Annotated in this window: 53 protein-coding genes and 5 pseudogenes (1 of these 58 running past the window's edge); 24 read left to right on the top strand and 34 right to left on the bottom strand. The window is 44.1% G+C overall.

All coding sequences use genetic code 11. From position 1 onward, the window contains the following. The 6 genes from panB to sfsA all read right to left on the bottom strand — a co-directional run. A protein-coding gene (gene panB / locus ABR397_RS07775; RefSeq protein WP_350305227.1) for a 3-methyl-2-oxobutanoate hydroxymethyltransferase crosses the window boundary here: on the bottom strand, positions 1-117 show its 5' portion. It extends 675 nt beyond the left edge of the window; the window shows 117 of its 792 coding nt (coding positions 1-117); its start codon is at positions 115-117; its stop codon lies beyond the left edge, outside the window. Between the two features lie 67 nt (positions 118-184). After that, on the bottom strand, positions 185-691 hold the full coding sequence (gene folK, locus ABR397_RS07770; protein ID WP_350305226.1) for a 2-amino-4-hydroxy-6-hydroxymethyldihydropteridine diphosphokinase: 507 nt from the start codon (positions 689-691) through the stop codon (positions 185-187). A 5-nt stretch (positions 692-696) separates the two neighbouring features. Then, a complete protein-coding gene (pcnB, locus tag ABR397_RS07765; RefSeq protein WP_350305225.1) occupies positions 697-2,199 on the bottom strand; it encodes a polynucleotide adenylyltransferase PcnB in 1,503 nt (500 codons plus the stop codon). Between the two features lie 151 nt (positions 2,200-2,350). Further along, complete coding sequence (gluQRS, locus tag ABR397_RS07760; protein WP_350305224.1) at positions 2,351-3,238, bottom strand: tRNA glutamyl-Q(34) synthetase GluQRS; 888 nt, start codon at positions 3,236-3,238, stop codon at positions 2,351-2,353. 62 nt (positions 3,239-3,300) lie between these two features. Then, a complete protein-coding gene (dksA, locus tag ABR397_RS07755) occupies positions 3,301-3,756 on the bottom strand; it encodes an RNA polymerase-binding protein DksA (RefSeq protein ID WP_036840254.1) in 456 nt (151 codons plus the stop codon). A gap of 191 nt (positions 3,757-3,947) precedes the next feature. Continuing rightward, entirely contained in the window at positions 3,948-4,658 is a 711-nt protein-coding gene (gene sfsA / locus ABR397_RS07750) for a DNA/RNA nuclease SfsA (protein WP_350305223.1), read from the bottom strand. Between the two features lie 91 nt (positions 4,659-4,749). Here sfsA and hrpB point away from each other — a divergent pair, with 91 nt between their 5' ends. The 5 genes and pseudogenes from hrpB to queF all read left to right on the top strand — a co-directional run. Continuing rightward, positions 4,750-7,191 carry an ATP-dependent helicase HrpB gene (hrpB, locus tag ABR397_RS07745; RefSeq protein ID WP_350305222.1) on the top strand — a complete coding sequence of 814 codons (2,442 nt, stop codon included), beginning with the start codon at positions 4,750-4,752 and terminating at the stop codon, positions 7,189-7,191. 93 nt (positions 7,192-7,284) lie between these two features. After that, positions 7,285-9,738 (top strand): bifunctional glycosyl transferase/transpeptidase, encoded by a 2,454-nt coding sequence (mrcB, locus tag ABR397_RS07740; protein ID WP_350305221.1) that lies wholly within the window; start codon positions 7,285-7,287, stop codon positions 9,736-9,738. 513 nt (positions 9,739-10,251) lie between these two features. Beyond that, positions 10,252-10,653, top strand: a complete 402-nt coding sequence (locus ABR397_RS07735) for a transposase (RefSeq protein ID WP_350305220.1) — start codon at positions 10,252-10,254, stop codon at positions 10,651-10,653. 742 nt (positions 10,654-11,395) lie between these two features. Continuing rightward, positions 11,396-12,061 carry an O-methyltransferase gene (locus tag ABR397_RS07730; RefSeq protein ID WP_350305219.1) on the top strand — a complete coding sequence of 222 codons (666 nt, stop codon included), beginning with the start codon at positions 11,396-11,398 and terminating at the stop codon, positions 12,059-12,061. 222 nt (positions 12,062-12,283) lie between these two features. Further along, a pseudogene (gene queF / locus ABR397_RS07725) lies at positions 12,284-12,649 on the top strand (NADPH-dependent 7-cyano-7-deazaguanine reductase QueF); the annotation flags it as partial. Between the two features lie 553 nt (positions 12,650-13,202). Here the strand turns inward: queF and ABR397_RS07720 are convergent. Beyond that, positions 13,203-13,790 carry a beta-class carbonic anhydrase gene (locus ABR397_RS07720; protein ID WP_350305218.1) on the bottom strand — a complete coding sequence of 196 codons (588 nt, stop codon included), beginning with the start codon at positions 13,788-13,790 and terminating at the stop codon, positions 13,203-13,205. 329 nt (positions 13,791-14,119) lie between these two features. Between ABR397_RS07720 and ABR397_RS07715 the strand changes: the two genes are divergently transcribed. Then, entirely contained in the window at positions 14,120-14,380 is a 261-nt protein-coding gene (locus tag ABR397_RS07715) for an antitoxin (protein WP_350305217.1), read from the top strand. Continuing rightward, positions 14,377-14,775 (top strand): type II toxin-antitoxin system VapC family toxin, encoded by a 399-nt coding sequence (locus tag ABR397_RS07710; RefSeq protein ID WP_350305216.1) that lies wholly within the window; start codon positions 14,377-14,379, stop codon positions 14,773-14,775. Before ABR397_RS07715 ends, ABR397_RS07710 begins: the two co-directional genes overlap by 4 nt. Before the next feature lie 244 nt (positions 14,776-15,019). Here ABR397_RS07710 and hemL read toward each other — a convergent pair whose 3' ends face one another. Together hemL and ABR397_RS07700 are read right to left on the bottom strand one after the other, a co-directional pair. Continuing rightward, positions 15,020-16,303 carry a glutamate-1-semialdehyde 2,1-aminomutase gene (gene hemL, locus ABR397_RS07705; protein WP_350305215.1) on the bottom strand — a complete coding sequence of 428 codons (1,284 nt, stop codon included), beginning with the start codon at positions 16,301-16,303 and terminating at the stop codon, positions 15,020-15,022. 50 nt (positions 16,304-16,353) lie between these two features. Then, positions 16,354-17,139, bottom strand: coding sequence for a DUF1460 domain-containing protein (locus ABR397_RS07700; RefSeq protein ID WP_350305214.1), 786 nt, complete (start codon positions 17,137-17,139; stop codon positions 16,354-16,356). 244 nt (positions 17,140-17,383) lie between these two features. Between ABR397_RS07700 and erpA the strand changes: the two genes are divergently transcribed. Beyond that, positions 17,384-17,728, top strand: coding sequence for an iron-sulfur cluster insertion protein ErpA (gene erpA, locus ABR397_RS07695; RefSeq protein WP_031280637.1), 345 nt, complete (start codon positions 17,384-17,386; stop codon positions 17,726-17,728). A 77-nt stretch (positions 17,729-17,805) separates the two neighbouring features. On the opposite strand, the gene btuF is transcribed toward erpA, so the two are convergent. Both btuF and mtnN read right to left on the bottom strand, forming a co-directional pair. Further along, positions 17,806-18,636 carry a vitamin B12 ABC transporter substrate-binding protein BtuF gene (gene btuF, locus ABR397_RS07690; RefSeq protein WP_350305213.1) on the bottom strand — a complete coding sequence of 277 codons (831 nt, stop codon included), beginning with the start codon at positions 18,634-18,636 and terminating at the stop codon, positions 17,806-17,808. Between the two features lie 109 nt (positions 18,637-18,745). Then, on the bottom strand, positions 18,746-19,447 hold the full coding sequence (gene mtnN, locus ABR397_RS07685; protein ID WP_350305212.1) for a 5'-methylthioadenosine/S-adenosylhomocysteine nucleosidase: 702 nt from the start codon (positions 19,445-19,447) through the stop codon (positions 18,746-18,748). A 126-nt stretch (positions 19,448-19,573) separates the two neighbouring features. Between mtnN and dgt the strand changes: the two genes are divergently transcribed. After that, positions 19,574-21,100: a dGTPase gene (gene dgt, locus ABR397_RS07680; RefSeq protein WP_350305211.1), complete on the top strand. Its 1,527-nt coding sequence runs from the start codon at positions 19,574-19,576 to the stop codon at positions 21,098-21,100. On the opposite strand, the gene ABR397_RS07675 is transcribed toward dgt, so the two are convergent. Continuing rightward, positions 21,084-23,435 (bottom strand): ATP-binding protein, encoded by a 2,352-nt coding sequence (locus ABR397_RS07675; RefSeq protein ID WP_350305210.1) that lies wholly within the window; start codon positions 23,433-23,435, stop codon positions 21,084-21,086. The genes dgt and ABR397_RS07675 overlap by 17 nt on opposite strands. A gap of 53 nt (positions 23,436-23,488) precedes the next feature. On the opposite strand from ABR397_RS07675, the gene rlmD reads away from it, so the two are divergent. The 5 genes from rlmD to ABR397_RS07650 all read left to right on the top strand — a co-directional run bounded on the left by rlmD (position 23,489) and on the right by ABR397_RS07650 (position 30,066). Beyond that, the gene (rlmD, locus tag ABR397_RS07670) at positions 23,489-24,820 is read left to right on the top strand and encodes a 23S rRNA (uracil(1939)-C(5))-methyltransferase RlmD (protein ID WP_350305209.1); all 1,332 of its coding nucleotides are present in this window, start codon (positions 23,489-23,491) and stop codon (positions 24,818-24,820) included. Positions 24,821-24,846: 26 nt separating this feature from the next. Further along, entirely contained in the window at positions 24,847-27,078 is a 2,232-nt protein-coding gene (gene relA, locus ABR397_RS07665; RefSeq protein ID WP_350305208.1) for a GTP diphosphokinase, read from the top strand. A gap of 23 nt (positions 27,079-27,101) precedes the next feature. Continuing rightward, positions 27,102-27,887 carry a nucleoside triphosphate pyrophosphohydrolase gene (mazG, locus tag ABR397_RS07660; protein WP_350305207.1) on the top strand — a complete coding sequence of 262 codons (786 nt, stop codon included), beginning with the start codon at positions 27,102-27,104 and terminating at the stop codon, positions 27,885-27,887. A 172-nt stretch (positions 27,888-28,059) separates the two neighbouring features. Then, a complete protein-coding gene (locus ABR397_RS07655) occupies positions 28,060-28,308 on the top strand; it encodes a TauD/TfdA family dioxygenase (RefSeq protein WP_350305267.1) in 249 nt (82 codons plus the stop codon). Between the two features lie 1,128 nt (positions 28,309-29,436). Then, the gene (locus ABR397_RS07650) at positions 29,437-30,066 is read left to right on the top strand and encodes an ATP-binding cassette domain-containing protein (protein ID WP_350305206.1); all 630 of its coding nucleotides are present in this window, start codon (positions 29,437-29,439) and stop codon (positions 30,064-30,066) included. Between the two features lie 243 nt (positions 30,067-30,309). Here the strand turns inward: ABR397_RS07650 and ABR397_RS07645 are convergent, their stop codons facing one another. Continuing rightward, positions 30,310-30,519, bottom strand: coding sequence for a phage tail tip fiber protein (locus ABR397_RS07645; protein WP_407072869.1), 210 nt, complete (start codon positions 30,517-30,519; stop codon positions 30,310-30,312). 369 nt (positions 30,520-30,888) lie between these two features. After that, complete coding sequence (locus ABR397_RS07640; RefSeq protein WP_350305205.1) at positions 30,889-31,449, bottom strand: Panacea domain-containing protein; 561 nt, start codon at positions 31,447-31,449, stop codon at positions 30,889-30,891. A 382-nt stretch (positions 31,450-31,831) separates the two neighbouring features. Here ABR397_RS07640 and pyrG point away from each other — a divergent pair, with 382 nt between their 5' ends. Next, the gene (gene pyrG / locus ABR397_RS07635) at positions 31,832-33,469 is read left to right on the top strand and encodes a glutamine hydrolyzing CTP synthase (protein ID WP_350305204.1); all 1,638 of its coding nucleotides are present in this window, start codon (positions 31,832-31,834) and stop codon (positions 33,467-33,469) included. A 71-nt stretch (positions 33,470-33,540) separates the two neighbouring features. Continuing rightward, complete coding sequence (gene eno / locus ABR397_RS07630; RefSeq protein WP_350305203.1) at positions 33,541-34,842, top strand: phosphopyruvate hydratase; 1,302 nt, start codon at positions 33,541-33,543, stop codon at positions 34,840-34,842. A 210-nt stretch (positions 34,843-35,052) separates the two neighbouring features. On the opposite strand, the pseudogene ABR397_RS25005 reads toward eno, so the two are convergent. Next, positions 35,053-35,195, bottom strand: a pseudogene (locus tag ABR397_RS25005) (aminotransferase); the annotation flags it as partial. An 86-nt stretch (positions 35,196-35,281) separates the two neighbouring features. Beyond that, positions 35,282-36,001 (bottom strand): helix-turn-helix transcriptional regulator, encoded by a 720-nt coding sequence (locus tag ABR397_RS07625; protein ID WP_350305202.1) that lies wholly within the window; start codon positions 35,999-36,001, stop codon positions 35,282-35,284. An 857-nt stretch (positions 36,002-36,858) separates the two neighbouring features. Between ABR397_RS07625 and ABR397_RS07620 the strand changes: the two genes are divergently transcribed. Continuing rightward, on the top strand, positions 36,859-38,244 hold the full coding sequence (locus ABR397_RS07620) for a DASS family sodium-coupled anion symporter (RefSeq protein ID WP_350305201.1): 1,386 nt from the start codon (positions 36,859-36,861) through the stop codon (positions 38,242-38,244). Between the two features lie 91 nt (positions 38,245-38,335). Here the strand turns inward: ABR397_RS07620 and ABR397_RS07615 are convergent, their stop codons facing one another. Further along, positions 38,336-39,538 carry an MFS transporter gene (locus ABR397_RS07615; protein WP_350305200.1) on the bottom strand — a complete coding sequence of 401 codons (1,203 nt, stop codon included), beginning with the start codon at positions 39,536-39,538 and terminating at the stop codon, positions 38,336-38,338. A 241-nt stretch (positions 39,539-39,779) separates the two neighbouring features. Between ABR397_RS07615 and ABR397_RS07610 the strand changes: the two genes are divergently transcribed. Then, positions 39,780-40,097, top strand: coding sequence for a hypothetical protein (locus tag ABR397_RS07610; protein WP_350305199.1), 318 nt, complete (start codon positions 39,780-39,782; stop codon positions 40,095-40,097). Between the two features lie 450 nt (positions 40,098-40,547). On the opposite strand, the gene ABR397_RS07605 is transcribed toward ABR397_RS07610, so the two are convergent. After that, the gene (locus ABR397_RS07605; protein WP_350305198.1) at positions 40,548-40,994 is read right to left on the bottom strand and encodes a GNAT family N-acetyltransferase; all 447 of its coding nucleotides are present in this window, start codon (positions 40,992-40,994) and stop codon (positions 40,548-40,550) included. 236 nt (positions 40,995-41,230) lie between these two features. Further along, positions 41,231-41,422: pseudogene (locus ABR397_RS07600) on the bottom strand (ISKra4 family transposase); the annotation flags it as partial. Positions 41,423-41,537: 115 nt separating this feature from the next. Here ABR397_RS07600 and ABR397_RS07595 point away from each other — a divergent pair. The 5 genes and pseudogenes from ABR397_RS07595 to rdgC form a co-directional block, all read left to right on the top strand. Continuing rightward, entirely contained in the window at positions 41,538-41,897 is a 360-nt protein-coding gene (locus ABR397_RS07595) for a type II toxin-antitoxin system RelE/ParE family toxin (RefSeq protein ID WP_350305197.1), read from the top strand. Continuing rightward, positions 41,894-42,193, top strand: a complete 300-nt coding sequence (locus ABR397_RS07590; protein ID WP_350305196.1) for a helix-turn-helix domain-containing protein — start codon at positions 41,894-41,896, stop codon at positions 42,191-42,193. Before ABR397_RS07595 ends, ABR397_RS07590 begins: the two co-directional genes overlap by 4 nt. Before the next feature lie 411 nt (positions 42,194-42,604). After that, the gene (locus tag ABR397_RS07585) at positions 42,605-42,877 is read left to right on the top strand and encodes a type II toxin-antitoxin system TacA family antitoxin (protein WP_021324395.1); all 273 of its coding nucleotides are present in this window, start codon (positions 42,605-42,607) and stop codon (positions 42,875-42,877) included. Further along, entirely contained in the window at positions 42,868-43,365 is a 498-nt protein-coding gene (locus ABR397_RS07580; protein WP_350305195.1) for a GNAT family N-acetyltransferase, read from the top strand. Before ABR397_RS07585 ends, ABR397_RS07580 begins: the two co-directional genes overlap by 10 nt. A 322-nt stretch (positions 43,366-43,687) precedes the next feature. After that, positions 43,688-44,134, top strand: a pseudogene (gene rdgC / locus ABR397_RS07575) (recombination-associated protein RdgC); the annotation flags it as partial. A gap of 120 nt (positions 44,135-44,254) precedes the next feature. Here rdgC and ABR397_RS07570 read toward each other — a convergent pair. From ABR397_RS07570 to ABR397_RS07535, 8 genes and pseudogenes are all read right to left on the bottom strand, one after another. Further along, positions 44,255-44,941 (bottom strand): AAA family ATPase, encoded by a 687-nt coding sequence (locus ABR397_RS07570; RefSeq protein WP_350305194.1) that lies wholly within the window; start codon positions 44,939-44,941, stop codon positions 44,255-44,257. Then, positions 44,848-45,363: an AAA family ATPase gene (locus tag ABR397_RS07565; RefSeq protein ID WP_350305193.1), complete on the bottom strand. Its 516-nt coding sequence runs from the start codon at positions 45,361-45,363 to the stop codon at positions 44,848-44,850. The genes ABR397_RS07570 and ABR397_RS07565 overlap by 94 nt, the downstream gene beginning before the upstream one ends. Before the next feature lie 213 nt (positions 45,364-45,576). Next, positions 45,577-46,148: pseudogene (locus ABR397_RS07560) on the bottom strand (ISKra4 family transposase); the annotation flags it as partial. After that, positions 46,126-46,215, bottom strand: a complete 90-nt coding sequence (locus tag ABR397_RS07555; RefSeq protein ID WP_350305265.1) for a hypothetical protein — start codon at positions 46,213-46,215, stop codon at positions 46,126-46,128. The gene ABR397_RS07555 and the pseudogene ABR397_RS07560, both read right to left, overlap by 23 nt. A 340-nt stretch (positions 46,216-46,555) precedes the next feature. Continuing rightward, positions 46,556-47,254, bottom strand: a complete 699-nt coding sequence (locus ABR397_RS07550; protein WP_350305192.1) for a helix-turn-helix transcriptional regulator — start codon at positions 47,252-47,254, stop codon at positions 46,556-46,558. Positions 47,255-47,504: 250 nt separating this feature from the next. Further along, complete coding sequence (locus ABR397_RS07545; protein ID WP_350305191.1) at positions 47,505-48,173, bottom strand: PAS domain-containing protein; 669 nt, start codon at positions 48,171-48,173, stop codon at positions 47,505-47,507. A gap of 20 nt (positions 48,174-48,193) precedes the next feature. Then, complete coding sequence (locus tag ABR397_RS07540) at positions 48,194-48,880, bottom strand: helix-turn-helix transcriptional regulator (RefSeq protein WP_350305190.1); 687 nt, start codon at positions 48,878-48,880, stop codon at positions 48,194-48,196. 37 nt (positions 48,881-48,917) lie between these two features. Further along, positions 48,918-49,145 (bottom strand): PAS domain-containing protein, encoded by a 228-nt coding sequence (locus ABR397_RS07535; protein ID WP_350305189.1) that lies wholly within the window; start codon positions 49,143-49,145, stop codon positions 48,918-48,920. 405 nt (positions 49,146-49,550) lie between these two features. Between ABR397_RS07535 and ABR397_RS07530 the strand changes: the two genes are divergently transcribed. Then, the gene (locus tag ABR397_RS07530) at positions 49,551-50,153 is read left to right on the top strand and encodes a helix-turn-helix domain-containing protein (protein WP_350305188.1); all 603 of its coding nucleotides are present in this window, start codon (positions 49,551-49,553) and stop codon (positions 50,151-50,153) included. A gap of 108 nt (positions 50,154-50,261) precedes the next feature. Here the strand turns inward: ABR397_RS07530 and ABR397_RS07525 are convergent, their stop codons facing one another. The 7 genes from ABR397_RS07525 to ABR397_RS07495 form a co-directional block, all read right to left on the bottom strand. Then, a complete protein-coding gene (locus ABR397_RS07525) occupies positions 50,262-51,611 on the bottom strand; it encodes a VasL domain-containing protein (RefSeq protein ID WP_350305187.1) in 1,350 nt (449 codons plus the stop codon). 59 nt (positions 51,612-51,670) lie between these two features. Beyond that, positions 51,671-52,111: a type VI secretion system baseplate subunit TssE gene (gene tssE / locus ABR397_RS07520; RefSeq protein WP_350305186.1), complete on the bottom strand. Its 441-nt coding sequence runs from the start codon at positions 52,109-52,111 to the stop codon at positions 51,671-51,673. Between the two features lie 5 nt (positions 52,112-52,116). Then, positions 52,117-52,656 (bottom strand): type VI secretion system lipoprotein TssJ, encoded by a 540-nt coding sequence (gene tssJ, locus ABR397_RS07515; RefSeq protein WP_350305185.1) that lies wholly within the window; start codon positions 52,654-52,656, stop codon positions 52,117-52,119. Beyond that, positions 52,634-53,725 carry a type VI secretion system baseplate subunit TssG gene (gene tssG, locus ABR397_RS07510; RefSeq protein ID WP_350305184.1) on the bottom strand — a complete coding sequence of 364 codons (1,092 nt, stop codon included), beginning with the start codon at positions 53,723-53,725 and terminating at the stop codon, positions 52,634-52,636. Before tssG ends, tssJ begins: the two co-directional genes overlap by 23 nt. Further along, complete coding sequence (tssF, locus tag ABR397_RS07505; protein WP_350305183.1) at positions 53,689-55,464, bottom strand: type VI secretion system baseplate subunit TssF; 1,776 nt, start codon at positions 55,462-55,464, stop codon at positions 53,689-53,691. The genes tssG and tssF overlap by 37 nt, the downstream gene beginning before the upstream one ends. A 92-nt stretch (positions 55,465-55,556) precedes the next feature. After that, positions 55,557-57,137: a type VI secretion system protein TssA gene (gene tssA, locus ABR397_RS07500; protein WP_350305182.1), complete on the bottom strand. Its 1,581-nt coding sequence runs from the start codon at positions 57,135-57,137 to the stop codon at positions 55,557-55,559. Continuing rightward, positions 57,137-57,671, bottom strand: a 535-nt coding sequence (locus tag ABR397_RS07495) for a type VI secretion IcmF C-terminal domain-containing protein (protein WP_350305181.1), incomplete at its 5' end; no start/stop codon positions are given. The genes tssA and ABR397_RS07495, both read right to left, overlap by 1 nt.

The following is a 57,671-nucleotide window of genomic DNA, read 5'->3' as shown; positions in this document are numbered from 1 at the left end:
ATTAATACCTTGCCCGGCAAATAGCTGGGCAAAGCTGGAGTCGTAAGCGGTAATTGTGGCGAATTTACGTTTTTCTTTTTTGAGCTGATTCAGATCAGCCATGGTGATGGGTTTCATTATCTATCTTCCTCCTGCAATTTTTCTTGTTATGTACAGAAATCGGCCACGGACTGAACTGAGATCCTTATCTGCAATGATTAGGATCTGAGGGCTGCCAGAGTGCCAGGCCGTTTTCCGGGGTATGTTTCAGTCTTTCAGATAAAGCTTCCCCATCAGGAAATACTAGGTCAGGGGCGATTTCAGCCAACGGGTAGAGCATGAATTCGCGCTGTTTCATTCCGTAATGGGGCACCGTTAAGCGTTCGGTATTAATCACCTGATCGCCAAATAGCATGATATCCAGATCAAGGGTCCTTGGCCCCCAGCGTTCATCTTTTCTTACCCGTCCCTGAGCCAGTTCAATCGCCTGAGTGTGATTGAGCAGCTCTTCCGGCGCCAGGGTGGTTTCCAGTGCTACCGCTATATTCAGAAAGTCAGGCTGATTTTGTGGCCCCATCGGTTTGGTTCGATACCATGAAGAGCTGGCAATAAACTCTGTTTCCGGTAAATCTTTTAATGCAGCAAGGGCATTTTTTACTTGCTGCACAGGTTCTGCCAGGTTGCTGCCGACAGCGATATAAACACGGGTCATGATGATCAGTTGTCCCTGCTCAGTCTTGGTTTATAGTGGCGGCGTGGTCGTGTACGACGACGGACAATATCGCTACCCAGCTCAGAAATCATATTCCGTTGTTGTGATGCATTGGCTTGCTGGAATTCTCCCCACCAATGAGCAAGGTCTTTTAGCTCATTGCGGCTTTCGACATTGGCACGCAGTTCCAGCAGATCATAGGCGGCACGGAATTTAGGGTGTTCCATCAGTTTGTTTGCCCGTCTACCATGGCGGCGCGGCAGACGCAACTGTAATTGCCAGATATCACGCATGATGGTTGTCAGGCGCTTAGGAATGGCGATAGAGTGGCATTGTTCGTCCAGAATATCATTCATCGCCAGGGCGAAGGAGTCGTAGTAAGTCAGACCGCTTTCCTGAGACAGCTTTTCTGCATGCTCAACCAACGGATACCAAAGCATAGCGGCGAACAGAAACGCTGGGTTAACCCGTTTATCATTTTGTAACCGATAGTCGGTATTCTTCAAAACCTGATTGAGCATACGTTCCATAGGCGAATCGTTATTTTCGGTGAAATAGCGTTGAACCAATGGGAATAGTGGTTGAAACAGGCGGTATTCGCGCAGAAGTTTATAAGTGCCGTAGCCTTGACCTGTTTGCAAAAGTTTTAACGACTCTTCAAACAGACGGGCTGGAGGAATATTACTCAGCAGAAAAGCCAGACGAGAAATAGGCTCGGCAGTATCTTCACTGATTGTCATATCCAGTTTGCTGGCGAAACGAACGGCACGCAGCATTCTGACCGGATCTTCCCGATAACGGGTTTCTGGATCGCCAATTAAACGGATAACACCCGTTTCCAGATCATTAAGGCCGCCGGCATAATCACGCAGAGAGAAATCGTTGATGCCGTAATAGAGACTGTTAATGGTGAAATCACGGCGCATAGCATCTTCTTCAATTGAACCGAAGATGTTATCCCGTAACAACATACCACTCTGAGCTTGTTGTGACTGATTTTTATCATCAGAATCAGTCTGTTCATGTGGTCCACGAAATGTTGCGACTTCAATGACTTCCGGGCCAAACATAATATGGGCTAAACGAAAGCGGCGTCCAACCAAACGGCAGTTGCGAAATAATTTACGAACTTGTTCTGGTGTTGCATTGGTTGCAATATCGAAATCTTTTGGTTGTGTGCCGAGGAGTAAGTCACGGACACCGCCGCCGACCAGATAAGCTTCAAAGCCGGATTTATTTAAACGGTAAAGCACTTTCAGGGCATTTTCACTGATATCTTTGCGGGAAATATTGTGCTGCTCCCGTGGAATTACCGTTATTGGTAAATCCAAATGAAGGTTCTCCTGTTCAACCTTCCTTTGTGTTTTCACGTTGGATGAGGGTTGAAGGGAAGTTTGGCGATTAGAATGAAGAGCTACATACTCTTCCTGAGTAGAATGGTCAGATACGGTGACTGGCCTTTCACTGGCTGCCTGTAGCTCGCGGTTAATTTTCCCTTCGCGGATCAATAAATTACGGCAGAAATTTGCTACTCGGTTAAAAATGGTACACCTCGATAAGTAACTAATCATATAAAACGAATAAAAAACAGCAGCTAATCATAGCCTACTGTGTATTTTTTGAGAATGGTTGTTATGACTAACCTTAACTTTATTCACGTTACTTGTATATTTTACTTTGCCGTGGAATTCGGTCTAGATCCCAACGTGCTGTTGCTTTTTCCAACAATTGATAGCGGGAAAGATCTTGCCAGTTTTTTATGACAGGCTGATTAAGGAAAAGTAATGCTTCAACCAATAACGGCCGGGGATCATCCAGTGGGATTGGCTGGGCATGATTCTGTTTGGAAAGTTTGTTGCCGTCCTTATTCAGAACCAGCGGCAGGTGAATGTAATCGGGTAGTCCGAGATTTAATTGCTGATACAGTGCAATCTGGCGGACAGTTGGCTCAATTAAATCAGCGCCTCTGACTACCTCAGTCACACCTTGGTAATCATCATCAATAACGACCACTAAATTATAGGCAAATAGGCCATCACGACGATGAATAATAAAATCTTCTTCAGCCATGGCTGGATCGGCGTTTAGGTATCCCTGCAACTTATCTTTAAAACCATAAACAGGGTTGTTTTGTTTTAACCGGATTGCTGCGTGGTTGACAGGCAGATTTAATTCACGGCAGTTTCTGTCATAAAAACCCTTAACTTGCTGAATACGTTGACGGGTACAGATGCAATAATAGCTTAAGCCCTGTTGTTGCAACTGATTAAGTATATGACGGTAAGCCTCATGGCGTTGAGATTGATAGAGAATCTCATCATCCCAATGTAACCCATAATGTTCAAGAGTGTGGAGAATACGGCTGGCGGCGCCGGGAACCTCTCTCGGTGGATCAATGTCGTCAATTCGTATCAGCCACTTTCCCTGACAAGCCCTGGCTTGCAAATAGCTGCCAATTGCGGTGATTAATGAACCAAAATGAAGATCACCAGAAGGTGAAGGGGCGAAACGCCCAATATAAGCGCGGGGACGTTCAGGTTTTATCATATAGGGATCAGCGAGGGTTGTTCGTACGGCGCCATTAAGGCGCCGTATAAAAACACCATTAATTAGCCTGCCATCTGCTTTTCACGGATTTCGGCTAGGGTTTTACAATCAATACACAAATCTGCGGTTGGACGGGCTTCCAAACGACGGATGCCTATCTCAACGCCACAGGATTCACAAAAACCAAAATCGTCGTCTTCGACTTTTTTCAGTGTTTTCTCGATCTTCTTAATCAATTTACGTTCACGATCACGGTTACGTAATTCAAGACTGAACTCTTCTTCCTGCGCTGCACGGTCAACTGGGTCTGGGAAGTTCGCTGCCTCATCTTGCATATGAGATACAGTACGATCTACTTCATCCCTGAGCTGATTGCGCCATGCTTCAAGAATTAGCTTGAAATGCGCCAACTGGGCATCGTTCATGTATTCTTCACCTGGCTTTTCTTGGTAAGGTTCTACCCCAGCGATGGCGAGAATGCTTAAGGACGAGGTTTTACGTTTTTGCCCTTCTTGCATAATACTTCTCCTAACACACGCACTATCAAACGAACCCCTAGCGGGGAAAAAAACAGGCCGCTATAAATAGCAGATGGAGCATGGGTTGGCAATTGTTCCTGCCATTAGTTTCACAATGGTGTGAAGACAAACGCAGTGAATGACTTTACACCCTGTACAACTTGACTGTAAATATTAGGTCAATCAATAAATTAACGACTTAGTACAAAAGTTAACTTATCGCCTAAAACCATCCCTTTTTCTGCAATGCTTGCTTGGTAACAGATAACTTCGACTCCAGAATTTCGCGCTTGTTCCAAAAGAGATGAATAATTATGGTCAATATGCGCAGCCGCCGCGACTTGCCTGATGCCAGAATGCAAAACTGCAAAAAATAAAACTGCTCTTTGTCCTTGTTCCGTTATGTGTTGTAGTTCCCGTAAGTGTTTCTGCCCGCGGGTAGTAACAGCATCGGGGAAATAGCCACAATTTTCCTGGAGAAGCGTCACGGATTTCACTTCGATATAGCAGTTAACTTGCTGTTCTGCCTGCAACAACAAATCTATCCGGCTGCTCTCTTCGCCATATTTTACTTCCCGGCTCATTTTTTTGTATTCAGAAAATTCTGAAATGGCATTTTGTTGAATCGCCTCGGCCACTAAATCGTTTGCTCTGAGCGTATTGACACAAATCCAGTGACCATCCTGCGTTTCTGTCAATTCCCAACTGTTGGGATATTTACGTTTTGGATTGTCAGATGTGGAGTACCAAACGGTATCTCCTGGCGTGGCGCAGCCAGTCATCGCACCCGTGTTGGCGCAGTGGATAGTCAGTGTTTCACCTTCCGGTGTCATGACATCAGCCAGGAAGCGCTTATAACGACGAATCAGGGTGGCGGATTGTAAGGGAGGATAGAATTCCATAAAAACTCCTTAATGACTGATGGCATAAGATTGAAGTAGGCAATGCTACAATGTTGGCCGCTGAAAGTTAACTTTCTTTAATGGAGTGTTTGTGTCTTTATTGCCTGTATATGAGGTCATTGAATCTGTCCTGAGTGCGCTGAAAAGCTCACCGCAGGTGCTGCTTCATGCGCCTACTGGCGCCGGGAAATCGACGGGTTTGCCACTGGAAATTCTGAAAAGAGCGGATTTTTCCGGACGTATTATTATATTAGAACCACGGCGGATTGCCGCTCGCAGCGTTGCCAATCGTCTTGCGGTTCAACTGAATGAAAATACCGGTCAGACCGTGGGTTATCGGATGCGCTCAGAAACCAAAGTGAGCACGGCTACCCGTCTTGAAGTGGTAACAGAAGGTATTTTAACCCGTATGTTACAGCAAGATCCGATGTTGGAAGGTGTTTCACTGGTGATTCTGGATGAATTCCATGGGCGCAGCTTACAGGCTGATTTAGCGCTGGCATTACTGCTGGATGTACAGGCGGGGTTGCGGGATGATCTGCGGATTTTGATCATGTCGGCTACGTTGGATAATCAGCGGCTCTCTTCTTTATTACCTGATGCGCCGGTGATTATTTCTGAAGGGCGTAGCTTTCCTGTCACCAGAAATTATCATCCTTTACCTGCTCACCAACCTTTTGAACAGAGTGTAGTCACTGTTGTATTACGGTTACTCCAGCAAGAGCAAGGTTCTGTACTGTTGTTTTTGCCGGGGAGTGGAGAAATTCAACGGATATTTGGACTGCTTAAAGGAAAAGTTTCTGCCGATACCGATCTTTGTCCGTTATATGGCGCTTTATCATTGGGTGAACAGCAAAAAGCGATCGAACCTTCACCGTTTGGACGCCGTAAAGTCGTTCTGGCGACTAACATTGCAGAAACCAGCCTGACGATTGAGGGTATCCGGTTGGTGGTTGATAGCGGTCTTGAACGTACAACGCGTTTTGAACCTAAAAATGGTTTGACCCGCCTGATGACTCAACGTATCAGTCAGGCTTCAATGACGCAACGGGCTGGCCGCGCAGGGCGGTTGGAAGCCGGAATTTGCTGGCATCTGTTTAGTCAGGAACAGGCAGAAAGAGCAGCAGAGCACAGTGAACCTGAAATCTTGAATACTGATCTCAGTAGCTTATGGCTCTCCTTATTGCAGTGGGGATGTCGTGACGCTTCCCAATTACAGTGGCTGGATACGCCTCCGGTGTCGTCGTTGGCGGTAGCCAAATCGCTGTTATTACAGTTAGGCGCGGTAAGCCATCACAATCAGTTGACGCCCAGGGGCAGAAAAATGGCGGAGTCTGGCAGTGAGCCACGCCTTGCCGCGATATTATGCGCCGGTTTGGAACAGGGAACCGATGCGTTGGCGACCGCCGCTATGCTAACAGCGATTCTGGAAGAACCGCCTCGTGATGGTCAGCCGGATATCACTTATTGGGTTGAACAGCGTCAGCCTCAGTGGTTACGGCGGGCAAAACAGTTGGTCAGAAATATGGGAGGGACTTTTGGAGAGGCTGCCAGTGGATCAGCTGCAATGTTATTGGTTCAGGGTTTCCCTGACAGAATAGCCAAAAACCGGGATAAGCATGGCCGTTTTCAATTGGCTAATGGTCTGGGTGCGATGATTGATTATGAAGAAAAGTTATCCGATGAATCCTGGCTGGTGGCGCCTTCGCTATTGCAAAATAGCAGGAATCCTGATGCCCGCATTCTGTTGGCTTGTCCGTTGGATATTGAACAATTGGTACAACAACAACCGGATTTATTCTGTGAACAAAATGTCGTTGAATGGGATGACAATAAAGGAACATTGCGGGCATGGAAACGGCTGCAATGTGGGAGCCTGGCAGTAAAAGCGCAACTATTGGCAAAACCTTCAGCTGAGCAATTACAACAGGCCCTGCTAAACTGGTTACGAAGTGAAGGATTACAAGCGCTGAATTGGTCGCCTGAGGCTATGCAATTATGCACCCGTATTCAATGTGCGGCTAAATGGCTGCCCGAAATACAGTGGCCTGCGGTAGATAATAATTCGTTGATGGATTCTCTTGATCATTGGTTAATGCCGTTTCTTATTGATGTGCGTGATTTGAAAGGTTTGAAACAGATTGATTTGTTGCCGGCACTGGCAGGTTTATTGGATTGGCGACAGCGCCAATGTCTGGATAATGAGCTGCCCATTTATTACACTGTTCCTACCGGCAGCCGGATAGCAATCAATTATTTCAGTGATAAGCCACCTGTATTATCAGTGCGGATGCAGGAAATGTATGGTGAGCAGCAAAGTCCATTGTTGGCAAAAGGGCGGGTAGCATTGGTGCTTGAATTATTATCGCCGGCCCAGCGGCCATTGCAGATCACGCAAGATTTGGCTGCTTTTTGGCAGGGAGCATATCGGGAAGTGCAAAAAGAAATGAAAGGGCGCTACCCAAAACATCTGTGGCCGGATGATCCGGCAAATACGGCGCCAACCCGGCGGGTAAAAAAATATTCGCAGTAGAAATTTAACAACTTTCTTGCAGGCGAATAAATTCATTAAAAAAGATATGAATACCCATTATTCAGCATTTGAATGGCTTTGGAGAATTTTGGAATGTCTGGTGAAGATCGTCGACCAATCGGACGTAAAGGCAAAAAACCGGTATCCCGTCGTGAACCGCCATCGAAAAAACGGCATTTGTTGGATGATGATTATGATGATGACGACTACGATGATGAAGAGGATCAACCCATGACAAAAAGAGGAACGTATTCCTGTCCACCTAAGAAAAAGCGGCGTTGGTTCTGGCTGTTATTCAAAATATTTATTGTTTTTGCTGTGTTGTTGGGGGGATATGGTGTTTATCTGGATGGCAAAATCCGTGACCGCATTGACGGCAAAGTCTGGGATCTGCCTGCGGCAGTTTATGGCCGGATGGTCAACCTTGAACCGGGCATGAACTACAGTAAAAAAGAGATGGTACATCTGCTGGAAGGAATGCAGTATCGTCAGGTGACGAAAATTACCCGTCCTGGGGAGTTTTCTGTCAGAGGCGAAACAATTGAAATGCTGCGCCGTCCATTTGATTTCCCTGACAGTAAAGAAGGGCAGATCCACGCGTTGTTGACTTTCAGTGATAACCGTTTGGCAGGGATAGAAAATATAGAAAACCAACGTCAATTTGGTTTCTTCCGTCTTGATCCTAAACTAATTACCATGTTGCAGTCACCCAATGGTGAGCAGCGGTTGTTTGTGCCGCGCTCAGGTTTCCCTGAGTTACTGGTCAATACCTTGCTGGCGACAGAAGACCGTCATTTCTATCAACATGATGGTATCAATATCCTTTCTATCGGGCGTGCGATGCTGGCTAACCTGACGGCGGGGCGTACCGTTCAGGGGGGAAGTACCCTGACGCAGCAATTGGTCAAAAACTTGTTCCTGACCAATGAACGAACATTGGTGCGTAAAGCGAATGAAGCTTACATGGCGGTTTTGATGGATTACCGCTATAGCAAAGATCGTATTCTCGAATTGTATCTGAACGAAGTTTATTTGGGGCAAAGTGGTGATGAACAGATTCGGGGATTTCCGTTGGCGAGCCTTTATTATTTTGGCCGTCCGGTGGATGAACTGAGTTTGGATCAGCAGGCGTTGCTGGTCGGTATGGTGAAAGGCGCTTCACTCTATAACCCGTGGCGTAATCCGAAACTGGCTCTTGAGCGCCGTAATGTGGTGCTTAAGCTTTTGCAAAATCAGCAAATTATTGATGAGGACCTGTATAAACTACTGAGCGCTCGTCCACTGGGGGTAAAACCGAAAAGTGGCGTCATCACGCCACAACCTGCGTTTATGCAGCTGGTTCGTCAGGAATTGCAGGATAAGCTGGGTGATAAAGTGAATGATTTATCTGGCGTAAAAATCTTTACGACTCTTGATCCAGTATCTCAGGATGCGGCTGAAAACGCAGTGGAAGAGGGAATTGCTAACCTGAGAAAAACCCGCAAAATCGCTGATCTTGAAGGGGCAATGGTGGTTGTCGATCGTATTAGTGGTGAAATCAGGGCGATGGTCGGTGGTTCTCAACCGCAGTATGCCGGATTTAACCGAGCGATGATGGCACGTCGCTCAATTGGTTCGCTGGCCAAACCTTCTACTTATCTGGCGGCGCTGAGTGAACCTGATCAGTATCGATTAAATACCTGGCTGGCGGATGAACCCCTTTCCGTGAAACAGCCGAACAGTAAGGTTTGGGAGCCGAGAAACTATGATCGCCGCTTCCGTGGACGAGTCATGTTGGTGGATGGACTGGCTAGCTCACTGAATATTCCGACGGTAAATCTTGGAATGGCTGTTGGCCTTGATCATGTAAGCAACACACTGATCCGGCTTGGTGTTCCGGCAGATGTTATCCAGCAGGTTCCGGCGATGTTACTGGGTTCTCTCAGCTTGACGCCGCTGGAAGTGGCTCAGGAATATCAGACGATGACCAGTGGCGGCAACCGCGCAACGCTTTCTGCGTTACGTTCTGTCATTGCAGAAGATGGCACTGTGATATATCAGAGTTACCCGCAGGCTGAACGGGCTGTACCGGCTCAGGCGGCTTACCTGACGCTGTATGGTATGCAGCAGGTTGTGGCGAATGGGACTTCCCGTTCACTGGCGGGTAAATTTGGCCGTTATAATCTGGCAGGTAAAACCGGTACAACCAATGATCTGCGTGATAGCTGGTTTGCCGGGATTGATGGCAAAGAAGTGGTGATTTCATGGGTTGGCCGGGATAACAACGATCCGACTAATCTGACCGGCGCCACTGGCGCGTTAAATGTGTATCGCCGTTATTTGGAAAATCAGACACCGCTGGTGCTGAACAACATTCCGCCGGAGGGAATTGTCGATATGGCGGTTAATCAGGATGGCAGCTTTAATTGTAGCGGTGGCAGTGGCTGGAGAACATTGCCTGTCTGGACTTATGATCCACAGAGTCTGTGTCAGCAAGCAGCAACATCAGAGCCTGTTCAGCAACAAGAACAAGCGCCGGGCTGGTTGCGGGAGATGTTTGGTCAATGATTAACATCTGATTCAGATTAATGACAAGGTGCTGATCTTTTGGTCAGCACTTTATTTTTGCATATCTATTAAGTGTCTTGTTGACCCTTTCTTCATCCATTGCGTTTTTTCTAACATTCGACCCTGAATGAAGCTGGCTTATTCTGGTTAATCTGGGGAAAAGAAGGTCACCAGGTACAATATCAGGGAATGCGCCAAAAAGTGGGGGAGGTCGCGGATAAACTGATTTTTCGTATAGAAAATACCCGGGTCCGACAATGGATTTGTAGGCTCTCAGGCAGACAGCAAAAACAGGGAAAATGAGAGAATGCTCTGGCTCTTCTTGCGGGATTATCTGCCCTCTTAAACACACTCACGTTGCTATCGGAATATCTACCTGAAGAACTGACCCGATTAGCGGCGGGCATATTAGGTCAGTTCGAAGATGTGTAGATACCTATGCTTTAGAGGGTGTCGCAAAAGGCGTGTATTACCTGTTAAGATCTGCGTACTTCTTTTAAGCGCAGATCTTTTATGACCTTATTCATTCGAAAATGGGAACCTTCCCTTCATATCGGACGTCAATTTGTCAAAGCTCAGCACTTACCTGTATTGGATGGCTCCCTTTCCCTTTCTGATTATCTCAGGCAAATGGGAGAGCGTAGCGCATTTATTGTTGCTGACATTCTTGATGAGCAAGATTGGGCCCCCTTTGAACGCCATTATGCTTCGACAGGGAGAGCCCCTTATTTTCCACGCGCAATGATAGGGATCCTGTTTTATGGGATTATGAAAGGACACTGCTCGCTCAGAGAACTTGAACGACTTGCGCGTTTAGATTTAGGCTGTATTTTTGTCAGTCAGGGAATTACGCCCGATTATGCCAGTCTTGGGCGTTTTATTTATCAGCACCAATCCGTCCTGACGGGACAGTGATAGAGGCGGCCTGTTCTCATTACCACCTTTTAACTCAGTAAGCGATTTCACGTGAAAAAAATACCCTCACGGTCCCCCTGCCACAGTGCAGACAGAAAAACGCATGAAGCAATTGGAACAGGGAACCAAAGTATTACGGCACCGACAAGAAAATCGCGAAAAAAAGGGGAAGGATGTCAGCCAACTGCGTATTTGGACTATACTGCTCAATGTTGATCTAACTTCTGAAACAGGCCACTTTTTACCTTCTAAAAACAAAAGATAGGCTTAGAGCTATTTTTAAGACTAGTCACAAAGATAAGAAGGTAGAAGTGTGGTGTAACCAAAGCACAGTCTGTGTAAAACGCTATAGACAAAAATCGACATTGTTTAGCAGATGTTTGAACCGAATATAACCGCCTCTCAATGTGTCACTAGACTGTATGGCATCAACGCCAATCTGCTGCTCAGGTGGTATAAGTATCAGAATTGCAGCCTGATGGCCGCAAAAGAGGTTGTTTTAGCATCTGATGAGCATCGGCTATTAAGCAGTTCCAAGCGATTCGTGAATATGATACCCAAGCCAGACAATGCAACAACACGACAAAACCTGGTGGGAACATTACAACGAAACCCACGGCACAACACCCGGGTACGGTTTACCACGGGAGTACAGATGCTAGCAGGAATTGCTAATGTAAGAGCTAAAAAGTGATCTTATAATGCGGGGCCAAGAACAACTATACGGCAAAAGGGGAACAGTATGCAGCCAACATGGACAGCGGTCGACAATTATCTTAAGCAACATCTAGTGAAACCTGATGTTTTCTTGCAGCAAACACTGGCTTTCAATATTGATTATGGACTACCTCCCCACGATGTATCCCCTCTTCAAGGCCAGTTTTTGGGATTAATGGTGCAGATTTCCGGAGCAAAACAGATTCTGGAGATCGGCACCCTAGGAGGGTTCAGTACTCAATTTATGGCAAGAGCTTTACCAGAGGACGGCAAGTTAATCTCACTAGAAAAAAATGCCACTTCAGCCGATATTGCTAGACAAAATATCAAGCGCAGCCATCTGGAAGATAAAGTGACCATTATTGTAGGGGATGCTGCGGATACGCTGCCGACCATGGAAGCATGGGTACCGTTTGATATGATTTTTATTGATGCCGATAAACAAAACAGCCTGCTGTATCTAGACTGGGCGATGAAACTGAGTCGTCTGGGAAGTTTGATCATTATGGATAACATTGTACGTGGTGGCACGATTATTGATGAGCAACGAGATCCCCACGCAGAGGGTATTCGCCAGGCGCTGAATGCAATCAAAAATAACGATCACCTGAGTGCTACAGCGTTTCAGACAGTAGGAGAAAAGGGGTGGGATGGTTTTGCTCTACTGCGTGTGACTAAGGTACCTACATAGTTAAGAAGTTAATCCCCAGAGAGGGATTCCTGTTGTCGTAAAGAGTCCTTATCAAGGTCTTAAGATGTAAATTCAGACTCAGTTTTTGGAATCTGAAGGTACAGGCAATCAATCCAGCTCATCACAGAATGCTTTTGACAAGTATTAAAGCCGCAGAAATGACTGCTGGAGGTATCCCCCAGTGGTGAAGCAAAATTGATACAGTATGTGGCTGAATATAATTTCAATCGTGATTATCTGCAAGGTGCAGCACAAGGCCCATGGGTGGAAGAAGTTTTGGTTAGCTATCTGTTGAAATCCAACTGTCTGATTACCCATCAACCTGATTGGAGATCTATCCAAATTCGCTACAAAGGGCCAAAAATCAATTGGGAAGCGTTGTTATGTTACCTGATATCATTCTGGCATCATAATGAATTTCACGAGCAATGTGTTGAGCGTATTTTCAATGATTGACAACAGTTATGTGCTCCAGAAAAGCTCTCAGTCTATGCACGTTATATCCGACGCGGAGGATTAGATACCAATCCGTGGCGCACAAATAAGGAAGACTTTGTTCCAACAACAGGCAGACTGGTACGTCAATAAATCACCATGCTTTTCGCGGGAAGCCCCTTTTTTCAGGCATAGGTATCCACACATTTATTGAAATTAATGATATTACTCTTCAATATGCATTCAATTTCCCTATCTCCGGGCTTGATGCCCGGATTAACCGCCGATACCCGATACGGATTAAACAACATATGACTACCTTCAGACCTGCTCTCCTGTGCGATTAAAGATATCGTCAGCGCTCAGAAAACATCATTTGCGACGACACGGGCTGTCTGGTGCTTTCTCAATAATGACCGCATCCATATCAGGGAATGCGCCAAAAAGTGGGGGAGGTCGCGGATAAACTGACTTTTCGTATAGAAAATACCCGGGTCCGACAATGGATTTGCAGGCTCTCAGGCAGACAGCAAAAACAGGGAAAATGAGAGAATGTTCTGGCTCTTCTTGCGGGATTATCTGTCCTCTTAAACACACTCATGCTGCTATCGGAATATCCACCTGAAGAACTGACCCGATTAGCGGCGGGCATATTAGGTCAGTTCGAAGATGTGTAGATACCTATGCCTTTAGGAAGGGGAGGGTGTCACGACTCTGTATTTACAATACTTGTTGCTTCAGGAATCTCAATTAATTTTCCTGACTTCACATCATAGATGTACCCATATATGGAAATATTTGCGGGAACAAGGGGGTGATTACGAATACGATGAATATCTTCAATTAAGCTATTAACTTGATTGTCAATGGTAAGCCATTTGATATATTTTCCCTCAGGTGAGCCGGCGCTGGTGCCGACCTCTTTAAATCCCTCATCCGTCATGATTACACTTTCCAGGCTGCTTTCCAGTAGATCGCCCATGATATTGTCTGTAAAAAGCTCCATCCCACAATGAGTATGATGAATGACAAACAACTCTTTTGTTCCGAAAAGTTTGTAAGAAATGATAAGTGAACGAATGGCATCATCACTGGCTCTTCCGCCCGCGTTACGAATAATATGGGCATCACCTTCAGATAAACCTGCAAATTTTGCCGGGTCTAACCTGGCATCCATACAAGTTAATATGGCAAATCGTCTGACAGCAGGTAAACCAAGGTTTTTTTTATCATCACTAAAAGTTGCTGCATAGGCAATATTAGCATCACTTATTTCTTTGATAACGTTGCTCATCCTCTCTCCTTCATATTTTCTGGTTTAGTAAATTGTGATGTAAAACAAAATCATAGAAAGAAAACTCAACTTCTTAATAAAGCTAGAATATCCACTCAATAAATGAATATGAGTCTGAAAACACGGAATTCATAAATAAAATTTATGTAAAATATATACTCGTATCCTTTGTACTGGTCAAATGAAACAGGGTGTTTTTTTGAAGGGCAACGGATTTATAACTTACCGTTAAATCGATAGCTTTATAGCATCATGTTTGGTCTATATCTTGATATGTATCAATATTTGTCATATGCTTTGATATATACCAATCAATGTCAGGAGGTTTTATGGGACATGTAGCTAAGTTGTTTATGAATGGGAGGAGTCAAGCGGTGCGTTTGCCAGCAGCTTATCGGTTTGATTCTGATGAGGTTTTTATTCGGAAGGACCCTGAGACCGGAGATGTAATACTGTCCCGTAAGCCACACGATTGGGATGGTTTTTTTGCAGCATTAAAGGGTACAAATATCCCTGACGATTTTCTGGGCAAAGAAGAACGGCGTCAGCAAGAGCAATCTCGTGATCCGTTCGAGGGATGGGAAGAATGAAGCGTTATATGCTTGATACAAATGTGATAGGGCATTTAATCAGAGAGCACCATTCAGTTGTACAGCATGTTTTATCTGTACCGATGTCATCACTCTGTATTTCAGCTATCACAGAAGGTGAATTATTGTTCGGATTGGCGCGTCGTCCAGAAGCAAAGCGGCTTCATACGGCAGTAAGAGAATTTCTCCGGCGTGTTGATGTCTTACCTTGGGATAGTTCTATTGCCGAGTGTTATGGTACGGTCAGAGCTGAGATGGAGAGACAAGGCAGAATATTAGCGCCGCTTGATTTACTCATTGCGGTGCACGCAATAAATATGAAGATGGTGCTGATTACAAATGATCATGCTTTTCAATATGTACAAGGATTACATATTGAAGATTGGACTGTTTAGCAGAATAAATCCGGCAGTTGCCTAACATTAAGCCTTGATGTGACTCTTCCAACAGGTAAGCGCGTAGTTTTTTACCTTTAAGGAAGAAAGTCCGCAGAGCGGGCTTTCTTCAGATTGATTATTCACAAAGTGCTGTTTTTTATCCGGTACTTTGTTTTAATGAACCTCGGTTTCGTTTAAAAATAGCGATATCACAATCCCGTAAATTCAAGCAATACGGCGCTATAATTTGATAGCGAAGAAATTATTTCAGCTTGGCAAAGCAACGAGCGGCTGTATCCACAGTACGCTGAATATCTTCATCCGTGTGAGCGATAGACATAAAACCCGCTTCAAATGCGGAAGGCGCCAAATAAACACCCTCGTCAAGCATAAGATGGAAGAAATGTTTGAAACGCTCAATATCGCAATTCATCACATCCTGATAGCAACTGACTGTTTCCGCATCAGTAAAGAAAATACCAAACATTCCGCCGACATGGTTAACCACCAGCGGAATGTCGGCTGCTTTTGCTGCTTTCATCAGGCCAGCAGCCAGATTATCAGTAAGTTCAGTCAGGCGTTGGTGTACGCCGGGTTGAGAGACTTCTTTTAGGCAGGCAAGACCCGCAGCCATGGCGATTGGATTGCCGGATAAGGTTCCCGCCTGATAAACCGGGCCGGTTGGCGCTAATTTTTCCATCACTTCATAGCGTCCGCCGAAAGCACCAACGGGCATACCACCACCAATGATTTTGCCAAGACAAGTCAGGTCAGGTTCGACATCGTAATAAGATTGCGCACCGGATAAGGCGACGCGGAAGCCTGTCATCACTTCATCGATAATCAGCAAAGCGCCGAATTCATCACACAGTGCGCGCAGGCCGGGTAGAAATTCTGGCAGTGGCGGCACACAGTTCATATTACCGGCAACGGGTTCGACAATAATACAGGCTATCTCTTCAGGATATTGTTCGAATGCTTTCCGCACTGAGTTCAAATCGTTATAGGTACAAGATAGTGTATGTTTGACGAAATCAACCGGAACCCCCGGAGAGTTTGGTTGGCCGATAGTTAGTGCGCCAGAACCGGCTTTTACCAACAGACAATCTGCGTGACCATGATAACAACCTTCGAATTTGATGATCTTATCACGGTTGGTATATCCACGAGCCAGACGGATAGCACTCATGGTCGCCTCTGTGCCTGAGTTAACCATGCGCACCATATCCATTGATGGCACCAGTTCAGTCACCAACTGCGCCATTTCCACTTCGGCGGCAGTGGGTGCGCCGAAACTCAATCCTTGCTCTGCGGCTTTGATGACGGCGTTACGGATAGCGCTGTGGTTATGTCCCAGCACCATTGGTCCCCAGGAGCCGACGTAATCAATATAGGCTTTGCCATCAACATCATAGAGATGAGCGCCGTCAGCGTGTTTGATAAACAGAGGCGTACCGCCAACGCCGTTAAATGCACGTACCGGGGAGTTAACACCGCCGGGAATAAGCTGTTTGGCCTGAGAATAGAGGATTTCGGATTGGCTCATTAAAGGCTCCTGAATGTATCTTTGAGTGGGTTTATCGCTTGTCTCACTGATTATAATGGTCTTAGAACGATAATTCCGGGTTTATTCTTTACATAATCAAGGAATGGAGAATCGACCACTTTTTTATTGGCTGCAAGTGAAGACGCATTTCTAAACATTGGGCCATTATCTGTCATAATAAAAATCCCTGTATGCGTGACATCCAGCCCGGCAAGATGTGTATATATTCCTATATAATCCCCCGTCTTTAAGTTTTTAATCGCGGAATCATTCACCTTATTACCTGGAATATATTTAATATCTCGGTTGATAACACTAAGTCCGGGGATATATTCGCCACCATCAGCTTTTCTATTCAGACTTTTTGTGATTTTTATATAAGAAGAACTTATTTCATTCGTCACATCTTTGGCATTTAATTTTTCTCTGGTTGACCAGTCCGTGAAGAAATGTTTTCTTTGTAAAAAACTGATTTTTCCATCGATATACCTTGTCTGGATGAGATGCTTGATAAAATCCTGTTGGTCGTTTGATTTCCTTAGCGATTCTACGTAATCAAGAAAAGTAAAACAGTCCAGACCGCTAAAATCTATAACTAATTTTTCAGGTTCAGTTGGGGAGCCGACCAGTTTATTTGCGACATAAGGCGTATCCAGGAATTGATAAGAGATATTTTTTATCATTTCACCAGGATTGTCTTTATTTCCCGGTTTTACCTGGTTTTCTATGATGTCATCAATTTTCTTCGAGGTATAACTATCCATATCGACTTGCTTGCTGTGAGCTACGCAGCCTGCAAGTGTGACGGCTAGCATAAGTGATAATATTTTTTGCATAAGAACTCCGTATAGTGACGTTAATAAATATTCAATAAAGTAACTAATAATCATGATAAATCAATAAATTTTCCTTTTTATATTAAAAAATGCTCAGACAGCTTGTGAGCTGCTCATGAGTTGCTGAAATGACAAAACTTGAACGAACTAACCAGGTATTAGATAATTCGAATTATTAATAAATCGGCAAATTTCTGTTGTTTTGTAAATGTCTTTGTCGGGTTCCGGTCTGGAGTAAAAAATGATGAGCGATGATATAGCATTACCTTTGCAGTTTACTGATGCTGCCGCCAGTAAAGTGAAAATCTTAGTTTCGGATGAAGAAAATCCGAACCTGCGTTTACGGGTTTATATCACAGGGGGGGGGTGCAGTGGTTTCCAGTATGGTTTTACCTTTGATGATCAGATCAATGAAGGCGATATGACCATTGAGAAGCAGGGTGTCGAATTGGTTGTTGATCCGATGAGTCTGCAATATTTGGTTGGCGGTTGTGTTGATTATACCGAAGGTCTGGAAGGTTCACGCTTTATCGTCACCAACCCTAATGCTAAGACAACCTGCGGTTGTGGTTCTTCTTTCAGTATCTGATTATTTCCCGCAATGGGTCTGTGAACGATATGACCCATTTTCGGGATAGGCTTCCAATCCCATTAAACTATTTTGCTTTATCCGGAGCCTTTATTGTTCAATTGCCGGCATAGCTGTTCAGCCGCCAGCACGATACGGGGCCCTGCGCGATGAAACCAATCTTCATGCAATGTAATCACTTTGGCCCTCAATTGAGGATGCCAGAAATTTTCAATTAATCTGGCTTGTTCCGGCCCACCACTGATCACAATCGTCTCAGGTTTCCGAGTGAGTACTTGCTCACGGCTTACCTGCGGCCAGGGAACGGGGCTGTCAGAGAAAATATTTCTGCCACCACAGATTGAAAGCACTTCACTTTGCAGTGTCTGTCCTGAGGCAGTAAACAGAGACTGAGTGCCGAATTGTAAAAAAACGGGTTTGGGTGTGGTTGAGGCATATTTTTGTTTCATAGCGGCAAACCGTTGACGAAGTTCAGTTGCGGATTTTTGTGCCTGCTCAGGATGGGGACTGTATTCGGCCAGTCGTTCCAAATCCTGAGCTATTTGTTCGGTGGTTTTGGGATCGGAATAAAAGATTTTAATACCAAAAGAGGCGAGTTGTTCCAATGGGCGTTGGGGATTACCACCACGCCATGCCAGAATTATATCGGGTTTCAGTGTGATAATACGTTCCAGATTAATGCCTTGCCAGTTAGCCACTTGCTCAAGTTTACTGGCTTGGGGTGGATAATCAGAATAAGCGCTGGCTGCGATCAGATTATCGCCTAACCCGGCAGCATAGGCTAATTCTGTGGTTGATGGGGATAAGCTGATGACCCGTAAAGGCGTGGCATACAAATAATGGCTGAAACCACTGAGAAACAATAAAAGCGATAACCAAACTGAACCTGCGCTTTTTATCCATCTCATGAAAGTCTGCCTTTTAATATATAAATATCACGAATGTTTCAGGCGGAGCAGACACGCCCTTGATATCTTCTAAAAGTATTAATCAGGGCGTGATTCTGTCAATAAAATACTATTTATTGTGACTCAGTGTTGCCAGCATTGCGTTGACCATTAATGTGGATTGGCGGGCTGCCACAGAAAGAAATTCATCAAAACTGAGATGAGATTCCTTATCTGCCACGTCAGAGATTGCACGTACCACAACAAACGGTGTGTTGTATTGGTGGCAGACGTGCCCTATCGCTGCCGCTTCCATTTCTACCGCTGTAACCTGTGGGAAAGTCGCCCGGATTCGCGCCAGTGGTTCCGCACCGTTAATAAATGCATCACCGCTGCAAATCAGCCCACGTATTGCATTCAAATCCAGTGAACGAATACATTTTTCTGCCAGTGCGATCAGATGGTTATCCGCCAGGAACGCAGGGGGGCATTGCGCCATTTGACCAGGCTCATAGCCAAAAGCAGTGACATCAGAATCATGATAGCGAACTTCGTTGGATACCACGATATCACCGATTTGCAATTTCGGATCAAGGCCACCTGCGGAGCCTGTGTTGATAATCACATCAGGTTGACAATATTCAAGCAGTAAAGTCGTACCAATTGCAGCAGAAACTTTACCAATACCAGATTTTAACAGTGCGATCTCCACGCCGTTCAGCTTACCGGTATAGATTTCGCAGCCACCCCGTGACAGTGTCTGGCGATCTTCAATTTGATCGCGCAGTAAAGTCACTTCTTGCTCCATAGCACCTATCACGCCTACTTTCATTGTGTCATACTCGCTGTTGATTAATTAATCATATAAAATCATTCAGTTCCTGAGTTTAACATTTAATGCAGAACAATCAGATAATCTGTGATGTAAAACAGCGCTATCTCACAATTCGGGGGATAAATGTCCGGGATAGACTTTAGTCAAAAGCTTAATTATCAACGCCAATACAGCCATTATGATGTTGATCCTAATGATGAAGAGCAAGTTATTCGCCAGTTTGAAAGTGATCGCGGGCGGATTATGAATTCAGCGGCCATTCGTCGTTTACAGCAGAAAACACAGGTTTTTCCTCTGGAAAATAATGCCGCTGTCCGCAGTCGCCTGACTCATTCATTGGAAGTGCAACAGATTGGGCGCTATATTTCGAAAACGATTATCAATGAACTGAAAACGCGTAATTTGTTGGTTCAATACCGGCTGGATAAACGGCTGTTGTCATTTGAGAGTTTGATTGAAATGGCTTGTTTAATGCATGATATTGGTAATCCACCTTTTGGTCATTTTGGTGAAGCGGCAATTAAAGACTGGTTTACCAGAAAGCTCGATCTTAATTTTGCCCTAGAAAATATTGAGCGAAAAGATCAATGTGAAATACCTGCATTGCGTTTGTGCGGGGATGTGAAAAAAACTCTTTTCCGTCGCCAGTTACGTAAAGATTTATGTCAGTTTGAAGGGAATGCTCAGGCTATCCGTATGGTACACAGCTTGTTAAAACTCAATCTGACTTATGCTCAGATTGGCTGCATTCTAAAATATACCTGTCCTGCTTTTCGTCTTGAAAAGGAGCCGGATCAATTTAATTACCTGATGAAAAAACCGGGCTTTTATTGGTCGGAAGAGAACTTTGTCCGCGAATTGCGCCGCGAGCTTAAAATGGGGGAATTCTGTCGTTTCCCACTGACTTATATTATGGAAGCTGCAGATGATATCTCTTATTGCATTGCTGATCTGGATGATGCTGTTGAAAAAGATATTTTTGGCGTAGATGCCTTGATGGAATATTTGGAACAGGAGTGGGAAGAGAACGGCGGCCATCGGTCTGGCGATCTGTTCGACGTTACGATCAGAAAAGCTTATAAAAGAACGAGTGGCAACGAATTACGTCGAAGTCAGCAGGATCAATTTTTTATGTATTTGCGGGTTTTTATTACCGGCAGGCTGGTACCTTACACTGCCCGTCGTTTTATTGATCATCTGCCTGCTGTTTTTGAGGGTTCATTTAATCAAGCATTACTTGAAGATAAAAGCGAGGAGCATCGGCTGCTTAAAACGCTGAAGAACATTGCCTGTAAAAGAGTGTTTAATCATCCGGAAATTGAAGAGTTGGAATTAAAAGGGTATAAAATTATCAATGGGTTATTGGATTTTTATTGGCCGTTATTGAAGATGTCCCGCCAGAGTTTTATGGAATTAAACCAGAACAATTTCCATAAAGATTATTTTATTGAAACCCGGTTACTGCACAAACTTTCCACCAAGCATCGCTTGGCTTATAACGAAGCGGTAGAAGGAATGATCGCCACTGATGAATCTGAAAAAGACCTGATGGAATTCTACTACCGCGCCCGTCTTATTCAGGATTACATCAGTGGCATGACAGATAATTATGCTTACGAAGAGTATCGTAAATTTATTGTGTGTAACTGATATTTTGGTCGTTACTCAATAGCTTTTGGGCAGCGGCAAGTACATTGTCAATTTCATCTGTCAGCTCCAGCAATTCAGGTTCTATATCGGTTAATGGAATGTTTTTTTGTAATTGTTGTTCAATTAATTGGCAGAGTGCCTTAAGTTGTGGCACGCCGCTGTAACAACAACTACCGTGCAACTTATGGATTTGCTGCTGATAATCGTCAACAATATCCCCGGATAAAACTTTTTCTGTGATTGCTTTTATATCCGGCAGAGAATCCACCAGCATTTTTATCATCTCCATAGCTAGCTGTTCTTTTTCTTCTGTTTGTTGCAGCGCTAACCGCCAATTGACATGTTGTGATTCCACTGTTTTAGTGTGACGGTTTAGCGCAGTTCTCAAACCATCTTCGTCCAGAGGCTTGGTCAGAAAATCTTCAAATGGCGATTTATCTGCATCGCCCTTTGGCCGGCAAGTATGGGCTGTGACGGCGATAATCGGGGTATTACGGTGTTGTGGTAGCTGGTGGATGCGTTCAGCGGTACAGATGCCATCCATACCCGGCATATGGATATCCATTAGAATGACATCAAAATGGTGAGATTTTGCCGATTGTAAAGCGTCTTCTCCATTACTGCATGTCACTGTTTTTTCTACGACGTCTTTCAGTAACGAGCCGATTAATTTGAGATTGGCTGAATTATCATCAACGGCCATGACCGTCATGGGTAAACGCGGGGATTGGATAATCTTTTTTTGTGGTACAACAGAGCCGGTTAGAATGAAATCATCTTTTCCCAGCCATAAATCGAAACGAAAAACGGAACCTTTTTTCGGCTCGCTGGTAAAACTGATATTGCCGCCCATTTCGCGGATCAGTTTCCGAGTAATCACCAGACCAAGGCCGGTACCACCATAACGGCGGGAAATACTGGCATCGGCCTGATGAAAAGCTTGAAACAGATGGGGTTGCTGTTCAGGGTTAATACCGATGCCGGTATCTCTGACCGTGATCTCTAAATTGATTTTATGGGATTGCTGTTGTATCAGATTGATTTTTATCTCAACAAAACCTTGTTCAGTGAATTTAATGGCGTTACCGATGATATTGGTGAGTATTTGCTGGAGACGCGTAGGGTCGCCTATAACCAGATTCGGTATTTGAGAATCAACGCTGTGCGTTAGTTGAATGCCTTTATTGTTGGCGCTGGGCGTCAATAAAACCATGACCTCATCAATCGTATCCTGTAGAAGAAATGGAATATTTTCCAGTATCAGCTTATCCGCTTCAAGCCGGGAAAAGTCCAATATATCATTGATAATATTCAGCAGATGATTGGCAGAACGTTCAATAATATGCAGATATTCAGCTTGCTGTACTGTCAGAGCGGTTTTCAGTGTTTGACGAGTAAAACCAATAACGCCATTAAGCGGTGTGCGTAATTCATGGGACATATTTGCTAGAAACTCTGTTTTTATTCTGGCGGCTTCCTGAGCGCGTTTTTTCGCTATTGCCAGCTCAACGTTCTGAATTTCGAACTGCTCCATCGTTTCACGCAGATCTGAAGTTGCCTGATCAATATCGTTCTGCATCTCTTCTTTGTAGCTGGAAAGCGATTTTGCCATGGCATTAATGCCATTTTTCAGCGTATCCAATTCACCAAAATATTTCCCGTTGACACGGCTGTTTAGCTGTCCCTGGCGAATGCTATCAACTGTACTGACTATATCGCTGATAGGTTTTGTGATTTTGCGCACCAAATGGTAGGCAAACAGTGATGCCCAACCAAGGCAAATCAGTAATAGTAATATAAAGATAACTATCTCTTTATATTGCTGTAAGTGAGCTGACCGTAAATCGAGATCAATAGCAATATAACCAATAGGATGTAGGGATGGGGCATCAGCGTTCCGCTGATTCTGGGATAAATGGCTTTCTGAAATAATTGGCATACGTAAAATAATACTGTTTTTGCCCTCCATTTTGGTCAGGACTGTTGGAAGTGGCATACTTGATGCAATCTGTAGTTGAGCTGGATTGTATTTATAATTTGATATATCAAATAGCTGATTATCGTCATTAAAAATGGCAATCGCCCGGACTATCTCAGAATTTCTGCGATGAAGCCGGGTTATCAATGAGTTGACGCGTTCACGGTTATGCAGGTTTATCCCGATTTCACTGGCAATCGAAAGGGGCTCGATAATACTGATCCCAGATCGAACGATTTGGTTTTTCAGTTCACGATAGTGATAACAGAGAAACGATATACTGAAAAACATGCCAACCAGTAAAATCGGCACCAGGATCAGGCTCATCATGCGAATGCGTAAGCTATATTTGGTCATAGGCGTCCATTATGGGAAAATAAGAACTTAATAATTCATAGTCCGTAAGAATCATGGTGCAATTTTATTCCCCCAATCGCCGAACAGTAAACCGGCATATCATCACAGTCACTGCTGATAATCTGGATGCCCAAGGACAGGGCGTAGCTCGTTATCAGGGTAAAACCATTTTTGTCGCCGGATTATTGCCCGGTGAACAGGCACAGGTACAACTAACGGAAGAGAAACGCCAGTTTGCCAAAGCAAAGTTGGTTAAGCGTTTATCTGACAGTCCATATCGTGTAAATCCCCGCTGCCCGCATTTTGGAATATGTGGCGGTTGTCAGCAACAACATGTTGCATCTGATTTACAGCGTGAGAGTAAAGCTAGTGTTTTGGAACATCTTATCCGGCGGGAAACCAGCATAACTGTCTCTGCCAGACCGGTGATTCTCAGCCCTGAATATGGTTACCGGCGCCGGGCAAGGCTTGGTTTACATTATCAGATAAAACAACGTCAATTGGTGATGGGGTTTCGTCAGAATCAATCCAATGAATTGGTTGCGATAAAAACATGCCCTGTTTTACAACCTGAATTGGAACGGTTATTGCGGCCGCTATCTCAGTGTCTGAATGATCTGAAAGCGGTTAAACGGTTGGGACATGTGGAATTGGTGCTGGCAGATAACGGACCATTGATTATATTGCGCCACCTTGACCCCCTGAAAGGGGAAGATAAAGAAAAGTTATGCACGTTTGCTGTGCAACACAATGTGGCTGTCTATCTGGCGGCAGATGAAACTTCAATTGAAGCACTGAATGAACAGCCGGAACCTTGGTATCAGGTAGGCGGCCTGAAATTAATTTTCAGTCCGAGAGATTTTATTCAGGTTAACGATGAAGTAAATCAACAAATGGTTGCTCAGGCGATGGAGTGGCTTGATTTACAACCGAATGACCGAGTGCTCGATCTGTTCTGCGGTATGGGAAATTTTACTTTACCTATTGGCCGGATAGTGCAGGCGGTGGTAGGAGTGGAAGGGGTTGCCACGCTGGTAGCGAATGGGCAATATAATGCCAGATTAAATAATTTGGATAACATATCTTTCTTCCATGAAAACCTGGAAGCGGATATACATCGTCAACCCTGGGCAAAATTGGGGTTTAACAAGGTCTTATTAGATCCGGCGCGTGCTGGTGCGGCAGGAGTCATGTCACACATCGTCGAGCTGGCCCCTGAAAAAGTGGTCTACGTCTCTTGCAATCCAACAACATTGGCGCGGGATAGTAAGATTCTGCTTGAGGCTGGCTATCATATTATCAGTGTGCGGATGCTGGATATGTTTCCGCATACAGGTCATCTGGAATCAATGGCGCTATTTAGCCGCCAAATCGTGGTTGGGTAGAAGCTGTGAAATAGTCAGGAGAGATTATGGTTGCGGTAAGAAGTGCTCATTTAACCCCTGCGGGAGAGTTTGCAGTAAATAAGTGGATCGCCAGTTTAAATATAGCAAATCTTCAATTGGGTGAGAAATTAGCCGAAACCTGGCGTTATTGTCACGAAAAAGCGCAAAGTCATCCTGATTCAGAACTTCTGTTATGGCGTGGCGTAGAAATGGTTGAGATCCTTTCCACGCTGAGTATGGATAATGACAGTATGCGCGCTGCGCTGCTGTTTCCGCTGGTTGACGCCAAATTGCTCGACAGTGAAACCGTCACAGAAGCGTTTGGCGGCGCGATCATTAATCTGGTGAAGGGCGTCATGGATATGGATGCTATTCGTCAGTTAAAAGCCACGCATAATGATTCGACCTGTTCCGTGCAGGTTGATAATGTCCGCCGGATGCTGCTGGCAATGGTAGAAGATTTTCGCTGTGTTGTTATCAAGCTGGCGGAACGTATTGCCCATCTGCGGATAGTGAAAGAGGCGACTGAAGATGAGCGAGTACTGGTTGCTAAAGAGTGTTCCAATATTTATGCGCCACTCGCTAACCGTTTGGGGATTGGTCAACTCAAATGGGAACTTGAGGATTACTGTTTCCGTTATCTCCATCCTGATGAATATAAAAAAATTGCTCACTTGCTGCATGAACGCCGGATTGATCGTGAACAATATATTGATCACTTTGTCAGCACATTGCGTAAATATATGCTCAAAGAGAGCGTAGCAACTGAAATATACGGACGACCTAAACATATCTACAGCATTTGGCGCAAAATGCAGAAAAAATCACTGGCATTTGATGAATTGTTTGATGTCCGGGCTGTGCGGATTGTGGTTGAACGCTTGCAGGATTGTTATGCGGCGCTGGGGATAGTACATACTCACTATCGTCATTTGCCCGATGAATTTGATGATTATGTTGCTAACCCGAAGCCTAATGGTTACCAATCCATTCATACCGTAGTCCTTGGGCCGGGTGGTAAAACACTGGAAATTCAGATCCGCACCCGTCAGATGCACGAAGATGCGGAGTTAGGAATAGCTGCACATTGGAAATATAAAGAGGGTGCGACAGCGGTTGGTCGAGCGGGGTATGAAGGACGTATTGCATGGTTGCGTAAACTGATTGCATGGCAGGAAGAGATGGCCGATTCCGGCGAAATGTTGGATGAGGTTCGCAGCCAGGTGTTTGATGATCGAGTATATGTATTTACGCCGAAAGGCGATGTTATTGATCTGCCTGCCGGCTCTACGCCACTGGATTTTGCCTACCATATTCACAGCGATGTAGGACATCGTTGTATTGGGGCTAAAATCAGCGGTCGAATTGTGCCATTTAGCTATCAATTGCAGATGGGCGATCAGATTGACATCATCACGCAGAAACAGCCGAACCCAAGCCGTGACTGGCTGAATCCAAACCTGGGGTATGTCACTACCAGCCGTGGCCGGGCGAAAATTCATAACTGGTTCCGTAAACAGGATCGGGATAAGAACATCATTGCGGGCCGTCAAATGTTGGATAACGAACTGGCCCACTTAGATATCAGCCTGAAAGAAGCGGAAAAGCTGCTCATTGCGCGTTATAACGTTCATACCCTTGATGAAGTTCTGGCGGGAGTGGGGGTTGGTGACATCCGCATCAACCAGTTGACCAATTTTCTGCAAAGCAAACTTAATAAAACCACGGCGGCAGATGCAGATCGGGAAGCGCTTCGCAATCTGGAGAACAAATCGCATCCGCAGCGTAGTACTGCTAAAGATAACGGGCGGATTGTGGTAGAAGGTGTGGGTAACCTGATGCATCACATTGCCCGTTGCTGCCAGCCAATTCCGGGGGATGAGATTGTCGGCTTTATCACCCGTGGCCGGGGAATTTCCATCCACTGGGCTGATTGTGAACAACTGGCGGATTTGCAGGCAAGTGCGCCTGAAAGGGTGGTGGATGCGGTTTGGGGAGAAAGTTATTCCAGTGGTTACTCACTGATTGTGCGTGTGATAGCGAATGATCGTAGTGGACTACTGCGTGATATCACCACGATCCTGGCGAATGAAAAAGTGAACGTGCTTGGGGTGAGCAGTCGCAGTGATGTAAAGCAGCAGATTGCCACCATTGACATGAATATTGAGATTTATAACCTGAAAGTGTTGGGACGGATATTGGCGAAAACCAATCAATTACCGGATGTCATTGAAGCCAAACGTCTTCATGGCAACTGATCGCAGGAACATTGGGATAAAAGATGAAATCACCCGCTATAGAACGGTTACTGGGGATTATGGCGCAGTTGCGCCATCCTCAACAGGGATGTCCCTGGGATAAAGAACAGACATTCAAAACGATCGCACCTTATACATTAGAAGAGACTTACGAAGTCATTGATGCCATTGAACGTGGCGATTTTTCTGATCTGAAAGAAGAACTGGGCGATCTATTATTTCAGGTGGTGTTCTATGCTGAAATGGGCAAAGAGCAGCAGTTATTTGATTTTGATGACATTTGCAATGCCATTAGCGACAAGTTGGAGCGTCGCCATCCGCATATTTTCGGTCAGCAGCTGAATATCAGTAGTGAAGTGGCTATCAGTGGCTGGGAAAAACGCAAGGCGCAGGAAAGAGCACAAAAAGATCTTCATTCGCTCCTTGACGACATTCCGGCAAGCCTGCCGGCGTTAATGAAAGCTTATAAAATGCAGAAGCGTTGTGCTGCCGTTGGTTTTGACTGGGATACTTTGGGGCCTGTGTTAGACAAAGTTTATGAAGAGATCGACGAAGTGATGGATGAGGCTCATCAGGCAGTTGTTGATGAGCAGCATTTGGAAGAAGAGATTGGTGACTTGCTATTTACTGTTGTGAATTTGTCGCGCCATTTGGGGTACAAACCTGAAATGGCATTGCAAAAAGCATGTAATAAGTTTGAGCGTCGTTTTAAAGGCGTGGAAAAACTGATATTGAGTAAAGGCCAGACGTTAGAAGCGGCGACATTGGCAGAAATGGAACAAATGTGGCAACAGGTTAAGAAACAATAAATTGAAGGAATAGCCTGAAGCTGAAATTTTTAGTTTTTTGAGGGGAAAATTTATGTTGAATAAATTTTCCTTAGTTTTGTCTAAGAGGGAATTAAGTGTTTCTGGATTGGCTATCCTATTATTTCGTGATGAATGTCTTGCTCATTTTTCCAATGATAAATTTTTTTAAAAAATAATCTTCCCAAGAATAGAGAGTAATATTGGAATATCATTCTCACCATTACTTAATAATTTTAAATGCACAGAAGCGGTTTACTCAATGCTTATGGATATCAATATATTTATACATCAAAAGGAAAATCAATGTCGATTGCATTTAAGGAAAAACCAATGTATTGTGTTTATTAACTATTTGTATTTACATTCTAGGACGAGATTTCCAAAAGATTCGCAAAGGACGTTGTTTAGATTTTGGTTTTAGAGGGGTATATGAATTTAATAATCGCTGATGCATTAGAGTATAAAGGAAGGATAAAGAAATTTGCTTCCGGGAATAAAAATGTCATTATATTTCTCTGTTTTTTATTACTCCCGGCAAAAGCCAGTGGTTTAATTGAAATCTTAATTTTTTTGTCTTCGAATATTGTTACGCCAGGGAGTTACATTAAATCATTTTATTTTTCTTCGATATCGCTAATAATTTATGTGTTATTTTATTTGATTAACATAAGGTTTTTCCCTACGGCAAGAAAAAGTTCATTTATTGTTTCTTTGGTAGATAAAAAAACATTGTTTCTTGGTAGTGTCGTTTTTTTTATTTACAGTGCTTTCCCGATGATTATTTTCTTTTCCTTAGGTTTTTTCTCTGTAAATGTTAATTATTTGTATTATTTCTCATCTATGCTGTTTTTGATTATTTCTTTTGCTGTAATTGGATTTTGCTTATCTGAGTTAAACTTCTTATGTTTTGTTTTTGTTGTTGCATTCTTTATTTTATCTTCATCATTCAGAAGTGGAATATTATATAATTTTGTTTTCACGTTAGCTATTTTATTGATGGCATTTAGATTATATTTAAACCTTCCATCAGGTTACACAATTAATCAAAACAAGAAGTTATTTTCATCAGGATTTTTTTCATTACCTTATATTATAAATCTCCGATATTATTTTCGTAAAAATAAAATATCGTCACTTATTATGTTATTATTCGTTATAATATTATATATATTATGTGAAAGTGCTTTTTCTCAAATTCCAGCCAAGGCTGATTATATATTATTAGTATACTTCAGTGTTGTCATATATATATGCATGTTATTGTTCTATGGTTTTTCATATATTGAAATGAACTATCTTTCATATTTATCTAATTTTTTGTCTATGCGGAAAATTTTGTTTTATAATTATTGTATTTCTTTGTTTTTATTTTCTTTTTTAACTTTTGCTTTTTGTTCTCTGGTTGTTAAATCATTTCCTGTTATTATGTTTATATCTTATGTTTTTCTTTCAGTTATTTTGTCATTTATTTCTCTATTAAGAACACAGTATACGAAAATTATTATTCTTTGTATTATTTTCTTTTTTACATATTTTTTCGGGGTTATTTATGCTTGAAGTTATTGAATTGGAAGTTATTATTAATGATAAGACTGTTTTTTCAGGAGTTAATTGTAATTTTTATGTCGGATTAAACCGTATAGCGGGAATTAATGGTTCAGGAAAAACGACTTTTCTTTCAAGTATTGCTGGTGTAAATAAGGTTAAAAAAGGAATGGTTAACTTTATAAAAAATGAGGAAAAATATCGATTTAGTTTACAAAGGCATGGTTTTTACATCTCGGATAATATTGATTTTTATAACTTTATTACTGGAATGGATGTGATAAAGCTAGGTAAACGTTATAGGAAAAGTAATTTAAAACACCCATTAGAATACTATTTAAATGGTTTTGGCATATCTAAATATTCTGGTATTGAATATGGAAAAATGTCACTTGGGACAAAAAAGAAATTTTTATTGACATCGGCTTTTATTACGGAAGCAGATGTTTATATTTTTGATGAACCAACAAATGGCCTTGACTCAGATTCTATAACATTTTTAATAGCATTGATGACTGCTCTCGCAGAAGAGAAAATTGTTATTTTTAGTTCACATGATGACAGCTTTTTACAGGGATTAAACTTCACTACCTATGAAATAAAGGATAATAAAATAGTGCGTCATGGGGAATAAAATAGACCGCTAGTTTTTCTCCAATATTTAATAATGGCTAGATTCACATAATAAATGCAACATCATAACGTTAAAAGTAACCCGATTCGTTTGTTGTTAAATCGTTTATTTGCGGATTTTGTTATTTAGGTTTTTCATGGTTGATGATTTAATCCGTTTATGAAAAGATCATCCTTGGTTGAAAACATGATTAAAACTGGCTTCTTTTGGAAAATAGATTATCTGATTAACCTATTTATATTTTTATTTATCCTTTTTTCTATGAGATATAAGTATTAATAAAGCCAATTTTTTCTCATTTTTCGCTGTCATGAATGGTACTAACTTTCCGTTTACTGAATTCATAAATGTGAAATTCTCAGCATTAAAGCCAATATTTGTTGTTACTTTTCCATTTTTAACTTCTGAACTGATAATCATACCGGCATCGTATTCCTTCCCATTGTATTTAATGCCCGCTTTAACGGTATAGATAGCAGAACCTTCCTCTCATGTTTCACTTATAAAAAAAGCCACACTGAAGCGCAGCCTTGAATTTAATATTTAAAACGAAATTTAATTAATACAATATTTTTTATAGAAATTTCGAATTTCTAAAGTTACATGCGGAGACGTATCAAACCCAGAAAGAATCCTATTAAAAACATAATATACATGTACAATCATACGGTATATCCGGTTTTAAAGAACTAATATTTACAGCCAGAAAACATGCCTTAGTTTTTTTAGGGTAAAAAACTGGATCACAGCAGATAATATATAGGTGATCTGTATACCCGGATGGGATAAGTAAACTTCCTTTCCTTAAAATCCCATCCGACATCACCGTAACCCTTGAAGAAAACAGTCCAATTGTTGCCTTTCTATTAACTCTCGCGCCAATTTCTCAGCAACTTCAGGTGATTTACCTACAGCAATAAAAACAGAGCTCGGTGAAATAGGATAAGAACTACCGTCCGGATCCTGCCACTCAGTACAATGTTTATGGGTATACTCCACAATATCAAAGCGGCTCATGTGGCCGAACTGTCTCCAAATGACATCCAGAACCCCTAATTCAGCCTCAGAAAGAGATTCAAAATCATCCCTTGTTACATTTTTCCGTCTGAGTGAAATTTCATAATTCTTTTCACTTTTGATCCACGCCCCCCAGCCAAATTCATCACTGGCGTAATCTCCGGTGATTAAATTCAAGGTTTGCGATAAAACCGGTCCCTTAGGCATAGATACCATTCGATCACCAGTGATAGGGTAACCATAGTTATTCATAGACACCCTGTCTGCCAGATAAAGCAACTTCATAAGTTTCAGATATGCCATGCGTTCGCCGCGCTTATGCAGCAGGTAGGCAGCCATTTGAGCTACTTTTTCTTCGCAAAACATAGAAATCTCCAAGACTTTTTCGAAATACCAAATTGGTAATTTACACATAAAGTGTACCCATAAACGCGCAACCTTGGCAAGGTTAATTCTAATAAAGTCAATGAGTTAAAGACTATATGGCTGATATGTAAAGAATTAAAGATTTAAAAATTCTTTAATCTTTAGGCAATAAAATCGTTTGACATTAAGAAGAGCCAATCACGATTGGCTTCATGAAAAATGAAGTTTGTATACGTATTCATGTCTGCATTGAAAATGCTGTGAGGGGGAAAAAATACCTTTATTGCGTGCAGATTATTTGTAGCGCATTTAAGGTTCGGGTATACTGTTTTCCCGTCCTAGTTATATCCATCATCTTTAAACCTAAACTTTCAGGTTCAGCATGAAAACTAATTATATTTTTGTGACCGGCGGGGTCGTATCCTCTCTGGGTAAAGGCATTGCCGCAGCCTCTTTGGCCGCTATACTTGAAGCCCGTGGACTCAATGTCACTATTATGAAACTGGATCCGTACATCAACGTCGATCCGGGGACGATGAGCCCAATCCAGCATGGGGAAGTTTTCGTTACTGAAGACGGCGCTGAAACTGATCTCGATTTAGGTCACTATGAGCGTTTCATCCGCACTAAAATGACGCGTCGTAATAACTTCACTACCGGTCGGGTTTATTCCGAAGTTTTGCGTAAAGAGCGTCGTGGTGATTATCTGGGAGCGACTGTTCAGGTTATTCCTCACATTACCAATGAAATCAAAGATCGCATCATCAGCGGTGGTGAAGGTCATGATGTAGTGTTGGTGGAAGTCGGTGGTACTGTCGGTGATATCGAATCATTGCCATTCCTTGAAGCGATTCGTCAAATGGCGGTAGAAGTTGGCCGTGAGCACACATTATATCTGCACCTGACTCTTGTTCCTTACTTGGCAGCAGCTGGGGAAGTAAAAACTAAGCCAACTCAGCATTCAGTAAAAGAGCTGCTTTCTATCGGTATTCAGCCGGATATTCTGATTTGTCGTTCAGATCGCGTCATTCCTGCTAATGAGCGGGCAAAAATTGCCCTTTTCTGTAATGTGCCGGAGAAAGCGGTTATCTCCCTGAAAGACGTTGATTCCATTTATAAAATTCCAGGGCTATTGAAATCTCAGGGTTTAGATGATTATATTTGTAAACGATTCAGCCTTGATTGCCCGGAAGCGAATTTATCCGAATGGGAACAGGTCATTTACGAAGAGGCGAATCCTGCCGGTGAAGTCACTATCGGCATGGTGGGTAAGTATATTGAACTGCCTGATGCATACAAATCTGTGATTGAAGCGTTGAAGCACGGTGGATTGAAAAATCGTCTGACGGTTAATATCAAGCTGATTGATTCCCAGGATATTGAAACCCGTGGTGTTGAATTATTGAAGGGATTGGATGCGATTCTGGTTCCTGGTGGTTTCGGTGGCCGTGGTGTGGAAGGAAAAATCATGACCGCCCGCTATGCCCGTGAAAATAAAATCCCTTATCTGGGGATCTGTCTCGGTATGCAGGTGGCATTGATTGAGTTCTCACGCCATGTTGCAGGCTTGGAAAAAGCCAGCTCAACAGAATTCGAACCTAATTGCCGGTTCCCGGTTGTCGGCCTGATCACTGAATGGCGTGATGAGGACGGTAATTTAGAAGTGCGTAGCGAAGAGAGTGATCTCGGTGGAACGATGCGTGTGGGTGGTCAGCCATGCCACTTGACAAAAGACAGTCTGGTACGCACCTTGTATGGGGCAGATACCATTGTTGAGCGCCATAGGCATCGTTATGAAGTTAATAATTTGCTGTTGAAACGTATTGAAGATGCTGGTCTGCGGGTAGCAGGTCGTTCAGTCGACAATAAATTAGTGGAAATTATTGAGATTCCGGACCACCCTTGGTTCGTGGCTTGTCAGTTCCACCCAGAATTTACTTCCACTCCTCGTGATGGTCATCCGCTGTTTGCCGGTTTTGTCAAAGCAGCCGGTAAATACCAGAAAGGCCAGCTCAAATAAGATGTGCAGTAAGTGGCGGGATGGGTGTTCCGTCGCTTACCTGAAATGTAACTTGTACTGAGGAAAACCTAATGTCCAAAATCGTTAAAGTGATCGGTCGTGAAATCATTGACTCCCGTGGTAACCCAACTGTAGAAGCCGAAGTGCATCTGGAAGGGGGTTTTGTTGGTTTAGCGGCTGCGCCATCTGGCGCATCTACTGGCTCCCGTGAAGCGTTGGAACTGCGTGACGGCGATAAATCCCGTTTTATGGGTAAAGGTGTATTAAAAGCTGTTGATGCAGTAAATGGACCCATTGCCCAGGCAGTTATCGGTCAGGATGCTAAAGATCAGGCTAACATCGACAGAATCATGATCACCCAGGATGGTACTGAAAACAAATCTAAATTCGGTGCTAACGCGATTCTGGCGGTTTCTTTGGCTAACGCTAAAGCAGCGGCAGCGGCGAAAGGTATGCCATTGTACGAGCACATTGCTGAACTGAATGGCACGCCAGGTAAATTCTCTATGCCGTTGCCGATGATGAACATCATCAATGGTGGTGAACACGCGGATAACAACGTTGATATCCAGGAATTTATGATTCAGCCGATTGGCGCCAAAACACTGAAAGAAGCGGTTCGTATCGGTTCTGAAGTGTTCCACAACTTGGCTAAGGTTCTGAAAGCGAAAGGGATGAGCACTGCCGTTGGTGATGAAGGTGGTTATGCGCCTAACTTAGAATCCAACGCTGCTGCGCTGGCTGCGATCAAAGAAGCGGTAGAACAGGCAGGCTATGTTCTGGGCAGAGATGTTACTTTGGCGATGGATTGTGCCGCTTCTGAGTTTTACAACTCAGAAACAGGTCACTATGAACTGAAAGGTGAAGGTAAGACTTTCACTTCTCAGGAATTTACTCATTACCTGGAAGATTTGACCAGAAAATACCCAATCGTATCTATCGAAGATGGTTTGAATGAATCTGACTGGGACGGTTTTGCTTACCAGACTAAAGTGTTGGGTGAGAAAATTCAGTTGGTTGGTGATGATCTGTTCGTTACCAATACTAAAATCCTGAAAGAAGGTATTGAAAAAGGCATCGCTAACTCCATTCTGATTAAATTCAACCAGATCGGTTCTCTAACTGAAACTCTGGCAGCGATCAAAATGGCAAAAGACGCCGGTTATACCGCGGTAATCTCTCATCGTTCCGGTGAAACTGAAGATGCGACCATTGCTGATCTGGCAGTAGGTACAGCAGCAGGTCAGATCAAAACCGGTTCTATGAGCCGTTCTGATCGCGTTGCTAAATATAACCAACTGATCCGTATTGAAGAAGCTTTAGGTAACCGTGCTCCTTTCTATGGTTTGAAAGAAGTAAAAGGCCAAGCTTAATCGGTCGTTAAGGCTAGGAATGGCTTTAAATAGGAGGGGTAAAACCCTCCTCATAGATTGTTGATAATTATTCATAAGGGTAATAACCAGATAACTTCTATAACTGTCAACTTTTGGGTTTTCCTGAGGCAGTCAGTGCGACATGTTTTCACATGTAAAGTTTTAGCCACTGGTGCAGGATGGCTTAATAGAACGGGGAACGTCGTTATCTGCTGTTTCGAGAGAAGCGGGGCCTGCATCATCTAATCCATGAGCATTCAACCGATAATTAAAGTATGTCGAAGATCGGGGTTCGGAATGAGAAAGTTTGATATATGCAGTGATGAGAGTCCAAATGCTTTACTTGTTAAGGTACAAAAATCGATTACAGAGGCGTATAGGCGCTTCTACGTGCCGGGTTCTGCTAGACAGAACCCGACGACAGAGATGCTGTGCATTGTTATGCCAGAGGTACATAGGGATTAGGGTTAAATCGGGTAGGAGCATAGTTATCATACCCCTTACCCCTACAATATTCTTTTAACTGGCTTAATGAGTTTATCCCTATTTTTTGGTAAATAAATTGTAACCTACTTTGTACTGTTCTATAGGTAATACCTAGTTTTTTAGCTATATCTTTAGCGCTTAGTGATTGCAGCGCAAAAAATACTATATCGAATTCTCTATCTGTAAAAATCTCAGTTGGGTTACCAAATGATAATGATTCAGGAGGTTTATTAATTTCCATATGATACATTGAATAAACTTCTAGCTTTCTAGCTCTGCCTACTACGCCAATCGACTCTCCATCTTTTATCAAAGGCGTGACATTCGCCATAAATGGTTGAATAATTTTATCCCTACCACCATACATAAATGTAATCAAAGTAGGAATGACTTTTTTTTCCTCCATTACCCTGCGGTCATTAGATTGAATGATATCAGCAACCTCAGACCAATAAACCGGACATTCACTATCCAGTTTACCTTCAACATTAAACCCTTTGGGTAGTCCGCTATGATGAAGCCCATAATCATTCATATAGATAAATCTCGACTCTTTATCTTTTATATACCAAAATTCATTACAGTTCTCCATGTACGATATGAAGGCATCAAAGCTTTTTGATCGAACATTCAAATCTGTGTTTACAGAGAAACTCATAGTTTTATCTTTCATAATTTCACCTATCATGATTAAACAGTAAAACTATAAAAATTCGATGTAAGATTATCATTTTTACGACGCAATAAGTAATTTATCGTTTTTCATGCCATTTGAAAGCGAAGGATTATAGAAATTTTTACTTATTCAAGTAAGATCACCTATGCTTTATCTGAAAGTGATTAAAGGTTTTTAAAAGTGGACAAAAGATCCGATGTTATACTGACATTAGAATAGAAAACAGGTTTTACTTTGATTAATAAAGTGACCAAATAGACAGCATTAATTCAATAACAGGAATGTGAGGTTATATCAAAATATTTAACAGGATTAACCCGATTAAGAAAATTTTTTCAAATAAAAGATTTTGCATGGTTGCAAAAAGTTTACTGGAAATCAGGGAAAATCATTAAAGAAAGCGGATAAGTCTTTAGGCTAACCTGATTAGTTGTGACAAATGAAAAAAATGGTCTTATTGATGTTTAAATACCCGTTTAACCTATAACCTTTCTGATAAATTAATTCGCCAGATCTTTAACCATCATTGATGCGAAAACACCCCCTAGTTTTTAAAATGGGTTTGTCAATAGCTTGGGAAAGGGCAAGTTCTCCTGTTTTTTATGCCTGAAAACGTACATAAAATGTAGCGATTTCCTATACCTATAAAGATGTAATAATGTGATGTAACAACAAAAAAATTGTATAAAATACCATCTATTATGATTTAATTGGTCAATTCCAACGTCTTAGATCCCAAAATTCAAAGAACTGCGTTTTCTTCTCTGGAAAGACTCCTTATATTCACATGTTTTGTATTTTCTTAATATTATAGCAATGGTGGATAAGATATCACCGGCGCTAATGGAGTCACCATGGATGCTTCTGAATCTTTAACCCCAGCCATTAAGTCAAATTTTTCAAATAAAAAAGGCTTAATCATTCTGGCTGCTGATATTGTATTGCTGTTTATTCTGCTCAATGTCCTACCGTTTGGTGAAAAAGCTAATGCGGGTTTGGCACTGCTGGTATTTGTTGGCGTGCTGTGGCTTACCGAAGCTATCCACGTCACTGTTACTGCGTTATGTATTCCGCTTCTGGCGGTTGGCATGGGATTGATGAATACGGGAGACGCATTGAAATCTTTTGCTAATCCTATCATCTTCCTGTTTTTTGGCGGTTTTGCACTGGCAACGGCACTGCACATACAAGGATTGGATCGACTGATTGCTAACCGTCTGCTGTTGGTTGCCCGTGGACGTTTTTCTGTCGCTGTGATGTTGCTGTTTGGTGTTACTGCCGGCCTTTCTATGTGGATTAGCAATACGGCGACCGCCGCGATGATGCTGCCATTGGTATTGGGTATTTTGTCTAATCTGGATGTACGCACTGAGCGTCATACTTTTGTATTTGTATTGCTGGGTGTTGCTTACAGTGCAAGTATTGGTGGTTTAGGCACGTTGGTTGGTAGCCCGCCGAATGCGATTGCCGCCGCTCAACTGGGTATCGATTTTTTCAGTTGGATGAAATTTGGTATCCCACTGGTTGTTATTCTGATGCCAATGATGATCGGCTTAATGTATCTGATGCTGCGTCCGAATTTGAATCATAAATTCGACATGCAGCTGGAAGAACTGGATTGGACGGGTAAGCGATTGATTACCATGCTTATTTTTCTGTCAGCTGTGTTCTGCTGGATCTTTAGCTCTGTGATTAGTTCTGCTTTGGGTGGCGTGAAAGATCTGGATACCATTATTGCAATTGGTGCTGCTATTTTGATTAGTATAACCGGTGTAGCGAGTTGGTCCCAGATTCAGAATAACACCGAATGGGGTGTGTTGATGTTGTTCGGTGGTGGTTTGACGTTAAGCGCCATTCTGAAAAATTCAGGCGCCAGTGAGATCATGGCAAACGGCATGGCTGCTACTTTCGGCGCAAGCCACTGGTTTGTGATTATTGTTGCGGTGGCGGCGTTTATCATTTTCTTGACTGAATTCACCAGCAATACAGCAAGTTCAGCTCTGCTGGTACCGGTATTTGCAACAGTTGCGGAAGCATTGGGTATGCCGGTGATGACTCTGACACTGATTATCGGTTTCGGTGCATCTTGTGCCTTCATGTTGCCGGTGGCAACACCGCCTAACGCCATTGTTTTCGGCTCCGGTTATATCAAACAGGTTGAAATGGTGAGAGTCGGTATAGTTCTGAATATTGCCTGTATCGCTATCATTTCGTTGTTTGCTTGGTTCTTCTGGCTGTAACTGAAAATTTACTCATATCCCTCTGGATACAATAACTATTCAATATCCCCATCAAATGTACGGTGGGGAAATAAAACCAGAGGGCGAAGATTCATCGAGAAAGATTTGTCGAACGCATTAGCCAGAAATCTAATATTGTCAATGTAAGGCCAATGACCAACCCGACGGATAGCACGGCCATTGCTGTGCTTGAACCTCCTGCGACTAACCCAATAGTGGCTAATGGCACTAAGCACAAGATCCCCAGATTATTAAATGTTTCTGCAAAGGCCAGAACCATACCTTTGCTAGGGCCTGCTCGTGTTGCCAAAACGACGGTACTTGCAGGCGCTCCAACGCCCAGTGCGATACCCCAGAATATTAAACATCCTAGAGAACTTGAGAGCGTAAGCGGAACAAGCATAAAAACTGAGATCACACCAGTCAGTAGCAAACTGACCAAAACCAAAGTTACTTCTTCTCGACCGCAAAGCTTACGAAGCCAACCAGCGGATAGATTACCTAACCCTAAGCCAACACCAAAGGTTGCAACAGTCAAACCGATTTCAGTGGGGCCAAATTCATACCGTTGACGTAAGACTTCTCCAGACAAAAGAAAAGCAGAGACACCGGCGCCATTCCATGCCCCTTTTGCAATGAGCGGCCTGACAACCGACCATTGCCGAAACCAGACTAAGCGCTGGTTTGTTGGCTTTAGAGGCACATTTTTTGATGGAAGGCAGTAGATCCCGATGATGAATGTAACGACACAGCCGATTGAGCTAACTAAAAATGGCGCTTGCCAATTTATTAAATCTGTCAATATCCCAGCTAAAGCTGGACCGAATGCAATGCCAAAAGTCATACCAATCATAACGATACCCATCGCACCGGCTTGGCGATTATAGGGAACGATATCGGCGATCAAGGCAAATACTGTCGGTATGATCACCGCAGATGCTATACCGCCAAAAATCCGCAGTACGATTGCGATTTCAAGAGTGGGGGCAAGAATGATAGCGAGGCCATCTGCGGCAAAAAACAGCAGAGAACCTAGAAGTAATCTGCTTCTGTTAATACGATCTGAAAAATATCCAAATATAGGTGCTGCCAGAGCGTAGGAAAATGCATAGCTGGATACCAGCCAGGATGCTCCGACCACAGTTGTCCCGAAGGCGACTGCAAGAGGAGTAAGCATGGACGACAGCATAAATTCGGTCGCGCCGACGAAGAATACGATGACTGAAAGGATAAATAAAAACGTATAGCTTGTATTCTGCCTTAAAGTTGATGGATATTGAGTTTTGCTGTTCATAAAGTCAATGTGGCTCCGTATTTCTATGGGTTTGTTTCGTATATTTCTTGCGATTAACATGCTATGAGTCTGGTGGGCGCAGAAAAATTGCTTTAAAAATAATATTAAGGGAATTAGATTTTCTACTCTAAATGCTATATGCTAATATTTGGAGTGCCAGTCTGGAGATATACTGGAATTTAATTTTAGTATTAACCAGTATCGTTAGTTGTTATATCAATTCAGTGAATAAGGAAAAGAGATGAAATTTTTATCATGTATTTTGCTATTGGGTTTAGCTTATATTCCCATTTCTTTTGCAGAAACGCCAGTAAAGGATATTGATCAAAAAACTCATGTAAATAAAAAGGGTGCTTTGAGCAAATGTACGGATTTACTGCCTAAAGGGCATTCATACACAATTAGTATTGTTGGGAAATCAGATAGAACAACAGAACATGCAAATGGTCAGTTTAAAGGGAAATTTGACGTATCTGATGAAACAAAAAAACCTTTAAATGAAAAAAGAAGTGAAGAGGTAAAACCTTTTATTCAATGCGTAATAGATACTGCACTGTAATCTGAAGTTTGTTTAAAATTAAAATACCTGAGACACAATCAGCTTTTTTGCAAATATTTAGTTTGTGGAAATCCTCAGGTATAATTAATTTAAAAGAGTTTTATTGTAAAATTGATGCAAAAGATGAGTAATGAAATTATTTCTATGATTCGATATTGGGAGTGTTAGAAATTCTGTGATGAGACACGAGGCTGTTCCTGTGATTATTTCACCCAATAAGTTGAAATTATAGTGTGATGAAACCTACTGCCTCACCAGCAGGAGATCATAAAAATTTGTGGAGCATTTATGTGACAGCAGCTAAAGAAGCCACTTTAACGTATAAGTATTCATGGGCCGATAATGGGTAATAGTCCGGTTGAGTTGTCTATTTTACCGCTAAATAACTCAAGTGCCCCACAAATTTTTATGCTCTCTATGTGTTTCCAGTGATCAGATTTGAGTGATTTCTTATGTTTCTTGTCCCAGTAAAAGACTCATGTCAAAGCCTGTAATCCGAAAGCCTAATTCTCTGTAAAGGCTTATAGCTCGATGATTATCAGGTGATACTCTTAGTTCTAACTCTTGAGCCTTTTCAGTGAGTAGCTCATCTATGAATGCGCGGATAAAATGCTTCCCTATTCCCTTACCCTGAAACTCCGAGAGCAGTATGATGTCTGACAAAAATGCTGAGTTATCTTCAAGGCTAAACCAAATGTAGCCCACCGCTTGGCTCTCTAGTTCGTAAATTCGGAAATATTGATTTGGTGTGTTGATTCCTTCTGACAGAGTAGTTCTAAATGAATGTAATGCTTCTGTAACCGCTTTTTTTCGGCTGTAGAGGTGGTTTTCCATTAGATCTTCAGCATAATCCTCTAAGGACTTCTCCGCCCAAAAATCAAACTCATCGTTTCGCATAGGCCGGTAAGCTACTTGCCTGATTATTTCTCTGTGTTTTGTTACCAAATCGAATCTCTCACTTTCTGTCTGAAGCGTAATTCATGGTTAAGTGCCGTTTTATCGGGGTTGCACGTGGGTATTGTGATTAATAACTTCAGAGGAATTTTACCCCTAAGCAGCGGAACTATGGAACTGTTTTTTTTGCTTTTGCGAGTCAGCGGCTTAGTAGGAGAGCATAAAAAACCGTGGGACATTTATGCAGCAATCTTTTCTGTCCAGGAATGCTCCGTTTCGTCACCTAATTTTATGCCCGGGTACCAATGCTCAAATTGGGTTTTCAAATCATCATTCAGTACGGCTGTACGGGGCTGGATTAAATAATGCGCACCTTGCTGATTCCATTGCATCTGCTGCTTTTTCACCATCCGTTTAGCAATCACTTCATTATTTATTAAAAAATCCGGCTCAAATGTCGAAGCAAGTATAAAAGGCAGGGTTGCAGAAAATTGCAGTTGATATGATAAGTTGCAGCTTATATAATAGCAATATAAGTTATAGATTATGGGGGAAAGGCTGATTTTGTGGACTGTCATTTTAAGCCAGCGTTTTGATACTTGGCTGCATGAGCAGGAAGATGGCTTACAGGAAAAAGTGCTGGCCGATCTGATGAATCTTGAGACTTACGGGCCAAAACTTTCCCGGCCTTATGCTGATACGGTAAAAGGTTCCAGGCACAAGAATATGAAGGAATTGCGCATACAGTATGCTGGCCGTCCAATTCGTGCGTTTTTCGCGTTCGATCCGAAAAGACAGGCTATCGTGTTGTGTGCAGGTGACAAAAGTAACGACAAGCGGTTTTATGAAACTATGATACGTGTGGCTGATGATGAGTTCTCAGCACACCTGGAGGGCAAAAAATGAGAACGTTACGTGAAACCATTGCCGCTCGCTCTGCGGAAAGTCAAGCTCGTATCAGAGAGATGGCGGATGAAATGATCCTTGAAACTGGCTTACAGATGATGCGGGAGGAACTTAAGTTGTCGCAGAAGTCTCTGGCCGAAGCTATGGGAATCAGTCAGCCTGCGGTGACTCAGATAGAGCAGCGTGGCAATGAAGTGAAGCTGGCTACCCTTAAACGTTATGTCGAAGCTATGGGAGGAAAACTTAGCCTGACTATTGAGCTTCCTGATGGTGGCGGGCGGGTATTTCATATCTGATTCGGAATACAAATAAGCCAACAAGGAGTTGTAAGCCGGAAACCGCCAATATGTAGAGCACATATGAGCTTTTTGTATGAAAATTTTTTGTTGGCTTATAATTTCAACTAAATGTAACGGCTCGCATTTAAAAATGCTCGGACTCGCAATCAGCGCAGATTTTGGCTTGAATTAACTGCAAATGAAAAATACCTCCGGCTTAAACCCTTATGAGGCGGCGTTAGTGTCTCATCGATGTATGTTTTAGGTGTAGACCCAAAAAAGATAACCAGCCTGTGCGGAGAAGATAATTTCATTTTCAGTTAATGTGAGCCGAATGAAATGAAATGCGAGTAGCTACAGTTAAGTGTATAGCTGTTAGTTATACATTTGCTATAATGACTGTCTACCCATTTGCTATACAGGTGATTTATGAGAACACAACCTAAAGAAACTCCAATTAACATCCGGGCGAAAGCCTTTCAGCGGGAGCTTATTGACCATGCGGCAAACCTGCATTCAAAGACCCGCACTGATTTCATTTTGGACGCTGCCTGCCGTGCAGCTGAAGAGGCCATACTCGATCAGCGTCACTTTTTCGTTAATGAGGAAAAATATCATGCGTTCATGCAGATGCTGGAGCAACCGCTTTCTGATAATGCAGGTTTTAAAAAACTCATGGGATATAAAGCACCGTGGGAATAAGCGCACCTGAAATATTAACGGCTGAACATAATATCAATAATTTTTATTGCCAGCGTGAAACATTAAACGAATGGCTTTTGCGCTGGGCTTTAAAAAATAATAAGCTTGGCGCGAGCCGCACATTTGTTATTTGCAAAAAAGGCACAAAAGACGTTATTGGTTATTATTGTCTAAGCGCTGGCTCAATTAATCATATTGAATCTACACCATCACTTAAACGCAATATGCCAGATCCTATCCCTGTGGTGCTTCTCGGTCGTCTGGCTGTCGATGTGAAGTATCAGGGGAAGAAACTAGGCGCACTGCTTCTCCAGGATGCCTGGAAGCGTGTCGCCAGCACGGCGGAACAAGTGGGCATTTCAGCTATAATCGTCCACGCAATTGATGAAAGCGCCCGATCGTTTTATACGCGTCTTGGCTTCACCCAGTCACCGTTAGAGCCATATACACTGATGCTTCCATTAGGCCCAGTGAAAGCGAAGCTATAAAATACGCCATTTTTCATTTGCAGTTAGCGTGAGTCCGTAACGATTTTCATTTGCAATTAATTTGAGCCGAAAAACCGGATAAATGCGAGTCCGGTCATTTTCGATTGCGAGCCGTTACAGCTAATAGCGGGCATTGAAATTACGTAAAGGTCAATATGTTCAACCGCAAGAAAAAGTCATATCACCTGCGGCGATGTTTTATCATTTACTCAAACGTTCATCGCTAACGCGACAGAACCACTTTTGCACGAACTGTTGCCAATTACCCTGCCGAAATTAGATCGAACCTATAATTTGGATCGATACACAGGCTGGCCTTATCATTGTTGATGCCAGTAGTGCCCGTAGAGCTGAAGATGTTACTGCATTATTGCGTAAAACCATTGGTTCTTTACCTGTTGTCCCACTAACAATGAAAAAACCAGTTGAGTTGACACTCACTGAATGGGTTCGCTCCGGGGAACCACCTACCAGTCTTATGTTCGGTAATGATGTCACTCTGAAAGAGCAGAATGACGATATTAATCGCGAAGATTTTGCACAGCGTTTTGATGCCGATTTTGTCCTTTATACCGGCGAATTAATGACTCTTATGAATACGATGATCACAGACCTTGGTGGTGAGGCTGAATGCGAGTCAAACGGTGGCGAGGATAACGAAGAGGCAGGCGACACATCCTTTGATGATGCGGCGCTTCAACACTGGCTCTCTGGTGAGGAAATCATAGAAAGCAGGGCGAGGGGGGCTCGCAGATCAATACCGCCGTGAAACAGATGTTTCAGATGATGCAGCAGAACATCGCGTTGGTAGAGCAATCCATTGCCAATACGACCGTTCGGCTGAAATTCAGCTCACGCAATTGCATCTGCTGTGCGCTGAGAATTGCCGCTATTTTTCATTCGGCCAGTGCCATGAAGGGGCATCCAGTATCCCCTGCCCCTTGATCCGGGTTTGCCCCAACTCTTTTTCTAGCTCAATCGTCTGGCATTCGGGGTCGCGTGTGAGCGAATGAATCAAGCGGTTGGCATGCGAAATTACCCAAATTTGCGTATGCTGTGATGCCTGTATGATTAGCCTCGCAAGCGCCGGCAGTAGATCGGGATGCAGACTGGTTTCCGGCTCGTTTAGCACCATAAGCTCAGGAGGGCGGGGCGTTAGCAGCGCCGCAATCCAGAGAACAAATCGCAATGTGCCGTCAGATAACTCAGCCGCTGAAAGGGGGCGGAGCAGTCCCTTCTGGTGAAAAGCCAGCGAAAAGTGCCCGTCATTGTGTGTCAGCACTTCCAGCCGAGAGCCTGGAAATGCATCATCAATGGCTACGGCAAGCGCCTCTCGGTCACCAATTTCCAGAATCGTCTGGAGCGCCGCTGCCAGATCGCGTCCATCTTGATGCAGCACGGGGGTGCGGGTGCCTAGCTGTTCCTGGCGAGCTGGAGCATCTTTATCGGTGCGGAAGTGGTCGTAGAAGCGCCAGTTACGGATCATTTCGCGCACATGGAAAACCTCAGGGGCAGCGGCAGGATCGGCCAATTGATCGAACATGCTGTCATAGACAGGAATATGTTGCGTCGCCACTCCCGTCCCGCACGAATTTTGATTAGGTTGCCTTTGCGCTCAACCAGCGATGAGGCAGGACGATAACAGGGCCCGTTAAAAATGGACTCAATCTTAATTTCAGGATCGCGTGAAAAAGCGGAACTACTGGGCGTAGGCAGCCCTAGCGTAATCGCATAGCCAAAACTTTCGCTGGCAAACCCCAGTTTGAGGCGCAGTGTATGGTTACGACGGACTCCTTCGATAGGTGTATCACCGCGGTGCATACCAGAAGAAAGCATTTCCGGACCAGCCCAGTAGGTAGATGCCAAGCCACCTTCTTCCGCCAGGGAGTTAATCACGCCACCTTTTGCCGTTTCAGCTAATAGGCGCAGCGCTTTATACAGATTGGATTTCCCGCTGCCGTTTTCACCTGTAATAACGTTCAAGCGACCCAGTGGCATAGTAAGATCGCAAATAGAGCGGTAGTTGGCGATGGAAAGGGAAATCAACATGTTCATACTCTCACTGAGGTGATGTGATTAAACGCGCCGTTCGCTGACGCTATACCTGTTTTATGGCCTGATTTTTTCCTGCCTCTGACGTTTGGTAAACCCTTGTCCACTGGTTTTTTCCTCTCTTTCTTTCGCTGGAGACCATAAAAAATTCTGGGGCACTTATGCCGCAGCCGCTTCTGCCCAGTAATGTTCCATTTCGTCGCCTAATTTTATGCCCCGATACCAATGCTCAAATTGGGTTTTCAAATCATCATTCAGTACGGCTGTACGTGTCTGAAGTAAGTAATGCGCACCTTGTTGGCTCCACTGCATTTGCTGCTTTTTCACCATCCGTTTGGCAATCACCTCATTGATCGTCGATTCAACAAATGAAGAAGAAATGGGTTCACCATAGCGGTACATTTCACCGTAATTCGGGATCATCATGCGGTTATTTTCAATATAGGTAGACATTTCATCGAGATGTTTTGCCAAGGATTTTTTATTTTCATAGTGCAATATGTTCTCATCACACATCGCTGCACAATCATCCAAGTGTTCTAATGCCTTCATCACATTGCCATGCATTTTGTACGAGTTAAAGCCTCCAGTAATTCTGCACCAAGTTCCGGGGCGTTTTTTGATACTCCTTTGGCATATTGTTTGAGTACTGTCAGACGCATCGTGATATGAAACCAATCCAATATGTGCTGCGATTCGGGGTACAGGTTAAATTGCAGATCCCTGAGAGATCTGAATAATATAGTGAAAAGCCGCTAAAGAGGTCCCACCTGATAATCTGAATCGGCGCCAGACCATAGGACTGATACCCCGAAGAGCGACTTTCACGATATAAATTTTCATGGTGAAATATCGGACTTAATAAGTGCACTTAGTTGTTCATTCTATCGCCGATTTAACACTGTGCCCCACGGTTTTTTATGCTCTCTAGAAGAAAAAATGGCAGCGAGCAGTCAAGCGTTACACAAGTGCAATATCCTATACATTATAACAATATATAGATATAACGAAGAAAAGATAAATAGAACCCTTTACTGAAGGTTCATACACTTCCATAAAAATATTATCTAATGATCACATAAATCATTAGATAATGAATCACTACTATAAAAAAACAAAAACTTGGCAGACCATAATATTAATTTAATAAAAAATAGCCCATAGGTTTATAATATCTTGGTGGAATATAAAGATCGTAGCCATTTTCTTTACAAAGTAATCTTAATTCCACAACTGATCCAACAGAAAATTTCTCATAGATAAATTCAAAGTATTTCTCCACAGTACGGCATGAAATATCCATTTCGACTGCTATATCTTTATTACTGAGGCCGCAGCAAAACAGAAAAATAATCACCCACTCTTTCGCACTTAATATATTATTTGGTGGCTTAAACTTAACAGGGGTAAACATATGGTATTTAATATAATGAGCCATTGCAAAATATTCTATTTCTCTTGCATGGGAAGCGACACCAATACATTGATTATTTTCATCCATTAATGGGAATTTATTATAAAAATAAGCTCTAAATCGTTCACCTTTTCCAAAAGGGTAAATCCCTATAGATGAGATTCGCTTCATCTGTGTTAAAACCTTACGGTCGTGCTCTTCAAACAAATTGGCAAAATGATGAAATGGCGTCAATAATTCTTTTTCAGAATACCCAATAACATCAAAATCTTTAGGGAGTTTGTTAACTTTAATAAATGCCCTGTTCGCATAAATTAAACGAAATTCTCTATCTTTTACAAACCACAGTTCAGAGCTTCTATCCCACATATTTGTTAGCTGATGCGTAATTAAAGGAAAATTTTTGCATCTCGATTGATTCATATAAAGCAGTCCTTAAAGCATTATGTTTCATTAAATTATTTAATATATAAATGCATGCCCTTGCTGGTAATAATGATCCCAATTTATCATAAATAAAAAATAATTGAAAATACGGTATAATAGCAGGTAAAAATAAACATAATCGATAAGGATTACGCGTTATATTCCTTCTGCATCGGTTAATTAGGTATTCAAGATAAGGTTACTTCATGTTAATACGATAGACAGAGTAACCAAAGAATACAGGGCGCTAATATAATAAGAATTTTTCGGGCACATAGCGATCAAAATTATTGATTCGACAGTACTCTTCTAATTGAAGATGGGAGTTAATGTTTATTTTATGATATATCCTGATCATATGGTTTTCAATTGCACTAGAGTTAAGATTCAATATTGTTCCAATTTGCTTTTTTGTGTATTTCTGTAAAAAAAAGAAAATAATATCCCACTCACGTTCAGTAAAAAAATCTGTCGGCGGTTGGAACAGAATGGATGGGGGGAGTTTATCATAATATTGATACAGATAGGATAATGAATAGTCTTTGGCTTTCCATACATGAATAAGGATCCCAATGCATTTATTTTTATCATCATAAATTGGAAATTTTTCCTGGAAATAAGATGACATAATTTTCTCTTTCCCAAAAACATGAGTTTCAAGTGAACATATTCTTTTATTTTTTTCCATCACTTTTCTATCATGTTCAATAAATTCTTTTGCAAACCCAGCGCCATCCCAGGGGAGTTCATCATCATAAAGCCCCTCAAAATCAAATGAGTCTGAAAAATTCTTGAGAGACTTTAATGCTAAGTTACCGTAAATAAAACATGAAGAACTATCTTTTATTCCCCACGGTTCATTGCTTAATTCCATTGTGTTGATAATCTGAGGCGATATCATATAGTTCTTCTTCATAAAAAGCCCGTTATAAAGGGTTAAATAAACATTTTGCTTTCTGGATGCACAAATCTTTCTGGTACATAGAGATCAAAATCATTAAGGCGACAATATTCCTCCAATTGATAACAGGAGTTAACGCCGATCTTTTTATATATCCGGAATACATGGGTTTCAACAGTGCGATAGGAAATATTCAATATCTTCCCGATTTGTTTACTGGTGTATTTATGCAAAGAGAGAAAAATAACATCCCACTCCCGTTGTGTGAATAAATCAGTTGGCGGCTGAAACATAATGGATGCAGGAAGTTTTCCATGATACAGACGAGTCAATGAGAAATCCTGGGCTTCCCATGCATGAAAAAGGAGCCCAATGCATTCATTTTTATCATCATAAATTGGAAATTTTTCCAAAAAGTAAGATGACAGAATTTTCTCTTTCCCAAAAACATGAGTTTCAAGTGAACATATTCTTTTATTTTTTTCCATCACTTTTTTATCATGTGCAACAAATTCTTTTGCAAACTCAGCGCCATCCCAGGGGAGTTCATCATCATAAAGCCCCTCAAAATCAAATGAGTCTGAGAAATTCTTGAGAGACTTTAAGGCCAGATTACCATAAATGAAGCATGAATTTTTGTCTTTGACTCCCCAAGGGTCATTATTTATACCCATAGTATTGACTATTTGCGATGAAATAGTTATCTGATTAGTGTCTTTCATAGTAAAATCCTATTGTACAGTTATGTTAGTGATAAATTTATAATCTGCTACTACCGATAGTAACAAATTTTTCAGGAACATAACGATCTAAGTTATTTTCTTTGCAGAAATCTTCCGGCAGGTTGAGCAGTTGATAAAAAGCCGGATTAGCATAGATAAACTTTGATTGCAGAGCCTTAACCCCCCAAGGTTCATGACTGCTTTCCCACAGATGAATTAATTGCGGATCGATATTATTCGGCTGATTGGTTTTCTTATTTGACATAGAAACCCCTTACTTAGTAAATAATATATTCTTTGAAGGAAAGATTAGGCCACAATAATTTACTCGTCAAAAAACACAATGATTTTATTCTATTTATAAAATAAAAGATGATATTATTTCATAATGAAACTTCTTATTATGGTAACATATAGTTATATTTTTACATGTAAACTAATTTCACTGTCTATCCTATTGTTCATAAATAATACTTTTGAGCAAAATTTCACCGGGTTTTTTAATTATGCAATACCAATCCTACCTGCTCGCATATATTATATGGGCATGATACGCTTACGTGTTCCAATAAGGACCATCAATGACTATTTATGGGTAGACAATATTGAATAAAAAAGAAGATGTAAAGCCAAAAATATTTTTTTTCTCAAATTTGCGAGAAACTACTCAATGACAGATTCATACGAAGAAAAAACCACACAAAAAGGTAAAAAAAATAATAAGCCAGATCGCATGATCATTGACGATAGGGTCACCCATTTTGGTCAGCGTTTACGTGAAGCCATGCAAGATGAACCCACCGCCAAATTTGCCCGGCGTTGTGGTCTGTCCGATAAAGCGATATGGAACTATTTGGACGGCTTAACTTACCCATCGATTGATAAAGTCGCTGCGCTTGCACACGCCAGTAATACGTCAATAGAATGGTTAATTCTAGGGATCCACGATGATAGAATCACTCATTTCGGTCAGCGTTTACGTGAAGCCATGCAAGATGAACCCATCGCCACATTTGCCCGGCGTTGTGGTCTGTCAGAAACAGCAATTTGGAACTACTTAAACGGTTTAACTTATCCATCAATTGATAAATTGGCTGCACTTGCACACGCCAGCAATACGTCAATTGAGTGGTTAATTCTAGGCTTAGACCGGTCGAATTCAGCTTCATGCTCCGATGCGGATAAACGCAAACAAAAATTAGACGCGATGACGCCGGAAGATGCAAAGTTGTTATTGAGCAAAATTTTCGACGTGATATCAATATATAAATAACATTGCGCCAGATATAAACGCTCTCTGTACTCAATCTCTTTTTAGGGGATTTTTAGGCGCTGAATAAAGTAAGCGTACTATTCTACCCATTACCTTAAATAAATTTTTTTATTTTAGCAGTGCATAACGATTGAGTAATTGATTGAACCGGGTATCAATTTGCTGGCGCAATGCCGGGGAGGTCGTGCCGCTTTTTTGTTGTTCGGCCAATTGGCGCAGCAATTCTTCCAATGGCGGTGTCCTCATCAACGGTTGCTGAATGCCAAATACCATCGATTTCAATTCAGAGCCGGTGAGATAATGACCGCGTTTTTTGTCCAGCGCATCAAGCTGGGCAGCCAATTGTTGCAGCCTTAATTGGGCCAGATGATAATTTTCCAATTCAGGGACAGGCAACGCCGTGGCTTCACGTTGCTGTTGCCACTGTTTCGCCATCTCCTGCACCGTTTGGCTGGCCGGCCACAATGTTTGCAGTTGGTGTAATAACCGCGCCCCGTATTCCCATCGCCACAACGCAGGCAGCGCATCTAAACTGGCCAGCCTCTCCCGACTGGCTGCCAGCGTTTCATCCTGCAACCGGCTCAACAGTACCGCGTTGTCCGGGTGGCGTAACTCCGCAAGCTGCGTTGCGGGCAACGTCCCAGGCAAAGGTTGCGTGGTCGCCCGCAGGGCCTGCGCCAACGACGGAGCTTGCCGCATTTCATTCACTCCCCAGACGCCGGTCACTGCCAACACGCACAATACAACACCCGCGACAAAACCGTGCCAGGCTTTCCAACGGGGTACAGCCCGAACCACATTGCTCTGGGGGGAGACGCCAGAGACAGTTTCACGCACGACATATATCAGTTGTGGCTGAAGGTGTTCTGTGGGCGTCAAAATAGCATGATCCCCAGGTTGTACGGAGGAGACCGAGACAACAGGCATCATCCCCGTTTCCGGCTTCAGACGCGCTAAGCGTTGAGCGTTGTTGTGAAGCCACAGGCGGAGGCTATCGAGTTGACTCACATGTTTCAGTTCCAGATGTTGCAACCCTTCGCACAACTGCTCAAGGGTCTTTTCTGCACGATAAATCAGCGGCAGATCGATATAAGAGAAAACGCAGGTTCGTAATATTTGCCGTAGCCGTGCGGCCAGCCCGGCAAATATCTCAACCCTGATAGGGGTAGATTGAGGCCAGAATTGCAACCATTGATGGGTCACTAGCCCCTCAATCAGGGTCAATCCTTCATGAATACCCGCTAATCCGGCACGATGTGCCCGGGCCAATGTGTACCAGGCGGCACTTTGCAGTTCTACACCGTTGACCTGAAATAACGTCAAACAAAGCTGTTCAACTCTGGCCCAATCAACGTCAGGTCGTGCCGGATGACTCAGTTTGCTCATTTCGTCTTTTAGCGCATTGAATTCAGGTTGTGTCCGGGGATCATCCCCGGTATAGACAATATTTTCAGTCATCACTTTATTTTCATCTAAGTTTGTTGCTGAAATCAGCGTAATAGGCAGTCTACCGCAGATTAATCTATCCGCCCTTGCTGGCGCAGATGGCGGATCAAGACTTTCCTTTCCGGGACAAATTCGGTGTTAAAATGCACCCGCCCCACCCCTTTTAATTCGGCGTGGATGTCATAACGCAAACGCGCCGGTTCGATCTCCGGCAATAACGTGACACTGACCTGCTTCAGGCGGGGTTCATAGGTCAACAGCGTGTGTTCAATCGTCGAGATCAAGCGCTGTGACGACGCGGGTAACCCTTGCAGGATAGTGCTGAGATCAGGCAGGCCATAATCCGGCAGATGGGTCAGCGAACCTGCCCGGCAATTGAGGATACACTGCATATTGTCCAGTACCGACAAAATCACCTGGTTTTCTTCGCTGACCTGATGCAAATCCAAACCGCCGCTAAAATTGCCGAAAAGGCATTCATGCAGGGAAGGCTTGTTAATTTTCTTTTTCATTCAACTTACTCCTTTTCAGGCAACAGCGTCAGGCCGCCGGCATTCAACTCAATCGTGCGGGGCTTATCCGGTAACAGCGCATTGCGCCTGATGATGGCGCGCCAGGTCGCCCCAGCTAAATCGGGGCGTCTGAACAGGCCCACCACGGCGACATATTTCGTTTGCGCCGCCATCGGCATATTGAACGAGGCATGTCCCCCGGGTTTGACTACCACCTCGCTGCTCGCCAGACAATCGGCGCCGAATACACGGTCCCCGTTCGCCAGTACATCCGCATAATCCGCCTTTTCCAACGTTTTGTTATCCCGCAGTTGATAAACCCGGACCAGCGCAGGGACGGACAGGGCAACATGTTCACCACCATCCGTGTTGACCGCTGCCCGGGGCGTAAAATCCAGCCGTAATGTTTTCACCTGCCGATGAAAAAGGGCTTGCGTTACAGATACCGTGCCATCCGTTACGGTCTGAGTCAGACCGCAACCGGTCAGCAATAAGGTTATTGCCGCTATCATCGGCACGGCTTTATATAAAGGCATAGTTAACATCGTGTCCTCCTGTGTTTTGATGATTATTCGGCGGTAGCCCCTGATAATCCCCCAGATCCACCGTTATTTTGTCAGGGACCGCTCCCCGATTATCTTCAGCTTTCAGCCCTAACACCCCGGTCAACCCCAGCTGAACCGGCTTATTGCTGCCCAACACCGGTACCGGTAATATTCGGGTCTGAAGGGTCAATTGCAGCCGGGCGCGGTACCGCCAGCCCAGATAAACGCGCAGCAACACCCATAAATCCGTCTGCAATTGCCCGCCCGGCAGCCAGTCCCGCGCTTCCGCCGGGCAGTCCGTATGCAGCGCCAGCAATAACTGGCTGTTGATATCCGTGCCGATCCTGCCCAGCACAGTACGTTGCGACAGGGAAATCGGCTGCGAGTCTGAAAAACCGGCCGGTTGCATCAGAGGGATCTGCCGCGGGCAGGAGGGCGTCACCACGACACGGGTCTGCGGCGCCAGCAACGTCACCAGCGCCGATACCCCTTCCGCCGTCCGGGTCGGCAGACGCATCACACTGAGCAACGCCAGAAAACGGGAGGCCGGCGTGGTAATCTGCTGCTGACTGCCCGGGATGCCCAAGCCAATCAGCCCCAGTAAACACTGCGATGTCTGGTCGCTGCCCCCGGCGGCAAATGTCGCCGGGTAGGAGTATTTACGCCAGATACGGTAAAACTGGGTGAATATCCGGTGATTAAACATATCCAGAAAGGCTTCAACCGCGTCATGCCCTTCCCGGTGTTGAGCGATATCGTTCAGGTAAGCGGTCGGCAACGGGGAATCCACGCCGTACAGCCCCAGAAAGGTGGTTCTGGCCGTCGGTGGACGATCCGGATGGCGACTGTCCGTTTCCATCGCTTTCAGTTCACCAACAGGGAACCCCATCCCCGGATGGGGCCGGAAACGTATCACGTCATCGGCGGGATTATCCGTACTGCCTAGGGGGAGCCGCTCCGGGACCCTGCGCTCAATTGCCTGACAGAACTGATAGAAATTGAGCGTCGAAATATCGGCTTTCAGCATGGACATTAGCCGGGAATGTACTGACTGTGTTTCTCTTGCCATAACAAACGTTCCCCTGTGGGTTGTAAGATCAGCGTCAGCTGGTTAAACAGATGGATATCGGTGTACAAGGCAAAAAAGCGACTGAGCATCTCCCCGAACAGACAGATATCCCCGGCCCCTGAAAAGCCGTTGCTGTCCAGCGTGACTTCAATGTGTACTCCCCGTTGCAGGCACCCCTGCTCAAACCGCTCGATAAGCGTATGTTTCACCGCCACAATGGCTGCCAGACGGCGTGCGTTCATGTCATCATCGGTCCAGTCGTACAGCGCTAGCGTCCCGCGCAACACTTCCGGGTTATCCATCAAACTGAGGAAATTGGAGCCGAGATGACTGAGTACCCGCCAGTGAAAGCGATCCCGGTTTGGCGGATAACACGGCAATGTCGGTTCACACAGATTACGCACGGTCAGTCCTGCCAACGGGGGAGAAACCGCCGTATCCAGCAGCGTCTCCTGCAATGCCCGGCGGGGCAGTTGCCCATTGGTGCCGGTCATCGTGAGTGACAGATTTTCTTCTTCGCGCGATCCCGCATTATTATCAACCGCCTCCCCGCCCAGAATCAGCCAGGTGTCGTACAAGCCTGACGGCCCCCGTTTCACCCGGGTATGGTAGTAACGCTCCGGCGCGTCATGGCGCAACATACCGCCTTTGTGGCGGAAACTACTGAAGGGCACATACGCATGGTGCTCACTGCGTTTCGAGGAGACCACCGCATCCACCGAATAAATCTCGGTATGTCCGTCCTGAAGGCGCATCGGGTGCAGCAAATACTCCGTTTTCAACGGTGACAGCGGCAACGGATCGGATTCCAGCGGAAACAGATTGATCACCGGGGCGCAATGCAAACGGATATGCTCCGCAGAAAACGGCCACTCACTAGGCCAGTTTTCACGCAGCACTATATCCAGCTCAAACCACGGCGTTCTGTCGGGAATCGTCAGCTTTTCCAGCCCGCAAAGCGTGACAAACATGAATTTCTCGCGGAAGGTAAAATACTCCAGCAGCAGCTGATAACCACTGAACGCACTGTCCCCTTTCGGCCACAGCCTTTCCTCATCGCCAAATCCCCATGGCGAGAATCCCCCGTCAAACGGCTGGCGGTCAGGCTGGCCGGGCAGGCGCAAATAAAGCTGTTGCGTCTGAAGGGTCAATGCCCGATGTAACGCACAGGCCAGCGGACTGTCCGCACTCAGATACAGTGGCAAACGGCGCAAATCAATCTGGCGCCAGTCCACCAAAGTTCCACACGTAAAATGTAAGCGAATGACAGCACGGCCATCCGGTTCAGCCTTAAGGCCGGCGTCAGTCAGCGCCATTGGCAGCAACTGAACCGCCTGGGTGGTGGTATAGCGACATCGGGTCCGTTGTGGGCCGATCGGTTGCGAAAGCACCTCAAAGCCCTTTTTCACCTGCACCGGATTTTTCAGCTGTTGCAACTGTGCCCAATCCGCGCCCAGTTCGACAATGGACAGTGAAGGGATAGTGCGCAGATAATGCGGCCACAGCAAACTGACCAGCCCTTCCGTCAACTCCGGCAAGTCATCATCCAGCTTCTCGCGCAGGCGGCCCATCAGAAAGGCAAAGCCTTCAAACAGACGCTCCACATAGGGGTCGCGTGTGCCGACTCTGTCCAGATTGAGCATGGCCGCCCGGTCAGGATAGGCTTTTGCAAACTCTTTGCCCGCTTCGCGCAGGTAGCGCATTTCTGCCTCGTAGTAGCGCAGGATTAAATCATCCATTGGATTGTCCTCAAATAAATAGTTCAGAATAAATACCGTGACGAGGGTAAAACAGGTCGAACGGGGATAAGATTGCCCGGCGGTGTTCCAAATCAGCTACACAACACCGCCGCCCTGATGGGATCAATTGCTACCAATTCAGCCAGCAATGTCTCTCTGCGTTGTGCCGTGTTCGCCTTATCGTGTTCACTGCGTTGCGCTTTCATTCGCAATAACTTAAGCAGACACGCTTTAACTTCAAACATCAGTTCCGGCTCCCATTCGTCAAGACTGAATGGCCCATTGGCATTCAATTCCGCCAACAAATGCAGGGCCATGTCAGGCTTGCCGCATTGTTCAGTCACCCGTGCCATCAGCAAGCGCTGTAACCAACGGTGGCGAACCCCCTTTATTCCCGGCAGCTGCCCCAGCCAACGCAGCGCAGCCTCCATGCCTTCACTGTCCGCCAGTTGTAATGCCTCCGGCTCAAGGGATAAAATGTCATCATCCGGCCGGGATGGCATCGGCCTGTGCTCAAACTGCCAATCTGCCTGATTGGCGTGAACTTGTTGGGTTATCCAGCCGGCGGTCACTTCATCGGCAAAGGGCGTGCCGTCGTTATAAGCCATATTTTCCAGCCCCGGCAGCCGCTCAAGCAGGCTGCTCAAGTCCTGTTTAATCATGTCGGCCCACCCGTCATAAGGGCATCCCAATGGCTTTAACGCCTGACAAAGGTACCACTGTAAATCCAGCCAGAAATGATTGACGCCTTCCGTAAATATCTGATCAGCCTGTTCTAACAGCTCACGCCAATGCTGTTGCCGATAGAGCCGTTTTAGCTGAACGCGGTATTCCGTGCGGGGCGGGGCTAGCCGGGTCAACCCGGTGACATCCTGTGGGGGCAACTGATGCACGGTATCCCAGCGGATACTGCGCATCAACCGGGCTGATGCGAGCCAGCCCTGGGGTTGATCGCGCAGATAACGCGCCAGTTCCCGGGCCTGATCCAACAGATCGCGCCCGGATTGTATCGGGCGCCATGCGGTCGGCGGGAGGGATACCGCAGAGGGCGGCATTGGCGCCGCCGTTTGGGGGACGACCGCCTCCACGCCGCCCGATTGCGCCAACCGATTTTCCAGTGTTCCCGCCAATCCGATAAGCGCTGGACGGGTGTCTTCATTCCAGGCGGCAAAGACCTGTTCCAGTAACGCCAATGCAGCCAGAATGCGCTCAAAGTCAGACCGATCCACCTCGGGATAACGTGACAGACTGTCCTGAATTTTAACGCCGGTCAGCCACTCGAACGCCGCTTTACGACTGTCCACCCGGCAGGGCAGCAACGCCTCACCAAAACGTTCGGCTAATGCGGCTAACAACGCCAGCCCGTCTGCCAGGCCACGTTCGCCATCCTGATGCAGACGCGCCCACACATAATAGGCGGCTACACGCACATCTTTACATTGGGTGGTCAGCAGCTTTTCCGCCAGTTCGCAGATCAGGGCCGTATCAATGCCACTGAGTTTATTGACCTCTTCGCGCATACGCTGAAAATCGTCGTTATAGACCGGATCATCACCAACAGGCGTCCCGGCACTGATGGGCAGCAGCCAATTTTCCCACCGTGCGGTGTTTTTCCGTGCTTCGGCCAGCGCATCCCGTCCGGAAAAGCAGCTTGCCAGGAGTTGTTGCAACATTATTCTGCCTCCCCATCATAGTCATCGACCGGTGAGATGACCGGGTCATCCCCCGGTGTCGTGTCAAAAATCGCTTTCGGCAACGTAAATCCCCGCAGTTTCAATAACGCCAGCGGCCCGCTGCCCATTTCCGTGCGTAATATCCAGGTTATCGGTAAACCATCCGGCATCATCCATGTCAGCCGATAGCGGCTTTCATCCAGCTTTTCCGCCTTCGCCTGTTCCAGCCAGCGAATGAGCCCCCAGGTTCCCGAGTAATCACCAAACAACCGCGCCCCGGCATTGACACTGGTCCAGGTCAGCATCACCCCCGGTTTATAGGTCTCTCCCGGCCAGCGAAAACGCTGCCAGCTTTCCATCTGGTTGAAGTAACGCAGTGTCTGCCCGTCTATCGTCAGGTCGGTTTCCACCACATCCCGCGCTGCTCGCGCACGCAGTTCAAACCGCAGCCCCTGACTGCCGTCTGCAAACAGCACATCCGATAACTGACTGAGCTGATTGACCGCGTTCAGGAAACGCGGGTTAAAACGCAGC

It is taken from the genome of Photorhabdus viridis, assembly GCF_040256935.1.
Lineage (GTDB): Bacteria > Pseudomonadota > Gammaproteobacteria > Enterobacterales > Enterobacteriaceae > Photorhabdus > Photorhabdus viridis.
The sequence above is the reverse complement of the archived record's forward strand: the minus strand, read 5'-3'. Positions and strand labels throughout refer to the sequence as shown.

Bases quoted from the DNA above. Each gene is read 5' to 3' on its own strand.
- folK (WP_350305226.1), bottom strand. From the start codon at position 691: ATGACCCGTGTTTATATCGCTGTCGGCAGCAACCTGGCAGAACCTGTG.
- gluQRS (WP_350305224.1), bottom strand. From the start codon at position 3,238: ATGATAAAACCTGAACGTCCCCGCGCTTATATTGGGCGTTTCGCCCCT.
- dksA (WP_036840254.1), bottom strand. From the start codon at position 3,756: ATGCAAGAAGGGCAAAAACGTAAAACCTCGTCCTTAAGCATTCTCGCC.
- sfsA (WP_350305223.1), bottom strand. From the start codon at position 4,658: ATGGAATTCTATCCTCCCTTACAATCCGCCACCCTGATTCGTCGTTAT.
- mrcB (WP_350305221.1), top strand. From the start codon at position 7,285: ATGTCTGGTGAAGATCGTCGACCAATCGGACGTAAAGGCAAAAAACCG.
- ABR397_RS07735 (WP_350305220.1), top strand. From the start codon at position 10,252: ATGACCTTATTCATTCGAAAATGGGAACCTTCCCTTCATATCGGACGT.
- ABR397_RS07730 (WP_350305219.1), top strand. From the start codon at position 11,396: ATGCAGCCAACATGGACAGCGGTCGACAATTATCTTAAGCAACATCTA.
- ABR397_RS07720 (WP_350305218.1), bottom strand. From the start codon at position 13,790: ATGAGCAACGTTATCAAAGAAATAAGTGATGCTAATATTGCCTATGCA.
- ABR397_RS07715 (WP_350305217.1), top strand. From the start codon at position 14,120: ATGGGACATGTAGCTAAGTTGTTTATGAATGGGAGGAGTCAAGCGGTG.
- ABR397_RS07710 (WP_350305216.1), top strand. From the start codon at position 14,377: ATGAAGCGTTATATGCTTGATACAAATGTGATAGGGCATTTAATCAGA.
- hemL (WP_350305215.1), bottom strand. From the start codon at position 16,303: ATGAGCCAATCCGAAATCCTCTATTCTCAGGCCAAACAGCTTATTCCC.
- ABR397_RS07700 (WP_350305214.1), bottom strand. From the start codon at position 17,139: ATGCAAAAAATATTATCACTTATGCTAGCCGTCACACTTGCAGGCTGC.
- erpA (WP_031280637.1), top strand. From the start codon at position 17,384: ATGAGCGATGATATAGCATTACCTTTGCAGTTTACTGATGCTGCCGCC.
- btuF (WP_350305213.1), bottom strand. From the start codon at position 18,636: ATGAGATGGATAAAAAGCGCAGGTTCAGTTTGGTTATCGCTTTTATTG.
- mtnN (WP_350305212.1), bottom strand. From the start codon at position 19,447: ATGAAAGTAGGCGTGATAGGTGCTATGGAGCAAGAAGTGACTTTACTG.
- dgt (WP_350305211.1), top strand. From the start codon at position 19,574: ATGTCCGGGATAGACTTTAGTCAAAAGCTTAATTATCAACGCCAATAC.
- ABR397_RS07675 (WP_350305210.1), bottom strand. From the start codon at position 23,435: ATGACCAAATATAGCTTACGCATTCGCATGATGAGCCTGATCCTGGTG.
- rlmD (WP_350305209.1), top strand. From the start codon at position 23,489: ATGGTGCAATTTTATTCCCCCAATCGCCGAACAGTAAACCGGCATATC.
- relA (WP_350305208.1), top strand. From the start codon at position 24,847: ATGGTTGCGGTAAGAAGTGCTCATTTAACCCCTGCGGGAGAGTTTGCA.
- mazG (WP_350305207.1), top strand. From the start codon at position 27,102: ATGAAATCACCCGCTATAGAACGGTTACTGGGGATTATGGCGCAGTTG.
- ABR397_RS07650 (WP_350305206.1), top strand. From the start codon at position 29,437: ATGCTTGAAGTTATTGAATTGGAAGTTATTATTAATGATAAGACTGTT.
- ABR397_RS07640 (WP_350305205.1), bottom strand. From the start codon at position 31,449: ATGTTTTGCGAAGAAAAAGTAGCTCAAATGGCTGCCTACCTGCTGCAT.
- pyrG (WP_350305204.1), top strand. From the start codon at position 31,832: ATGAAAACTAATTATATTTTTGTGACCGGCGGGGTCGTATCCTCTCTG.
- eno (WP_350305203.1), top strand. From the start codon at position 33,541: ATGTCCAAAATCGTTAAAGTGATCGGTCGTGAAATCATTGACTCCCGT.
- ABR397_RS07625 (WP_350305202.1), bottom strand. From the start codon at position 36,001: ATGAAAGATAAAACTATGAGTTTCTCTGTAAACACAGATTTGAATGTT.
- ABR397_RS07620 (WP_350305201.1), top strand. From the start codon at position 36,859: ATGGATGCTTCTGAATCTTTAACCCCAGCCATTAAGTCAAATTTTTCA.
- ABR397_RS07615 (WP_350305200.1), bottom strand. From the start codon at position 39,538: ATGAACAGCAAAACTCAATATCCATCAACTTTAAGGCAGAATACAAGC.
- ABR397_RS07610 (WP_350305199.1), top strand. From the start codon at position 39,780: ATGAAATTTTTATCATGTATTTTGCTATTGGGTTTAGCTTATATTCCC.
- ABR397_RS07605 (WP_350305198.1), bottom strand. From the start codon at position 40,994: ATGCGAAACGATGAGTTTGATTTTTGGGCGGAGAAGTCCTTAGAGGAT.
- ABR397_RS07595 (WP_350305197.1), top strand. From the start codon at position 41,538: ATGGGGGAAAGGCTGATTTTGTGGACTGTCATTTTAAGCCAGCGTTTT.
- ABR397_RS07590 (WP_350305196.1), top strand. From the start codon at position 41,894: ATGAGAACGTTACGTGAAACCATTGCCGCTCGCTCTGCGGAAAGTCAA.
- ABR397_RS07585 (WP_021324395.1), top strand. From the start codon at position 42,605: ATGAGAACACAACCTAAAGAAACTCCAATTAACATCCGGGCGAAAGCC.
- ABR397_RS07565 (WP_350305193.1), bottom strand. From the start codon at position 45,363: ATGCCACTGGGTCGCTTGAACGTTATTACAGGTGAAAACGGCAGCGGG.
- ABR397_RS07555 (WP_350305265.1), bottom strand. From the start codon at position 46,215: ATGGTCTGGCGCCGATTCAGATTATCAGGTGGGACCTCTTTAGCGGCT.
- ABR397_RS07550 (WP_350305192.1), bottom strand. From the start codon at position 47,254: ATGAATCAATCGAGATGCAAAAATTTTCCTTTAATTACGCATCAGCTA.
- ABR397_RS07545 (WP_350305191.1), bottom strand. From the start codon at position 48,173: ATGAAGAAGAACTATATGATATCGCCTCAGATTATCAACACAATGGAA.
- ABR397_RS07540 (WP_350305190.1), bottom strand. From the start codon at position 48,880: ATGAAAGACACTAATCAGATAACTATTTCATCGCAAATAGTCAATACT.
- ABR397_RS07535 (WP_350305189.1), bottom strand. From the start codon at position 49,145: ATGTCAAATAAGAAAACCAATCAGCCGAATAATATCGATCCGCAATTA.
- ABR397_RS07530 (WP_350305188.1), top strand. From the start codon at position 49,551: ATGACAGATTCATACGAAGAAAAAACCACACAAAAAGGTAAAAAAAAT.
- ABR397_RS07525 (WP_350305187.1), bottom strand. From the start codon at position 51,611: ATGACTGAAAATATTGTCTATACCGGGGATGATCCCCGGACACAACCT.
- tssE (WP_350305186.1), bottom strand. From the start codon at position 52,111: ATGAAAAAGAAAATTAACAAGCCTTCCCTGCATGAATGCCTTTTCGGC.
- tssJ (WP_350305185.1), bottom strand. From the start codon at position 52,656: ATGTTAACTATGCCTTTATATAAAGCCGTGCCGATGATAGCGGCAATA.
- tssG (WP_350305184.1), bottom strand. From the start codon at position 53,725: ATGGCAAGAGAAACACAGTCAGTACATTCCCGGCTAATGTCCATGCTG.
- tssF (WP_350305183.1), bottom strand. From the start codon at position 55,464: ATGGATGATTTAATCCTGCGCTACTACGAGGCAGAAATGCGCTACCTG.
- tssA (WP_350305182.1), bottom strand. From the start codon at position 57,137: ATGTTGCAACAACTCCTGGCAAGCTGCTTTTCCGGACGGGATGCGCTG.